40 protein-coding genes and 1 pseudogene (1 of these 41 running past the window's edge) are annotated in these 57,671 nt (G+C 73.7%); 24 read left to right on the top strand and 17 right to left on the bottom strand.

Annotated features, from left to right (window positions below; translation table 11 throughout):
* The 3 genes from CK505_RS13585 to CK505_RS13575 form a co-directional block, all read right to left on the bottom strand.
* Positions 1 to 465 carry the beginning of an adenylate/guanylate cyclase domain-containing protein gene (locus tag CK505_RS13585; RefSeq protein ID WP_229588571.1) on the bottom strand. Its footprint begins 633 nt before the window's first position, so 465 of the gene's 1,098 nt are visible here — the first part of the coding sequence; it begins with the start codon at positions 463 to 465; the stop codon falls past the left edge of the window.
* Positions 466 to 528: 63 nt separating this feature from the next.
* Positions 529 to 1,209 (bottom strand): hypothetical protein, encoded by a 681-nt coding sequence (locus CK505_RS13580; protein ID WP_095651402.1) that lies wholly within the window; start codon positions 1,207 to 1,209, stop codon positions 529 to 531.
* 2 nt (positions 1,210 to 1,211) lie between these two features.
* Positions 1,212 to 2,096 carry a biotin--[acetyl-CoA-carboxylase] ligase gene (locus tag CK505_RS13575; RefSeq protein ID WP_176475351.1) on the bottom strand — a complete coding sequence of 295 codons (885 nt, stop codon included), beginning with the start codon at positions 2,094 to 2,096 and terminating at the stop codon, positions 1,212 to 1,214.
* 199 nt (positions 2,097 to 2,295) lie between these two features.
* Here CK505_RS13575 and CK505_RS13570 point away from each other — a divergent pair, with 199 nt between their 5' ends.
* The 3 genes from CK505_RS13570 (at position 2,296) to CK505_RS13560 (ending at position 4,567) form a co-directional block, all read left to right on the top strand.
* Entirely contained in the window at positions 2,296 to 2,598 is a 303-nt protein-coding gene (locus CK505_RS13570; RefSeq protein WP_035926444.1) for a YciI family protein, read from the top strand.
* Positions 2,599 to 2,756: 158 nt separating this feature from the next.
* Positions 2,757 to 4,340, top strand: coding sequence for an acyl-CoA carboxylase subunit beta (locus CK505_RS13565; RefSeq protein WP_017833849.1), 1,584 nt, complete (start codon positions 2,757 to 2,759; stop codon positions 4,338 to 4,340).
* Positions 4,337 to 4,567, top strand: coding sequence for an acyl-CoA carboxylase subunit epsilon (locus tag CK505_RS13560; RefSeq protein ID WP_095651400.1), 231 nt, complete (start codon positions 4,337 to 4,339; stop codon positions 4,565 to 4,567). Before CK505_RS13565 ends, CK505_RS13560 begins: the two co-directional genes overlap by 4 nt.
* Before the next feature lie 47 nt (positions 4,568 to 4,614).
* Here the strand turns inward: CK505_RS13560 and CK505_RS13555 are convergent, their stop codons facing one another.
* On the bottom strand, positions 4,615 to 5,868 hold the full coding sequence (locus CK505_RS13555) for a CynX/NimT family MFS transporter (RefSeq protein ID WP_095651399.1): 1,254 nt from the start codon (positions 5,866 to 5,868) through the stop codon (positions 4,615 to 4,617).
* A gap of 41 nt (positions 5,869 to 5,909) precedes the next feature.
* Here CK505_RS13555 and CK505_RS13550 point away from each other — a divergent pair, with 41 nt between their 5' ends.
* The 15 genes from CK505_RS13550 (at position 5,910) to CK505_RS13480 (ending at position 28,524) form a co-directional block, all read left to right on the top strand.
* Positions 5,910 to 7,646: a DUF885 domain-containing protein gene (locus CK505_RS13550; RefSeq protein WP_176475350.1), complete on the top strand. Its 1,737-nt coding sequence runs from the start codon at positions 5,910 to 5,912 to the stop codon at positions 7,644 to 7,646.
* A 73-nt stretch (positions 7,647 to 7,719) separates the two neighbouring features.
* The gene (locus CK505_RS13545; protein WP_095651398.1) at positions 7,720 to 9,132 is read left to right on the top strand and encodes a dicarboxylate/amino acid:cation symporter; all 1,413 of its coding nucleotides are present in this window, start codon (positions 7,720 to 7,722) and stop codon (positions 9,130 to 9,132) included.
* A 157-nt stretch (positions 9,133 to 9,289) separates the two neighbouring features.
* Positions 9,290 to 10,495 carry a GAF domain-containing protein gene (locus CK505_RS13540; RefSeq protein ID WP_095651397.1) on the top strand — a complete coding sequence of 402 codons (1,206 nt, stop codon included), beginning with the start codon at positions 9,290 to 9,292 and terminating at the stop codon, positions 10,493 to 10,495.
* A gap of 142 nt (positions 10,496 to 10,637) precedes the next feature.
* Entirely contained in the window at positions 10,638 to 12,185 is a 1,548-nt protein-coding gene (locus tag CK505_RS13535; protein WP_095651396.1) for an aldehyde dehydrogenase family protein, read from the top strand.
* 53 nt (positions 12,186 to 12,238) lie between these two features.
* Positions 12,239 to 13,312, top strand: a complete 1,074-nt coding sequence (gene adhP, locus CK505_RS13530) for an alcohol dehydrogenase AdhP (protein ID WP_017834229.1) — start codon at positions 12,239 to 12,241, stop codon at positions 13,310 to 13,312.
* 157 nt (positions 13,313 to 13,469) lie between these two features.
* Entirely contained in the window at positions 13,470 to 14,105 is a 636-nt protein-coding gene (locus CK505_RS13525; RefSeq protein ID WP_017834228.1) for a nucleoside triphosphate pyrophosphatase, read from the top strand.
* A gap of 143 nt (positions 14,106 to 14,248) precedes the next feature.
* The gene (locus tag CK505_RS13520) at positions 14,249 to 16,042 is read left to right on the top strand and encodes a biotin carboxylase N-terminal domain-containing protein (protein WP_095651395.1); all 1,794 of its coding nucleotides are present in this window, start codon (positions 14,249 to 14,251) and stop codon (positions 16,040 to 16,042) included.
* Positions 16,043 to 16,061: 19 nt separating this feature from the next.
* On the top strand, positions 16,062 to 16,892 hold the full coding sequence (locus CK505_RS13515; protein ID WP_095651394.1) for a thioesterase II family protein: 831 nt from the start codon (positions 16,062 to 16,064) through the stop codon (positions 16,890 to 16,892).
* Between the two features lie 10 nt (positions 16,893 to 16,902).
* The gene (locus CK505_RS13510; RefSeq protein ID WP_176475349.1) at positions 16,903 to 17,610 is read left to right on the top strand and encodes a 4'-phosphopantetheinyl transferase superfamily protein; all 708 of its coding nucleotides are present in this window, start codon (positions 16,903 to 16,905) and stop codon (positions 17,608 to 17,610) included.
* A gap of 768 nt (positions 17,611 to 18,378) precedes the next feature.
* Entirely contained in the window at positions 18,379 to 19,452 is a 1,074-nt protein-coding gene (gene sbnA / locus CK505_RS13505) for a 2,3-diaminopropionate biosynthesis protein SbnA (protein WP_035926464.1), read from the top strand.
* On the top strand, positions 19,449 to 22,307 hold the full coding sequence (locus CK505_RS13500) for a Pls/PosA family non-ribosomal peptide synthetase (protein WP_229587915.1): 2,859 nt from the start codon (positions 19,449 to 19,451) through the stop codon (positions 22,305 to 22,307). Before sbnA ends, CK505_RS13500 begins: the two co-directional genes overlap by 4 nt.
* Positions 22,304 to 24,829 (top strand): amino acid adenylation domain-containing protein, encoded by a 2,526-nt coding sequence (locus tag CK505_RS13495; protein WP_095651391.1) that lies wholly within the window; start codon positions 22,304 to 22,306, stop codon positions 24,827 to 24,829. Before CK505_RS13500 ends, CK505_RS13495 begins: the two co-directional genes overlap by 4 nt.
* A gap of 20 nt (positions 24,830 to 24,849) precedes the next feature.
* Complete coding sequence (locus CK505_RS13490; RefSeq protein WP_095651390.1) at positions 24,850 to 25,848, top strand: TauD/TfdA family dioxygenase; 999 nt, start codon at positions 24,850 to 24,852, stop codon at positions 25,846 to 25,848.
* A complete protein-coding gene (gene sbnB, locus CK505_RS13485) occupies positions 25,845 to 26,924 on the top strand; it encodes a 2,3-diaminopropionate biosynthesis protein SbnB (RefSeq protein WP_052132900.1) in 1,080 nt (359 codons plus the stop codon). The genes CK505_RS13490 and sbnB overlap by 4 nt, the downstream gene beginning before the upstream one ends.
* Before the next feature lie 187 nt (positions 26,925 to 27,111).
* Complete coding sequence (locus CK505_RS13480; RefSeq protein WP_035926473.1) at positions 27,112 to 28,524, top strand: MFS transporter; 1,413 nt, start codon at positions 27,112 to 27,114, stop codon at positions 28,522 to 28,524.
* A gap of 80 nt (positions 28,525 to 28,604) precedes the next feature.
* Here CK505_RS13480 and CK505_RS13475 read toward each other — a convergent pair whose 3' ends face one another.
* A complete protein-coding gene (locus CK505_RS13475; protein WP_095651389.1) occupies positions 28,605 to 30,029 on the bottom strand; it encodes an NAD(P)H-quinone dehydrogenase in 1,425 nt (474 codons plus the stop codon).
* A gap of 86 nt (positions 30,030 to 30,115) precedes the next feature.
* Between CK505_RS13475 and CK505_RS13470 the strand changes: the two genes are divergently transcribed.
* Together CK505_RS13470 and CK505_RS13465 are read left to right on the top strand one after the other, a co-directional pair.
* Positions 30,116 to 30,937, top strand: a complete 822-nt coding sequence (locus tag CK505_RS13470; RefSeq protein WP_095651388.1) for a purine-nucleoside phosphorylase — start codon at positions 30,116 to 30,118, stop codon at positions 30,935 to 30,937.
* Positions 30,938 to 31,007: 70 nt separating this feature from the next.
* Entirely contained in the window at positions 31,008 to 32,768 is a 1,761-nt protein-coding gene (locus CK505_RS13465; protein ID WP_095651387.1) for a phospho-sugar mutase, read from the top strand.
* A 12-nt stretch (positions 32,769 to 32,780) separates the two neighbouring features.
* Here the strand turns inward: CK505_RS13465 and CK505_RS13460 are convergent, their stop codons facing one another.
* From CK505_RS13460 to nirD, 3 genes are all read right to left on the bottom strand, one after another.
* Positions 32,781 to 34,046 carry a heparan-alpha-glucosaminide N-acetyltransferase domain-containing protein gene (locus CK505_RS13460; protein WP_095651386.1) on the bottom strand — a complete coding sequence of 422 codons (1,266 nt, stop codon included), beginning with the start codon at positions 34,044 to 34,046 and terminating at the stop codon, positions 32,781 to 32,783.
* Positions 34,047 to 34,249: 203 nt separating this feature from the next.
* On the bottom strand, positions 34,250 to 35,287 hold the full coding sequence (locus CK505_RS13455; protein WP_017834219.1) for a hypothetical protein: 1,038 nt from the start codon (positions 35,285 to 35,287) through the stop codon (positions 34,250 to 34,252).
* A 48-nt stretch (positions 35,288 to 35,335) separates the two neighbouring features.
* Positions 35,336 to 35,737, bottom strand: coding sequence for a nitrite reductase small subunit NirD (nirD, locus tag CK505_RS13450; RefSeq protein ID WP_095651385.1), 402 nt, complete (start codon positions 35,735 to 35,737; stop codon positions 35,336 to 35,338).
* 227 nt (positions 35,738 to 35,964) lie between these two features.
* Between nirD and nirB the strand changes: the two genes are divergently transcribed.
* Complete coding sequence (gene nirB / locus CK505_RS13445; RefSeq protein ID WP_095651384.1) at positions 35,965 to 38,583, top strand: nitrite reductase large subunit NirB; 2,619 nt, start codon at positions 35,965 to 35,967, stop codon at positions 38,581 to 38,583.
* Positions 38,584 to 38,665: 82 nt separating this feature from the next.
* Here nirB and CK505_RS13440 read toward each other — a convergent pair whose 3' ends face one another.
* The gene (locus tag CK505_RS13440; protein WP_095651383.1) at positions 38,666 to 39,856 is read right to left on the bottom strand and encodes a heparan-alpha-glucosaminide N-acetyltransferase domain-containing protein; all 1,191 of its coding nucleotides are present in this window, start codon (positions 39,854 to 39,856) and stop codon (positions 38,666 to 38,668) included.
* Positions 39,857 to 40,135: 279 nt separating this feature from the next.
* Here CK505_RS13440 and CK505_RS13435 point away from each other — a divergent pair, with 279 nt between their 5' ends.
* Positions 40,136 to 41,287: a uroporphyrinogen-III synthase gene (locus CK505_RS13435; protein WP_095651382.1), complete on the top strand. Its 1,152-nt coding sequence runs from the start codon at positions 40,136 to 40,138 to the stop codon at positions 41,285 to 41,287.
* Here the strand turns inward: CK505_RS13435 and CK505_RS19015 are convergent.
* From CK505_RS19015 to CK505_RS13400, 7 genes are all read right to left on the bottom strand, one after another.
* On the bottom strand, positions 41,269 to 42,492 hold the full coding sequence (locus CK505_RS19015; RefSeq protein ID WP_095651381.1) for a heparan-alpha-glucosaminide N-acetyltransferase domain-containing protein: 1,224 nt from the start codon (positions 42,490 to 42,492) through the stop codon (positions 41,269 to 41,271). The genes CK505_RS13435 and CK505_RS19015 overlap by 19 nt on opposite strands.
* Before the next feature lie 165 nt (positions 42,493 to 42,657).
* A complete protein-coding gene (locus tag CK505_RS13425) occupies positions 42,658 to 44,259 on the bottom strand; it encodes an FAD-dependent oxidoreductase (RefSeq protein ID WP_255250959.1) in 1,602 nt (533 codons plus the stop codon).
* Positions 44,256 to 46,409, bottom strand: coding sequence for a molybdopterin oxidoreductase family protein (locus CK505_RS13420; RefSeq protein WP_095651380.1), 2,154 nt, complete (start codon positions 46,407 to 46,409; stop codon positions 44,256 to 44,258). Before CK505_RS13420 ends, CK505_RS13425 begins: the two co-directional genes overlap by 4 nt.
* Positions 46,410 to 46,456: 47 nt before the next feature.
* Positions 46,457 to 47,854 carry an MFS transporter gene (locus tag CK505_RS13415; RefSeq protein WP_255250961.1) on the bottom strand — a complete coding sequence of 466 codons (1,398 nt, stop codon included), beginning with the start codon at positions 47,852 to 47,854 and terminating at the stop codon, positions 46,457 to 46,459.
* A gap of 340 nt (positions 47,855 to 48,194) precedes the next feature.
* Positions 48,195 to 49,415 (bottom strand): heparan-alpha-glucosaminide N-acetyltransferase domain-containing protein, encoded by a 1,221-nt coding sequence (locus CK505_RS13410; protein WP_095651378.1) that lies wholly within the window; start codon positions 49,413 to 49,415, stop codon positions 48,195 to 48,197.
* Positions 49,405 to 53,469: a Pls/PosA family non-ribosomal peptide synthetase gene (locus CK505_RS13405; protein WP_369680090.1), complete on the bottom strand. Its 4,065-nt coding sequence runs from the start codon at positions 53,467 to 53,469 to the stop codon at positions 49,405 to 49,407. Before CK505_RS13405 ends, CK505_RS13410 begins: the two co-directional genes overlap by 11 nt.
* A gap of 341 nt (positions 53,470 to 53,810) precedes the next feature.
* Complete coding sequence (locus CK505_RS13400; protein ID WP_255250958.1) at positions 53,811 to 54,851, bottom strand: hypothetical protein; 1,041 nt, start codon at positions 54,849 to 54,851, stop codon at positions 53,811 to 53,813.
* Positions 54,852 to 55,051: 200 nt separating this feature from the next.
* On the opposite strand from CK505_RS13400, the gene CK505_RS13395 reads away from it, so the two are divergent.
* Positions 55,052 to 56,506: an amino acid permease gene (locus tag CK505_RS13395; protein ID WP_255250960.1), complete on the top strand. Its 1,455-nt coding sequence runs from the start codon at positions 55,052 to 55,054 to the stop codon at positions 56,504 to 56,506.
* Positions 56,507 to 56,623: 117 nt separating this feature from the next.
* Here the strand turns inward: CK505_RS13395 and CK505_RS13390 are convergent, their stop codons facing one another.
* Positions 56,624 to 57,346, bottom strand: a complete 723-nt coding sequence (locus CK505_RS13390) for a sirohydrochlorin chelatase (RefSeq protein ID WP_095651375.1) — start codon at positions 57,344 to 57,346, stop codon at positions 56,624 to 56,626.
* Between the two features lie 143 nt (positions 57,347 to 57,489).
* Here CK505_RS13390 and CK505_RS13385 point away from each other — a divergent pair.
* Positions 57,490 to 57,671, top strand: a pseudogene (locus CK505_RS13385) (uroporphyrinogen-III C-methyltransferase); the annotation flags it as partial.

Below are 57,671 nucleotides of genomic sequence, written 5' to 3'. Positions count from 1 at the left end.
GTAGACGAGGAGGTTCTCGATCGCGTCGATGAGGTCGGGCAGCAGGTGCAGCAGCTGCCGCCGGGCGGCGGCGTCGGTCATGCCCCGGTGGACGACCATGTCCTCGACGAGCGCCTCGACCTGCCACACGACCATGCGGTCGGTCATCTGCCCGATCGAGCGCACCAGGGACAGCGCCGCCTCCTCTGTGACCTTCTCCTCGAGGACCATGGTGGACAGCACCCGGAGGGCCTCGGAGTCCTGCTCGGTGAACCAGAGGTCGTCGTCGGTGAGGTTCGGGAAGCCCAGGGCCCGCCACACCTTCCGCGCGGACAGCAGGGACAGCCCGCCCCGGCGCGCGGCCTCCCGGCGGCGCAGGTCGCGCTCGGAGCCCAGGAGGGTCTGCTCGAGGGCCTGCACGGCGGCCTTGGACTCGTCCGAGCGGTACAGGTTGGCCTGGACGGGGTTGTGCAGGTTCAGGTTCAGCTGTGCCGTCTGGGGGCCGAGCTCCGGCTCGCCCTGGTTCTCCGGGTCCTCACTCGCCACACGTCACTCCTGTTCCTGGTGGACGGCCCGCCGGCTCCACGGTCGGCGCGGGGCGCCGGACGGGCCCGGGCGTGGTGCCACGACCGCGTCGCGGTCCACTCTAGTGGGACGGAGCCACGGCGCACCCCCACCGGGACCGGGATCCCCCGCCCGGCCGGCGCCGCCGCCCGCCGCCCACTCGTCCTCGGCGGCCCGGCGGATCAGCCCGGCCAGGCGCTGTGCCTCCGGGGCGTGCTCCAGGCGCAGGCCGCCGAAGGGCCCGAAGTCCGCCACGACGCGCCCGTCGTGCCGGCCCAGGGCCGGACCGCGCCGGCGCTCCACCGAGACCCGGCGCAGCTGCTGCAGGGGCAGCGACACGGTCCTGCGGGCCCCGCCGGGGCGCAGCAGCACGAGGTGGCGGGTGGTGAGCACGTAGCGGGTGCGCCACCACCGCACCAGCGGGCGCAGGCAGCTGCGGAGCACCACCCAGCCGGCCGCGACGAGCAGGGTGAGCTCCACCCCGGCGTGCACCGTGGTCCACGGCTCCGCCACGGGGCGCCAGCGCAGCTCGAGGGCCCGCTGGGCGAAGGAGAGCGCGAACACCGTGAGCAGCAGCACCAGGAAGGGCCGGGTCAGCCGGGCGCCGTGGGCCCGTGTGGACACGAGCACGCGCTCCCCGGGCTGCAGGGCGGGACGGGCGGGCACGCTCAGGCCGTCCCGGGGGCGTCCGGGGCCGGGCGCAGGTGCACCACGTCGCCCGCCGTCACCTCGCGCTCGGCGCCGCCGTCCTCGCGCACGAGCAGGCCCCCGTGCTCGCCGAGGCCCGTCGCGGTGCCCGTGACGGGGGCGGCCCCGCCGGGCAGCTCGGCGCGCACCGGGCGTCCGATGGTCTCCATCCGCTCGGTGATCCGGGCGCGCAGCGGCCCGTCCGGGCGCACGGCGGCCTCCGGGTCCGCGCAGAACTGCCGGTAGACGGGGACGAACGCGCCCAGCACGGCCCGCAGGACGGCGGCGCGCTCGACCTCGCGGCCGGTGGCGCGCCGGACGGACGTGGCCGTGTCCACGGGCAGCTCCTCCTGGGCGACGTTGATGCCCGTGCCCAGGACCACCGCCGGCGGGTGCTGCGCGTCCAGCACGAGGCCTGCGAGCAGCCCGGCCGTCTTGCGTCCGTCCACCAGGACGTCGTTGGGCCACTTGATCCGCGCGCCGGCCGCCGCGAGCCCGTCCAGGGCGTCGACGACGGCCGCGGCCATCAGCAGGGTCAGCCACGGGAAGTGCTGGGTGGGCAGCGGGCGGCCGCGCGCGTCCGCCGGGCGCAGCAGGAGGCTGAAGGTCAGCGCGGTGCCGGGCTCGGTGGTCCACACCCGGTCCAGCCGGCCGCGCCCGGCGCTCTGGTGGCCGGTGAGCACGAGGGACAGGTCGGTCCACGGCCGGTCCGGGCGGGGCCCGCGCGCCTGCCGGGTGACGGCGGCCGTCAGGTGCTCGTTCGTGGAGCCGACCTCGTCGAGGACGTCGATCCGCCCCAGGCCGAGGTCCGCCAGGGCCGCGAGCAGGGCGGGCTCGCGCAGGTCGGCGGCGCAGGGGTCGGGCACGGTGCTCCTCGGGTCGGTCGTCAGGGGCCGGTCGTCACGGGCGGGTCCGCACGGGCCGGGGCGGTCGGTGCTGTCCGGCCGGGCGCCGTCCGCGTAGTGTTCGGACCACATCCACAGTAGTAGCCCCGTTCCCCGGGAACCGGCTGGACGGTCCCGTCCGGCCGGGCGGGGCCGCGGCACGACCCCCGGGAGAGCCACCGTGAGCGCAGCCGAGAACCGCACGACCTTCGCCGTCACCTACGTCTACGGCGGGCCCGCCGACGTCCTGGCCGCGCGCCGGCCGGAGCACCGCCAGTACCTCGGCGGGCTCGTGGAGCAGGGGCACCTGCTCGCGTCCGGTCCCTTCGACGACGACGGCGCGCCCGGCGCGCTGCTGGTCTTCGCCGCCGAGGACGCCGGGGCGGTCGAGCGGCTCACCGACGAGGACCCGCTGGTGCGCCACGGGGTGGTCACCGAGCGGACCGTCCGCCCCTGGAAGGTGGTCCTCGGCAGCGTCGGCTGAGCACCGTCCCGTGTCCCCCGGACCCGGGCACGGATTTTGTAGGAGTTCTACAACGGAGGCCCCCGCGGCCGCGGACTAGAGTGAGCAGGTCCCCTGACCACCCCGGACCGGACCGATCGGCCCGCCGGGCCGGCCGCGTACCAGACCACGAGGTGCCTGTGACCCACGACCTGACGACCACCGCCGGCAAGATCGCCGACTTCCACGACCGCAGGGCCCGCTCCGAGGTGCCCGCGGGGCAGGCGGCGGTCGAGAAGCAGCACGCCCGCGGGAAGAACACCGCCCGCGAGCGCGTGGAGATGCTCCTGGACGAGGACTCGTTCGTGGAGTTCGACGCCCTCGCGACCCACCGCTCGACCGCCTTCGGGATGGCGTCGAAGAAGCTGCCCGGCGACGGCGTGGTCAGCGGCTACGGCACGGTGGACGGGCGCCTGGTGGCGGTCTACTCCCAGGACTTCGCGGTCTTCGGCGGGTCGCTGTCCCAGGTCAACGGGGAGAAGATCGTCAAGGTCCAGAAGTTCGCCCTGCGCAACGGCTGCCCGGTCATCGGGATCAACGACGGCGGCGGGGCACGGATCCAGGAGGGCGTGGCCTCCCTGGCCATGTTTGCGGACATCTTCAACATGAACGTCCGCTCCTCCGGGGTGGTCCCGCAGATCTCGCTGATCATGGGCCCGTGCGCGGGCGGGGCGGCCTACTCCCCCGCCCTGACCGACTACATCGTGATGGTCGACAAGACCTCGCACATGTTCATCACCGGACCGGACGTCATCAAGACGGTCACGGGCGAGACGGTGGACATGGAGACGCTGGGCGGGGCGCGCCAGCACAACGCGACGACCGGCACGGCCACGTACCTCGCCGAGGACGAGCAGGACGCGCTGGACTTCGTGCACGAGCTGCTCGAGTTCCTGCCGGCGAACAACCTGCAGGAGGCACCCCTGGTGGACCACGACCAGGAGGACGAGGTCACCGACCAGGACCTCGCCCTGGACGTGCTGGTCCCCGACTCCGCGAACCAGCCCTACGACATGCGCGCGGTGGTCGAGGCGATCGTCGACGACGGGCACTTCCTGGAGATGCAGGCCCTCTACGCCCCCAACGTGATGATCGGCTACGCCCGGGTCGAGGGGCACACCGTGGGCGTCGTGGCGAACCAGCCCATGCAGTTCGCCGGCACCCTGGACATCGCGGCCTCCGAGAAGGCGGCCCGGTTCGTGCGCCACTGCGACGCGTTCAACGTCCCGATCCTCACCCTCGTGGACGTGCCCGGGTTCCTGCCCGGCACCGATCAGGAGTTCAACGGCATCATCCGGCGCGGCGCCAAGCTGCTCTACGCCTACGCCGAGGCGACCGTCCCGCTGGTCACCCTGATCACCCGCAAGGCCTATGGCGGGGCCTACATCGTGATGGGCTCCAAGAAGCTCGGCGCGGACGTCAACCTGGCCTGGCCCACCGCGCAGATCGGTGTGATGGGCGCCCAGGGCGCCGTGGAGATCCTCTACCGCCGGGACCTCAAGGCCGCCGCGGACAACGACGAGGACGTCGAGGCGCTGCGCGCCGAGCTGGTGCGCAAGTACGAGGAGAGCCTGCTCAACCCCTACCAGGCCGCCGAGCTGGGCTACGTGGACGCGGTGATCTCCCCGTCCGAGACCCGGGTGCAGGTGCTCAAGGCCCTGCGGGCCCTGCGCGACAAGCGGGCGTCGATGCCCACCAAGAAGCACGGGAACATCCCGCTGTGACCCCCCGTCAGCCCGCCGAGGGCACCCCGTCCCTGCGCTTCACGGCCGGCAGCCCCACGCCGGAGGAGGTCGCCGCCGTCACGGCCGTCCTGCTCGCGCGCCGGCACGCGGGCGAGGACGACGCGAAGGGCTCCCCGGGGCGCCGGGACCAGTTCCGCCGGATGCGGCTGGGCCTGAAGCTGCGCCCGGGCCGCGGCGCGTGGCGGCGGACCCGGCCGGAGGAGTGACCGGGCCGGAGGAGTGACCCGCACGCCGTGACCCGGGTGGCGCCCGGTCACGGCTCCCGGGGGATCCGCCGGGAGACGACGAGCGCCACCGCGATGCCCGCCAGGGCGAGCACCGCCGTCACCGCCCACGTCAGGTCCCAGGAGCCGGTCGCCTGCGCGACCGAGGCGACCGCGGGCGGGCCGGCGAACTGGCCCAGGGCGTTGAACTGCTGGCCCAGGCCCAGCGTGGTGGCCACCGTGGTGGGGGTGGGCGCGACGCGCATGAGGCTGGCGATCGCCGTGGTCGGCACCACTCCCCCCACCGCGGAGAACACCAGGACCGCGCCGTACCGGGCGCCGAAGCGCACGCCCTCGTCCAGCAGCGGGGCGATCCCGAACGCGACCACGGCGGCCAGGCCCAGCACGGCGAAGCCCGTGCACCACAGCACCACGGGGCGCACCCCGCGATGCAGGGCCCGGCCCGCGCCCAGGTTGCCCACCACGTTGACCCCCGCGGCGAGCGCGCTGAGCCCCGCGGCGGCGCCCGCCGCGATCCCGGCCTCGGCGTACATGGAGGGCAGGAACTGCACCACCCCGTTCCACTGGGCGGTGTAGAGACCGAAGACCGCGGCCACGAGCCACGGCCCCGGTGCGCGCAGGGTCAGCCCGAGGCGCTGCCGCACCCCGTGCACCACCGTGTGGGCCGGGTCCGGCGGGAGCACGGCGAGCACCAGCACGCCCAGGAGCGCGGAGCCGGCCGCGGCGGCCGCCCACCAGGTGCGCCAGCCGAGGGCCTCGCTGAGCAGCCCGCCGAGGAGCAGGGAGAGGGCCGCGGCGACCGGGATGTGGCAGCCCCACAGCCCCACCAGCAGGGACACCCGGGCCGGGGCCACGGTGCGCCGGATCAGGGCCGGGGCGCAGATCGACACGAGCATGAACCCCACGCCCTCCAGCACCCGGGAGCCCAGCAGCGGGCCGTACCCCGTGGAGAGCAGTCCCGTCACGGAGCCGGCGGTGAGCAGGCCCAGCCCGAGCACCAGGCCCCGGCGCAGGCCGATCCGGTCCCCGGACAGACCCACCACCACGCCCAGCAGCATGCCGGCCACCTGCACGGTGGAGAGCAGGAACCCGCCCTGCACCAGGCTCAGGCCGAGCTCGGCGGAGAGCACGGGCAGCGCCGGGGCCAGCTTCCACACGTGCAGGGCGCCCACCACCCCCGCGACCACCACGAGCAGGGCGGGCCCGGTCCCGGCGGTCCCCGAGGGCCCGGCCGGGACGGTCGCGGGGGGCGCGGAGTTCGCGCGCGGCGCAGGAGCGGACATGCTCCGCAGTCTAGGGAGCGCCCGGCGCTACTGTGACGTGCATGACCGATCAACGGCCCGACCCCCTGACCGGCGCCGGCCCCGCGCCCCTCGGCACGGGGCGGCGCGAGCCCACGGACGTGGACGCCGTGGCCGAGCGCTGGTTCGCGCGCGCCATGGAGCTGGACCCGGCCCAGGCCACCGTGCACGGCTTTCCCGGGCACGAGACCGAGTACCGCGACTTCGGGCCCGAGGGCCTGGAGGCCCACGCCGACGCCGCCCGCCGGACGCTGGCGGAGCTCGAGCGCGCGGCCCCGGTCGACGACGTCGACCGGATCACCGGCCACGCCCTGCGCGAGCGCCTGGGCCTGGACCTGCTCCTGCACGAGGAGGGGCTGCGGGGCTGGGAGGTCAACAACATCTCCTCCCCGGTGCAGGAGATCCGGGAGGTCTTCGACGACCTGCCCCGGAGCACCGCCGAGGACTGGGCGCACCTCGCCGGCCGGCTGCGCGCCGTGCCCGCCGCCGTGGACTCCTACCTCCTGGGCCTGCGGCACGCCCGCTCCCTCGGCCGCTCGGCCTCCGCGGCGCAGCTGCGCAACGCCGCCCGGCAGTGCACCGGCTACGCGGCGCGCCACGGCTTCTTCGACCGGCTGGCGCGCAGCCCCCGCGTCCCCGAGGCGCTGCGGCAGCAGGTCGGGGAGGCGGCCGAGGCGGCGCGGCGCGCCTACCGGGGCCTCGCCGCCGTGCTGGGCAGGGAGCTCGCCGCGGACGCGCCCCGCACGGACGCGGTGGGACCGGACGTGTACACGCTGCGCCTGCAGGAGTTCCTGGGCGCCGTCCTGGACCCGGCCACGGTCTACGCGTGGGGCGTGGAGCAGCTGCGCACGATCGTGGCGGAGCAGGAGCAGCTCGCCCGCCGGATCGCCCCCGGCGCCACGGTCGCCGAGGCCATGGCGGCCCTGGACGCGGACCCGGCGCGGCAGCTGCACGGCACCGACGCGCTGCAGGCGTGGATGCAGGACCTCTCCGACGCCGCCGTGGACGCCCTCGCGGACACGCACTTCGAGCTCACCGGCCCCATGCGCCGGCTCGAGTGCCGCATCGCCCCGACCCACGACGGCGGGATCTGGTACTCGATGCCCAGCGCCGACTTCTCCCGCCCCGGGCGCATGTGGTGGTCCGTGCCCGAGGGCACCCGGAGCTTCACCACGTGGGAGGAGACCACGACCGTCTACCACGAGGGCGTCCCCGGCCACCACCTGCAGTTCTCCACCGCGCTCGCCAACTCGGGCGAGCTCAACCGGTGGCGGCGGATGGGCGTGTGGGTCTCGGGCCACGGGGAGGGCTGGGCGCTGTACGCCGAGCGGCTCATGGACGAGCTGGGCCACCTGCAGGACCCCGGGGACCGGATGGGGATGCTGGACGCCCAGCGGCTGCGGGCGGCGCGGGTAGTGTTCGACGTCGGCTTCCACTGCGGCTACCGGATCCCCGCGGAGCTCGGGGACGCCCTCGGCGGGGCCCGCCCCGGCGAGGTCTGGACGCCCGAGGACGGCTGGCAGTTCCTGCGCTCGAACATCGTGATGGCGGACCCGATGCTGCGCTTCGAGTGGATGCGCTACATGGGCTGGCCCGGGCAGGCGCCGTCCTACAAGGTGGGCCAGCAGCTGTGGGAGCAGGCGCGGGAGGCGGCCCGCGCCGCGGCGGGCCCGGAGTTCCTGCTCAAGGACTTCCACACCCGCGCCCTGCGGGTCGGCTCGGTGGGCCTGGACACCCTGCGGTACGCGCTCGCCCTGTGACCTCCGTCATTCCCGCGTCATATTTCGTCACCGTCATTCGGTGTTGTATATTTCCGCGCCCTATCGTGGCCACATGATTTCCGCAGAAAGCACTCGACGGCTGCCCCGGTGGATGACCTCCTTCGGCCCGCAGATCGTGCTCGCCCTCCTCCTGGGCGTGGTCCTGGGCACCGTGGCCGACGCCCTGGGCGGCGACCCCGACACGGACCCCAACTGGCTGATGACCGCCCTGGACACCATCGGCACCAGCTACGTCAGCCTGCTCAAGGCCGCCGTGGTCCCGCTCATCGTGACCGCGGTGATCTCCTCGATCGCCAACCTGCGGGAGGTCTCCAACGCCGCCCGGCTCGCGTGGAAGACGCTGCTGTGGTTCGGGATCACCGCCCTGATCGCCGTGACGGTCGGCCTGGTGCTCGGCCTGGTCGTCCAGCCCGGCGCCGGCAGCGGCGCGGCCGCACCCGCCGAGGCGTACACCGGGACGCAGGGCTCGTGGCTGGGCTTCCTCACCGGCCTGGTCCCCGCCAACTTCCTGGGCCTGCAGGTCTCCTCCTCCGTGGTGGACCCGGAGACCGTCCAGACCTCCCTCGGCTTCAACGTGCTGCAGGTGCTCGTGGTGTCGGCCGCCGTCGGCATCGCGGCGCTCAAGGTGGGCGCCCCCGCCGAGCCCTTCCTGGCCGTGGTCCGGGCCGCGCTCGCCGTGGTGCAGAAGGTGGTCTGGTGGATCATCCGCCTCGCCCCGCTGGGCACCCTCGGGCTCATCGGCCGGGCCGTGTTCGAGTACGGCTGGACCTCGATGGGCGGGCTCCTGGCGTTCGTCGCCACCGTCTACGCCGGCCTGCTGGTCGTGGCGTTCGTGGTCTACCCGGCCCTGGTCAAGGCGCACGGGCTCTCCGTCCGGCAGTACTTCTCCGGCGTGTGGCCGGCCGTGCAGCTGGGCTTCGTCTCCCGCTCCTCGGTCGGCACCATGCCCCTGACGCAGCGCGTCACCGAGCGCAGCCTCGGCGTGCCCCGCGCCTACGCGTCCTTCGCCGTGCCGCTCGGGGCCACCACCAAGATGGACGGCTGCGCCGCGGTCTACCCCGCGATCGCCGCCCTGTTCGTCGCGCAGTTCTACGGGATCGAGCTGGACGTCACGCACTACGTGCTCATCGCGCTCGTGTCCGTGCTGGGCTCCGCGGCGACCGCCGGCACCACGGGCGCCACCGTGATGCTCACCCTGACGCTGTCCACGCTGGGCCTGCCGCTCGACGGCGTGGGCCTCCTGCTGGCCGTGGACCCGATCATCGACATGGGCCGCACCGCGCTCAACGTGGCGGGCCAGGCCCTGGTGCCCACGATCGTCGCCCACCGCGAGGGGCTGCTGGACCGGGAGCTCTACGACGCCCCGCGCTCCGGCGACCCCTTCGTTCCCGAGGACGCCGCCCCCGAGGGCGCCACCCCCGAGGACGCCGCTCCCGAGGAGGCCGCGGCGACCGGGGTCCGCTGAGCCCCGGCGCCGCCGTCCCCACCGCGAGGGGCGGGGAACTGCGAGAATGCTCGACGCATTCCGGCAGTTCCCCGCCCCTCGCTGTTCCTAGACGCGTCACGGGCTACCCTGGGACGGGCATGAGAGCTGGGTCACAGCACGGGACAGGAGGCGGCGCGTGGGCGCACCGGCGGACGGACCGACGACGACGGACCCGCTGCTGCGACTGTCCTGGGCCCGGTCGCTGGACCACCTCTCGGCGCCCGAGCGCTGCACCCCGCGGGTCGTGCTGGACGGCCCCGACGTCCGGGAGGCCCGCTCCCCGCTGCGCCTGCTGATGCCCGTGCTCGACGAGCTGCTCACCCCGCTGGCCGAGGACACCGGCCTGGTCGTGGCCGTCACGGACCCCGGCGGCGTGATCCTGCAGGTGCGGGGCAGCGCCGCGACCCGGCGGCGGGCCGAGTCCATGGGCTTCGTCGAGGGCGCCGACTGGTCCGAGCCGGCCGTGGGCACCAACGCCCCGGGCACCGCCCTGGTCCTGCGCCGGCCCGTGACCGTGCACCGCGAGCAGCACTTCTACCCCGAGGCTCGGCCCTGGACCTGCACGGCCGCCCCGCTGCTGCACCCCGTCACGGGGGCGCTGCTGGGGGCGGTGGACCTGACGGGCGGGGACGCCGCCGCGGCCCCCGCCACCCGGGCGCTGGTCGGCGCGGCGGTGCGCGCCGCCCGGGCCGAGCTCGCCCTCGCCCTGCGCTCCGCCCGCCGCTCCGAGACCGCCGCGGCGCCGGCCGCCGCCCCCGCCCACGGCGCGTTCCTGCGCGTGCTCGGCGACGCCCCGCCGGCGCTGGTGCTGGACGGTCAGGCGCTGGAGCTCACCGAGCGCCACGCCGAGATCCTCCTGGCCCTCTCCCGCGCCGGCAGCGGCCTGTGCACCGCGGAGCTGTCGGAGCAGCTGTGGGCCGGCCGGGCGCAGGAGACCACGGTGCGCGCCGAGGTCCTGCGGCTGCGCCGGCTGCTCGAGTCCCGGGGCGGGCCGGCGATCGCCTCCCGCCCCTACCGGCTCGAGACCCCGCTGCCCTCGGACGCGGGCCGGGTGCTCGAGCTGCTCGCCCGGGGCTCGCACCGGCGGGCGCTGCGCGAGTACACGGGGGCGCTGCTGCCCCACTCCGAGGCGCCGTCCCTCGTGGCCCTGCGCCACCGCCTCACCGGGCTCCTGCGCGAGGCCGTCCTGACCGACGGCTCGGCCGAGGCGGTGCGCGAGTACCTCACCCTGCCGGAGGCCGCCGACGACGCCGAGGCGTGGGCGCTGCTGCTGCGCCTCCTGCCGGCCCGCTCCCCCGCCCGCGCCGAGGCCGTGCTCGAGCTGGAGCGGCTCCGCCGCTGACCTGCCCCGTCGCCCGCCGCACCGTGCGTGCAACGTGCGTGCAACGTGACCCCTCGTAGCGTGATCCGCATCACACGATGGTGCGGACGAGGCGGTCCGCACCCGTGCCACTCGCACCGTCACGCACCAGGAGCAGGTCACCATGAGCGTTGAAACCCAGTCCCTCACCACCGTCTACGCGCAGCCGGGCACCGAGGGCTCGAAGGTCACCTTCAAGCCCCGCTACGAGCACTGGATCGGCGGACAGTGGGTGGCCCCGGTCAAGGGCCAGTACTTCGAGAACATCTCCCCGGTCAACGGCAAGCCCTTCACGGAGGTGGCCCGCGGCACCGCCGAGGACATCGACGCCGCGCTCGACGCCGCGTGGGCCGCCGCCCCGGCCTGGGGCAAGACCCCGGTCGCCGAGCGGGCCCTCGTGCTGCACCGGGTGGCCGACCGGATGGAGCAGAACCTCGAGATGCTCGCCGTCGCCGAGACCTGGGACAACGGCAAGCCCGTGCGCGAGACCATCAACGCGGACATCGCCCTGGCCATCGACCACTTCCGCTACTTCGCCGGGGCCATCCGCGCCCAGGAGGGCACCCTCTCCCAGCTCGACGACAACACCACGTCCTACCACTTCCACGAGCCCCTCGGGGTGGTCGGCCAGATCATCCCCTGGAACTTCCCGATCCTCATGGGCGTGTGGAAGCTCGCCCCGGCCCTGGCCGCGGGCAACGCCGTGGTGCTCAAGCCGGCCGAGCAGACCCCGGCCTCGATCATGGTGCTCATGGAGCTGCTCGCGGACATCCTGCCCCCGGGCGTGGTCAACGTGGTCAACGGCTTCGGCGTGGAGGCCGGCAAGCCGCTGGCCTCCAGCCCCCGGATCCGCAAGATCGCCTTCACCGGCGAGACCACCACCGGCCGGCTGATCATGCAGTACGCGTCCCAGAACATCATTCCGGTGACCCTCGAGCTCGGCGGGAAGTCCCCGAACATCTTCTTCGAGGACGTCGCCGCGGCCCAGGACTCCTTCTACGACAAGGCGCTGGAGGGCTTCGCGTTCTTCGCCCTCAACCAGGGCGAGGTCTGCACCTGCCCCTCGCGGGCCCTGATCCAGGGCTCGATCTACGACCGGCTGCTCGCCGACGGCGTCGAGCGGGTCAAGGGCATGGTCCAGGGCAACCCCCTGGACCTCGACACCCAGGTCGGGGCGCAGGCCTCCAACGACCAGCTGCAGAAGATCCTCTCCTACATCGACATCGGCAAGCAGGAGGGCGCGAAGGTCCTCGTGGGCGGCGAGCGCAACGTCCTGGACGGGGACCTCGCCGAGGGCTTCTACGTCTCCCCCACGGTGTTCGAGGGCGAGAACTCGATGCGCATCTTCCAGGAGGAGATCTTCGGACCCGTCCTGTCGGTCACCCGCTTCACCGACTACGCCGACGCCATGGCCACCGCCAACGACACCCTCTACGGCCTCGGCGCCGGGGTCTGGGCCCGCAACGGCAACCTGGCCTACCGCGCCGGCCGCGACATCCAGGCCGGGCGCGTGTGGGTGAACCAGTACCACAACTACCCAGCCCACTCCGCGTTCGGCGGCTACAAGTCCTCCGGCATCGGCCGCGAGAACCACCTCATGATGCTGGACCACTACCAGCAGACCAAGAACCTGCTGGTCTCCTACTCCGAGGACGCCCAGGGCTTCTTCTAAACCGCCCTCACCCGGCCCGTCCCGACCGTCCGTCCCGTTCCAGGAGGAGCACCATGAACGCCCAGCAAGCCCCGACCGTCCAGGAGTCCGCGGCCACCGCGGTCCCCGGCACCATGACCGCCGCCGTCGTCACCGCCTTCGGGCAGCCCCTGGAGGTCAAGGACCTCCCGGTCCCCGAGCCCGGCCCCGGCCAGGTCCTCGTCAAGCTGATCTCGACCGGTGTGTGCCACACCGACCTGCACGCCGCCCACGGCGACTGGCCGGTCCAGCCCACCCCGCCCTTCGTCCCGGGCCACGAGGGCGTGGGCACGGTGGTGGCCCTCGGCCCGGGGGTCACGGAGGTGCAGGAGGGCGACCTCGTGGGCAACGCCTGGCTGGCCTCGGCGTGCGGGCACTGCCGCAACTGCCGCACCGGCTGGGAGACGCTGTGCGAGGAGCAGGTCAACGGCGGCTACAGCATCGACGGGTCCTTCGGCCAGTACATGCTGGTGGACGCCCGCTTCGCCGCGCAGATCCCCGCGGGCGCCGACCCGTACGAGGTGGCGCCGGTGCTGTGCGCCGGGGTCACCGTCTACAAGGGCCTGAAGATGACCGAGGCGCGGCCCGGGGAGTGGGTGGTGATCTCCGGCATCGGCGGCCTGGGGCACCTGGCCGTGCAGTACGCGGTGGCCATGGGCCTGCGGGTCGCGGCGGTCGATGTCGCCGACGACAAGCTGGCCCTCGCCCGCAAGCACGGCGCGGAGATCACCGTCAACGCGTTCGCGGAGGACCCGGCCGAGGCCGTGCTCGCGCAGATCCCGGGCGGTGCGGACGCCGTGCTGGTGACCGCCGTGCACCCGGCCGCGTTCGGCCAGGCGATCGGCATGGTCCGCCGCGGCGGGACGATCGTGTTCAACGGTCTGCCGCCCGGGGACTTCCCGGCGCCGATCTTCGACATCGTGCTCAAGGGCCTGACCATCCGGGGGTCCATCGTGGGCACGCGCCAGGACATGGTCGAGGCCCTCGACTTCTACGCTCGCGGTCTGATCCACCCGACCTACAGCACCCGTCCGCTCGAGGACGTCAACGCGATCCTCGACGAGATGGAGAAGGGCAAGATCGAGGGCCGCGTGGTCGTCGAGTACTGATCCGGGCGGACGCGAGGTGTCGCGTCCCGTCCCGGGCGATCGTGAGGGGTCGCGTCCTGTCGGTGGGAGAACGTCTCATCAGCAGGACGCGGCCCCTCGCGCGTGGGCGAGGGCGCAGCGCGGCCCCTCGCGCGCACGGCCTGCGTATCCTGGGACGGTGACTCCCCGCCTCGTCCTCGCCTCCCGCTCCCCCGCCCGCACCAAGCTGCTGGCCGACGCCGGGATCGGCCACGACCGGCTCGTCTCCGATGTGGACGAGGACGCCGTGGTCCGGGAGCGCGGCGTGACCGGCGCCGAGGAGACCGCGATGGTCCTGGCCCGGGCCAAGGCGGAGGCCGTGGCGGCGCTGCCCGAGGCCGCCGGCGCCCTCGTGGTGGGCTGCGACTCGGTCTTCGAGCTCGACGGCGAGGTGCACGGCAAGCCGCTGGACGCCGCGACGGCGACCGCCCGGATCCGGGCCATGCGCGGGCGCTCGGGGGTGCTCCACACGGGCCACTGGCTCGTGGACACGCGGAGCCCGGCGGACGGCGGGACCGGCTGGAGCGGCGGTGCGCCCGCCAGCGCCGAGGTGTTCTTCGCGCAGATGTCCGACGACGAGGTCGCGGCCTACGTGGCCACCGGCGAGCCCCTGGAGGTGGCCGGGTCCTTCACCATCGACTCGCTCGGCGCGGCATTCGTGGAGCGGGTGGAGGGCGACGTGCACGCCGTCGTCGGCCTGAGCCTCAGCACCCTGCGCACGCTGCTCGGCCGGGCGGGCGTCGGCGTGCCCGAGCTGTGGACCGCCGGCCGCTGAGAACCGCTCCCCGCCGGAACCGGTCTGCGCTTTGTAGGACTCCTACAGAAACGGCGTCGCATTTCCGGTCCGCCGCCGGGTGGTTGGGCGATTGCTCACGACGGGGAATACAGTGCATCGGAGGATTCGACAAGGAGTGAGACGTGACCGGTAAGAACCCCGCGGACGGCGCCATCCGCCCCATCACCAAGGTGCTCGTCGCCAACCGCGGCGAGATCGCGGTGCGCGTGATCCGCGCCGCCCGCGACGAGGGCATCGCCTCCGTGGCCGTGTACGCCGACCCGGACCGGGACGCCCTGCACGCCCGCACGGCGGACGAGGCGTACGGGCTGGGCGGGTCCACCGCCGCGGACTCGTACCTGGTGATCGACAAGATCCTCGACGTCGCCGCCCGCTCGGGAGCCGACGCCGTGCACCCCGGCTACGGCTTCCTGTCCGAGAACGCCGAGTTCGCCCTCGCCGTGCTCGAGGCCGGACTGACCTGGATCGGGCCCCCGCCCGCGGCCATCGCCAAGCTCGGCGACAAGGTGGCCGCCCGCCACATCGCGGAGAAGGTCGGCGCCCCGCAGGTCCCCGGCACCACCGACCCGGTCGGCTCCGCCGAGGAGGTCCTCGCGTTCGCCGACGAGCACGGGCTGCCCCTGGCCATCAAGGCCGCGTTCGGCGGCGGCGGCCGCGGCATCAAGGTGGTCCGCAACCGCGACGACATCCCGGAGCTCTACGAGTCCGCCGTGCGCGAGGCCACCGCGGCGTTCGGCCGCGGCGACTGCTTCGTGGAGCGCTTCCTGGACGCCCCGCGGCACGTCGAGACCCAGTGCCTGGCCGACGCCCACGGCAACGTGGTGGTCGTCTCCACCCGCGACTGCTCCCTGCAGCGGCGCAACCAGAAGCTCGTGGAGGAGGCGCCGGCGCCGTTCCTGTCCGAGGAGCAGAACCGCCTGCTCTACGCCTCCTCGAAGGCGATCCTGCGCGAGGCCGGCTATCAGGGCGCGGGCACGTGCGAGTTCCTGGTGGGCCAGGACGGCACGATCACGTTCCTGGAGGTCAACACCCGCCTGCAGGTGGAGCACCCGGTGTCCGAGGAGGTCACGGGCATCGACCTGGTGCGGGAGCAGTTCCGGCTGGCCCGCGGCGAGGCCCTCGGCTACGACGACCCGGAGGTCCGCGGCCACTCGATCGAGTTCCGCATCAACGGCGAGGACCCGGGACGGCACTTCATGCCCTCCCCCGGCACCATCGCCGCCCTCGACCTGCCCGGCGGTCCCGGCGTGCGCGTGGACTCCGGTGTGCAGGCCGGCGAGACCGTGGGCGGGAACTTCGACTCCATGCTCGCCAAGCTGATCGTCACCGGGGCCACCCGGCAGCAGGCGCTCGAGCGCTCCCGCCGGGCGCTGGCCGAGCTGCGCATCGAGGGCATGCCCACCGTGGTCCCCTTCCACCGCGCCGTCGTCGCCGATCCCGCGTTCGCCCCCGCGGACGGCGCCCCCTTCTCCGTGCACACGCGGTGGATCGAGACGGAGTTCGACAACACCATCCCGCCCTTCGAGGGCGTCCCGCAGGCCGGGCCCGAGGCCGAGGAGCGCCAGGCGATCGTCGTCGAGGTCTCCGGCAAGCGCCTCGAGGTGGTCCTGCCCGCCCTGCCCGGCACGGCCAAGCCCAACGGGACCGCCGCCAAGCCCCGCAAGTCCCGCTCCGCGCGCGGCGGCGGCACCGCCGCGGCGAGCGGCGACAGCCTGAGCTCCCCGATGCAGGGGACCATCGTGAAGATCGCGGTGGACAACGGGGACGAGGTGGCCGAGGGCGATCTCGTGCTGGTGCTCGAGGCCATGAAGATGGAGCAGCCGCTGACCGCCCACAAGTCGGGCACGGTCTCTGGGCTGTCCGTGAGCCCCGGGGACACCGTCTCCGCCGGCGCCGTTCTGGCGACCATCTCCTGAGGCGGGCGGCCCGGCCCCGATGAGCACCCGACCGACCGGCGCCCCCGGGCGCTGCCTCGTGGACCTCTCCGCGCAGGACCGGCTGCGCAGCGGCGCCCCCGCCCGGACGCCGCGGCTGCGGGTGCTCTGCTGCCCGCCCTCGGGCGCGGCCGCCGGGTACTGGCGGTTCCTCGTCCGCGAGGACGTGCACGTCCTCGGCGTCCAGTACCCCGGCCGGGAGAGCCGCTTCCGGGAGCCGCCGGCGCCCTCGGTCGCCGCCCTCGCCGCGGAGGCGGCCGAGGCCGTCGCCGGCGCGCCGTGGGCGGCCTCGGACGTCCCGCTCGTGGTCCTGGGCCACAGCATGGGCGCCTCCGTCGCGGCCGAGCTCGCCTCGCTCCTCGAGCACCGGGAGGGGATCCGGGTGTCGCTGCTCGCGCTTTCCGCGAAGACCGCCCCGGGCGCCGTGGACGCGGCGGACGACGGGGTCGACGATTTGCGGGCCGGGCTCGACCCGCAGGACCCGGGCGCGGACGAGGCGCTCGCCCGGTGGCTGCGGCGGCTCGGCGGCACCCCCGAGGCGGTGCTGGCGAACCCCGAGCTGCTGGCCCTGCAACTGCCAGCCCTGCGCGCGGACCTGCTGGTCTCGATGGCCCACGACCGGCTCCCCGCCCCGGTCGGGGCGCCCCTGCTGCTGCTGCGCGGCAGCGAGGACCACACGGTGGACGCCGCCGGCATGGACGCCTGGCGTCCCGTCAGCACGGGGGCCGTGCAGCGGCGCGAGTACCCTGGCGGCCACCACCCGCTCGCGGAGAACCGGCACCGCCTGCTCGAGGACCTCGAGGCGTGCGCCGATCCCGGCCGCTCCCGGTGAGCCCGTCGTCGTGACGACGCTCCCGCCGAGCGTGCCCGGCACGGTCGAGCTGCCGGTGCCGGGCGCCCCTGCGGACGTGCGGGTCGTGCTCGCCCGCGTGGCCCCGCTGATCGGCTGGGCGGAGTCTGTCCGGGACTGCCTGGACGAGGACGAGCGGAAACGGGCCGCGGCGTTCCGCCACGAGAGCGACCGGCGGCGGTTCGTGGTCGCCCACTGCGTGCTGCGCCACGAGCTCGCCGCCCGCACCGGCGCGGACCCGGCCTCGCTGCGCCTGGGACCGCCCGTTCCCGCCGTGGGGTCCCGGCCCAAGCCGCGGCTCGAGGACCACGCCCTGCACTTCTCCCTCTCGCACAGCGGCGACCAGGTGCTCGTGGCCACCGCCGAGCGCGAGGTGGGGGTGGACGTCGAACGCCTCCAGGACCCGGTCGCCGCCGAGCAGGTGGTCCCCCTGCTCCACCCCGCCGAGATCATCGCCCTGCGGACCCTGCCCGCCGCGGACCGGCCGGCCGCCGTGACCACGGTGTGGGCGCGCAAGGAGTCCCTGCTCAAGGCCATGGGATCGGGCCTGTTCCGCGAGCCCTCCGTCGACGAGGTCGGGGCGGGCCCCGTCCCGGGGCGGCCCGTGGCCGGGTGGCGGATCCTGGACCTGGCTCTTCCGCCGGCCACCGGTCCGGACCGTGCGGAGTCGCGGGCGGCGCTGACCGTCCGCGTCCCGTGATCGTCACCGCGTACAACCACGGGTGGACAGGATTTCTCCATCCGGAAGCCGACTACAGCGTCCGACCCGTCGGTCATCCTTGAAGCATGTCGGGCCCCCTTCGGGGAACAGGGTCCGGCGGGAGCGGCGAACAACTCACTCGCCCTGTGCCGTGCTTGCTCGAGATCCCGGAGCGGAGCACCTTCCGGACCCAGCACTCCATCACGTCAGGATCATCCGTCACGTGCCGTTGTCGGCACCCGGATACCCGCGCTGACGAGGAGAGCCGGTTCCGCGATCATCCGGACCCCGAGCGGGGCCGTGTCCGAATCGTGTCCGTCATCTTCGCAAATGTTGGTCGAGGCCCCCTGACCTGGGATTACTTTGGTGACGTCGAACCATACACAGGGCCCAACGGGCGTTCGGGGGAACGCGCCACCGGCCGGCACCAGTCGCGAAGCGGATCTCGCTTCTCCACCGGATGGGACAGACCCATGAGAAGAACCACCTGAGCAGTCACGACCGCCGCCTTCGCGGCTGGCACCACTGTCCTGCGGCTCCTGCCGCGAGTGGGGGACTCACAGCCGTCGATCGCTCCGGGCTCACAGCGCAGCGTTGCACCGATTCGTCGGGACCGCGCCCCGCAGGACGGAGCCCTCGTCGACCGGCATGCCGAGAAGAGGGTCCTTGCGGTGCCCGTCAGCCGAGCTACGAGCCGACCCGAATGCAGAACGCCGTCCCCGCGCCCTCCTCACGGATCGAGCGCACGGCGAGAGAACGAGGAACACTATGTCCATCATCAAGGCTCCGCACCTGTTCAACGAGGAGAGTCTGTTCATCGATCTGGAGGGCGTGCTGAGCCGCCACCTCTACCTGAAGATCGAGGGGTTCAACTTCGCCGGCTCGATCAAGCTCAAGCCCGCCAGGGAGATGGTCGAGCGGGCCGAGCGGGAAGGACGGGTCGGCCCCGGCTCCGTGCTCGTGGAATCCTCCTCCGGGAACCTCGGCGTCGCACTCAGCATGATCGCCGCCAGCAAGGGATACAGCTTCGTGTGCGTGATCGACCCGCGCTGCAATCCCGCGACCCGGCAGCTCATGGAGTCGCTCGGGGCGCACGTCGACCTGGTCACCGAGCCGGACCCCGTCGACGGCTTCCTCGGCGCCCGGCTCAACCACGTCCGGGAGTTGTGCAGGTCCGACGAGCGGTACGTCTGGCTCAACCAGTACACCAGCCCCGGCAACTGGGGAGCGCACTACCGCTGGACCGCCCCCGAGATCGAGGCCCAGTTCCCCGAGCTCGAGGTGCTGTTCGTGGGGGCCGGGACCACGGGCACGCTCATGGGCTGCGCGCGGTACTTCAAGGAGCACCGGCCCGACGTCCGGATCGTCGCGGTGGACGCCGTCGGCTCGGTCTCCTTCGGTCGCCCGCCGGCCACCCGTCTGATCCCCGGGCTCGGCATGAGCGTGCGGCCGCCCCAGCTCGACGAGTCCCTGATCGACGATGTGGTGATGGTCGAGGAGCTGGACACGGTGCGCACCTGCCACCGCCTGGCCGGGCGCGGGTTCCTGCTCGGCGGCTCCACCGGGACCGTCGTCCACGGCGCCATGACGTGGCTCGCGGACCACCACGCCGAGGACGTCACCGCGGTGGCCATCTCCCCGGACATGGGCCGCCCCTACCTGGACACCATCTATCAGCGGGACTGGGTCCTCGACCACTTCGGTGCCGAGGCGCTCGCCGGCTCCGACTCGACAGCCGCTCTGAGCCGACCGCACCACCAGGTGTCATGGCGTCGGCAGGCGGCAACCACACCGGTGACCGGTTCCGCGGCCACCTCCTCCCCGAGGAGTCTCTCGCAGTGAAGAAGCTCGCCGACGCCCCCCCGGCGTCTCCCCTCCCCCCGATCTCGGTCCCCACCAGGCGCGAGCCACCGTCCGCACCGGCCGTCGAGAGGACCGGCGCGGACCTGCCGCTCGAGCGCCGGCTGGCGGATCTTCTCGCCTCGGTGGTGCAGCAGGACGACATCCCCGTGGACGCCGACTTCTTCGCCGACCTGGGCGCGGACTCCCTGGTGATGGCGCGCTTCTGCGCCCGGGTGCGCAAGCAGTCCGACCTGCCGGCGGTGTCCATGAAGGACATCTACCAGCACCCGACGATCACCTCGCTGGTCGGTGCTCTCGCCCCGGCGGCACCGCTGACAGTGTCGGTGCAGGACCGGCTGGCCGAGGTGCTGACCGGGGTGCTGGGCGTGGACCGGGTGCCGGTGGACGCCGACTTCTTCGACGACCTGGGCGCGGACTCCCTGGTGATGGCGCGGTTCTGCGCCCGGGTGCGCAAGCAGCCGGACCTGCCGTCGGTGTCCATGAAGGACGTCTACAGCAGTCCGAGCGTCTCGGCCCTCGCCGCGGCGCTGAGCGGCGCCGCGCAGCAGGACCAGCCGCAGGAGCCGGATCCGCTCGTGGCCTCCGTGCCGGGGACACCGGCGCCCATGGACGCCCGGACGTGGGAATACGTCACCTGTGGAGTCCTGCAGGTGCTCGTCTACCTCGGCTACTGCCTGCTCGCCGGCGCAGTCGCCGTCGTGGGATACCTGTGGGTGTTCCCGGCCGCGGGGCCGGGCAACCACCACTGGGTGGGCCACGGGATGGGCTTCGGGGAGCTCTACCTGCGGTCGGTCGCCCTCGGCGCCGCGACGTTCCTGCTGCTGTGCATCCTGCCGGTCGCGGCGAAGTGGATCCTTCTCGGGCGCTTCCGGTCCGGGGAGATCCGGATCTGGAGCCTGGCCTACTTCCGGTTCTGGACGGTCAAGACCGTCATGCGCACCTGCCCCCTCGCCCTGATGACCGGTTCCCCGCTGACCCCTCTCTACCTGCGGGCCATGGGCGCCAAGGTCGGGCGCAACGTGACGATCCTGACCACTCACCTGCCGGTGTGCACCGACCTGATCACGATCGGGGACGGGACGGTGATCCGCAAGGACGTGTACGCCAACGGCTATCGGGCCCACGGCGGAGTCATCCAGACCGGCGCCGTGACACTGGGCCGGGACGTGATCGTCGGCGAGGGCAGCGTCCTGGACATCGGCACGACGATGGGGGACGGTTCCCAGCTGGCCCACCGGTCCACGCTGTACACCGGTCAGACTGTGCCCGGGGGCGAGCGCTGGCACGGTTCGCCGGGCCGACGCACGGAGACCGCCTTCGACACGGTCGACGCCATGCCCTACCGCCCGTGGCGGCGGGCCGTGTACGCCGTGGCACAGCTCGTTGCCACGCTCGCGCTGGGCCGCATCATGCTGGGACTGACGATGATCCTGGTCGTCCTGGCCTTCCCGCGCGTGGCCGCGCTCCTGGAGTCGCAACCGCACGCGTTCACCAACTGGGTCTTCTACGCCGACGCGGTGGCCTTCGCCGGCGTTGGCGTCCTCGGAGGGACGATCGTGGTGCTGGCCGTCATGACGACCGTCCCGCGGGCGCTCCAGCTCCTGTTGAAGCCCGACACGGTGTATCCCCTGTTCGGACTGCGGCACGCGGCGGAACGAGCGGTGGAGCGAATGACCAACAGCCCCGTGCTCGGGACCCTCTTCGGTGACAGCTCCTACGTCGTGAACTACGCCCGTGCCATCGGGTACCAGCAGCCCCTGCTGCAGCAGACCGGCTCGAACCTGGGCACTCTGTTCAAGCACGACAACCCGTACCTGTCGACGATCGGCACCGGCACGATGATCGCCGACGGGGTGTCGTTCATGAACACCGACTACTCGGCGACGTCGTTCAAGATCAGTCCGGTCACGATCGGCGCGCACAACTTTCTCGGGAACTTCGTGCTCTACCCGGCCGGGGCCAGGACCGGGGACAACTGTCTGCTCGCGACCAAAGTGATGGTTCCCGTCGACGGCCCGGTGCGCCGCGACGTGGGACTGCTCGGGTCACCGGCGTTCGAGATCCCCCGCTCGGTCCTGCGGGACGCCCCGCTCGAGGAGCATGCGGACCCCGCCCGCTTCCACCGGGCCCTCTCCGCAAAGAACAAGCACAACCTGCGCACGATGGCCCTCTTCCTGCTGGTGCGGTGGCTCAACGCGTCGCTGGCCGTGCTGGCCGCGTTCGCCGCCCTCGAGCTGTCCGACAGGTTCGGTGTCCTGGCCTTCTCCGCGTCGTTCGTCGTGCTGCTCGTGGTCGGGCTGATGGTCCCCATCGGGATCGAGAACGTCATGACGCGGTTCCGGGGACTCCGACCTCAGCTCTGCTCCATCTACAAGCCGTACTTCTGGTGGCACGAGCGGTACTGGAAGCTGCAGATCGTCAACCTCCGCCTGAACATGCTCAACGGGACGGTGTTCAAGCCGCTCGTCTGGCGGCGGCTGGGCGTGCGAATGGGGAGCCGGGTCTTCGACGACGGCTGCTCGATCCCCGAGCGGAGCCTCGTGTCGATCGGCTCCCGCTGCACGCTGAACGCCGGGACCAACATCCAGTGCCACTCCCAGGAGGACGGCATGTTCAAGTCCGACCAGGACGTCATCGGTGACGACGTCACGCTCGGCGTCGCCGCACTCGTCCACTACGGCGTGACCGTCGAGGACGGCGTCGTCGTCGCCACCGACTCCTTCGTGATGAAGGGAACCACCCTCTCTCGGGGATCCCTGTGGGGCGGCAACCCGGCCGACGAGGCCCGTGCCGCCACCACGTCCCCCGTCGCCTTGGAAAGGCCCCTGTCATGACCACCACTCGTGCGCTCACCTGCAGGGCCGTCGCGGAGCACTCGACGGAACGGACCCCCGGCCGTCCCGCCCTCCCCAGGACCGCACCGACGCAGATCCCGCGGTGGACACAGGACCGCCGGCCCGGTCAGGCACAGGTCGAGGTGGCGGTGCCCGAGGACCTGAGCACCTCGGTGCGGTCCCTGGCCCGGGACTGGGAGGTGGCACCGGACTCGGTCTGGCTGGCGGCCCACGCGCGGGTGCTCCAGGCCCTGTCCGGCGAGCAGGAGATCACCACCGGCTGCAAGGACGCGGCGGGCACCTGGCCGTGCACCCTCGATCTGGGCCGGCCGTCCTGGCGGGCCCTGATCCGCGAGGCGCACGTCAGGCAGACCCAGGCCCGCGCCGAGCAGTCCGGGCAGTCCGGGCAGGGACAGGCTCCGCACCAGGCGGCTCCTGCGGGATACGAGGTGGTCCTCGACACCGGCCAGGACGCCGGTGCCGAGCTGCCGGAGGGCGTCGTGCTCGGCGTCTCCCCCCGGCAGGTGACCGGGGGCGAGGTGCTCCGCCTGCGCTACCGACAGGACGTCCTCGACGCCGGTGCCGCCCTGCGGATCGCCGGCTACCACCTGACCGCACTCCGCCACCTGACCGCCGACCCCGAGGCGGAGCCCGCGGACGCCGACCTGGTCGCCCCGGACGAGCGGCGCCTCCAGCTCGAGCAGCTGGCCGGGCCCGTGCGGCCCCGGCCCCGGCGACGCTTCCACGAGCTCTTCGAGGATCGCGTCCGGCAGCATCCCGAGCGCCTCGCGGCCGTCCAGGACACGCGACAGTGGACGTACGCCGAGCTCAACGCCCGCGCCAACCGGATCGCCCGCGCCCTGCTCGCGCGCGGCCTGCAGGCGGAGGACGTCGTGGCGGTCGTCGCCGAGCGGAACCTCGAGTGGATGGCCGCCGTCATCGGCATCCTCAAGGCCGGCGGCGCGTACCTGCCGCTCGAACCGCACTTCCCCTCCGACCGGATCGCGAAGACGCTCACCCGGGCCGGGTGCCGGACGGTGCTGACCGAGGAGGGCAGCACCACCTCGCTGGACGGGGCGCTCGCCGGGATGCCGGCCGTGACGACGCTCCACGTCGAGGATGTGGAGGCCGAAGGACACGCGACCCACGACCTCGGCCTGGCGGTGCGTCCGGACCAGCTCGCGTACATCTACTTCACCTCGGGCTCCACGGGTGAGCCGAAAGGCGCGATGTGCGAGCACGACGGGATGCTGAACCACCTGTACGCCAAGATCGAGGACCTGGGGATCGGCCCCGGCGACGTCGTGGCCCAGAGCGCCCCCCAGTGCTTCGACATCTCCCTGTGGCAGCTGGTGTCGGCCCTGCTCGTCGGCGGCCGCACCCTCATCGTCGGCCAGGACCGGATCCTCGACGTCGAGCGGTTCGTCGACACGGTGGAACAGGGCCAGGTCGCGGTCTTCCAGGTCGTCCCCTCGTACCTGGACGCGGTGGTGGCCTACCTGGAGGGCAGGCCACGCGACCTGCCCCGTCTTCGCAGCGTCTCGGCGACCGGGGAGGCCCTGAAGCAGGAGCTGGTCCGCCGCTGGTTCGACGTGCTGCCCGACGTCAAGCTCGTCAACGCCTACGGACTGACGGAGACCTCGGACGACACGAACCACGAGGTGATGAGCGCCGCGCCGGCGGGCGATCACGTGCCGCTGGGCCGGCCGGTCCCGAACGTGCGGATCCATCTCCTCGACGAGCGGCAGCGGCTCGTGCCGCTCGGAGCACCGGGCGAGATCGCCTTCTCCGGAGTGTGCGTGGGCCGCGGGTACGTCAACGACCCGGAGCGGACGGCACAGGTGTACTCCGCCGATCCCCATGTGGACGGCGCGCGGCTCTACCGGGCGGGTGACTACGGTCGCTGGTCGCCGGACGGCAGGCTGGAGTACCTGGGCCGGCGGGACAACCAGGTCAAGATCTCCGGGTTCCGGATCGAGATCGGCGACATCGAGAACGCCCTCCTGCGGGTTCCCGGAGTCCGCGACGGGGCGGTCGTCGTGGCGGAGCGACCGGACCGGGGCAAGCACCTGGTCGCCTTCTACCACGCCCCCGAGCCGCTGGACTCCGGCACGCTGCGCGAGCGACTGGCGCAGTCGCTGCCCGGGTACATGGTCCCGCAGGTGTTCCAGTGGCAGCCGGCCCTCCCGCTGACGGCCAACGGCAAGATCGACCGCAAGCGCCTCACCGCGCTGGCGGCGGACGCCGAGCCCGAGGGCCGCTCCCTCGAGCCTCCGCGCACCCCCACCGAGCAGTGGCTGGCGGCGGCGTGGTCGCGCGTGCTCGCCGTGCCGGAGGACGGGATCGACCGCCGTGACCACTTCTTCGAGCGCGGCGGCACGTCGCTCACCGCCGTCCGGCTCGCCATCGCCCTGGACCGGAAGGTCTCGCTCAAGGACCTCCTCAGCCACCCGGTCCTCACCGATCTCGCCACGGAGCTGGACTCCAGGTCCGCCGCGGCCGGCTCACCCGCCCAACCGTGATACCACCGGAAGGAACCACCATGTCCGCCACCTCCGCACCTCCGGAGCTCGACGTCGACGCGCGCCCGGGTGCGCCGGCCACCGCCCTGGTCTCTCCGCCGGGCGACCCGGTGTCCTGGGCCCAGCAGCACCGTGACGCGCTGCGGGCGACCGTCGCCCGGCACGGGGCCGTCCTCGTGCGCGGCCTCGGGCTGTCCCACCCCGACCAGGTCGCCGCCGTGTTCCGGGCCGTCAGCCCGGAGCTGATGACCGAGCGGGAGGCCTTCGCCGCCCGCAGTTCCTATGCGCCCGGCGTGTACTCCTCGGCCACCTGGCCGGCGAACCAACCCATGTGCATGCACCACGAGCTGAGCTACACGCTCCACGCCCCCGGACTGCTGCTCCTCGCCTGCCTCACCGCCCCGGCCGCCGGCGGGGTGACCGGTGTCGCGGACTCCCAGGCGGTGCTGCGCGCCCTTCCCGCGGACCTGGTCGCGCGGTTCGAGCGCGACGGCTGGATGCTGATCCGCAACTACAACGACGAGATCGGCGCCTCCGTCGCGGACGCCTTCGGCACGGACGACCGCGCCGCGGTCGAACGCTACTGCGCGGAGAACCGGATCGAGCTCGAGTGGCAGCCCGACGGCGGCCTGCGCACGCGTCAGCGCCGCGCCGCGATCGTCCGTCACCCCGTCACCGGGGAGCGCTGCTGGTTCAACCAGGTCGCCTTCCTCAGCGAGTGGACGATCGACCCGGAGGTCCGCGAGTACCTCGTGGACATGTACGAGGAGGACGGCCTCCCGTTCACGACGGCGTTCGGCAACGGCGACCCCATCGGCGAGGACGTCGTGGCCATGCTGAACGAGATCTACGAGTCGCACACGCTGCGCGAACCGTGGCGCGCCGGCGACCTGATGCTCGTGGACAACGTCCGGACGGCGCACAGCCGCGAACCGTACGAGGGCGAGCGGGAGATCCTCGTCGCCATGAGCGACCCGGTGTCGCTGCAGGGCACGGCCTCGGAGGAGGAGGGACGATGACACTGACAAGCGGACCCGGCACGGACCACCGGCAGGACGCCCCCGGACGGCAACCGACCATCCCGTCCTTCGCGGTCGTCTCCGGCGCGGAGGTCGACCAGGTGCTGCAGGGGCACCGGGCCGAGATCGTCGCGCTGGTGGAGGACACCTACCGGCTGCACGGCGCCGGACAGACGGTGAACCCGCCGTCGTACTTCCTGCGGTTCCCGGACCGCCCGACCGGACGGATCATCGCGCTGCCCGCCTCCCTGGGGGGACCCCGTGCCGTGGACGGCCTGAAGTGGATCTCCAGCTTCCCCACCAACGTGGAGTTCGGCATCCCGAGGGCCTCCGCCGTGCTGATCCTCAACGATCCGGACACCGGCTACCCTTTCGCCTGCCTGGAGAGCTCCATCATCAGCGCCTCCCGGACCGCCGCCTCCGCGGCCCTGGCCGCGGACTGGCTCAGCCGGGAGCGGGGGCGCCCCACGCGGGTGGGCTTCTTCGGCGTCGGGCTCATCGCCCGCTTCGTCCACGCGTTCCTGGCGGACACCGGTTGGGGCTTCGACGAGGTGGGGGTGTTCGACCTGCTGCCGGGCAGCTGCGAGGGCTTCCGCGGCTACCTCGAGCGCTCCGCGCCCGAGAGCACGGTCACCGTCCACGAGGACGCCGAGTCGCTGATCCGCTCGAGCGACCTGGTCGTGTTCGCGACCACGGCGGGAGAGCCGCACGTCACCGACCCGTCGTGGTTCGAGCACCACCCGCTCGTGCTCCACATCTCGCTGCGTGACCTCGGGCCCGAGGTCATCCTCGCCGCCACGAACATCGTCGACGACGTGGAGCACTGCCTCAAGGCCCAGACGTCCGTGCACCTGACCGAGCAGCTCACCGGCTCGCGGGACTTCCTCGCCGGCACGCTGTACGACGTCATGACCGGCACCGTGGAGGTGCCGGCGGACCGGACCGTGGTCTTCTCGCCGTTCGGCCTGGGCGTTCTCGACCTCGCGGTGGGCAAGCACGTCTACGACACGGTCGCCGGCACCGGCGGCCTGCACACCATCGACTCCTTCTTCCACGAGGTGCGTCGGTACGGGTGACGGCCGCCTCCCGGGTGTCGACCGGCCGGTCCGCCGGACCGGTCGACACCCGGGAGGGGCGTCGTCGTCGAGCGCGTCCCCGACCTCGTCGTCGTTCCAGGATGTGAGACGGGCCACCCGCTATACGGACAGCCGGGCGTACTATCGGGATCTTGTCCCCACCCACTGCTACGACCGAGGTTTCCCCATGTCCTCTCCGGTGACCGGGCAGGACGCCGCCGGCGCGTCCTCCCCCTCGCTCCCCCTGTCCGACCGCGTGCCCCGCAGCCGGGTGATCCTGGCCTCCCTCGTGGGCACCACGATCGAGTTCTACGACTTCTACGTCTACGCCACCGCGGCCGTGGCCGTGTTCCCCGCCCTGTTCTTCACGGGCGAGGACGAGACGGCCAAGCTGCTCGCCTCCATGGCGACCTTCGCCGCGGCCTTCGTGGCCCGCCCGATCGGCTCCGTGATCTTCGGGCACTTCGGCGACCGGATCGGCCGCAAGGCCACCCTGATCGGCGCCCTGCTGACCATGGGCGTCGCCACGTTCCTCATCGGCTTGCTGCCCACCTACTACTCGATCGGCATCTGGGCCCCGCTCATCCTGACGATCCTGCGCTTCTGCCAGGGCCTGGGCCTGGGCGGCGAGTGGTCCGGCGCGGCCCTGCTGGCCACCGAGTACGCCGAGGAGGGCAAGCGGGCGCGCGCCGCCATGTGGCCGCAGCTCGGCGCCCCGTTCGGCTTCATCCTGGCCAACGGCTTCTTCCTGGTGCTGACCATCGTGATGGGCTTCGTCTCGGTCGCCGAGCAGGGCACCGACCACCCGTTCCTCACCTGGGGCTGGCGCGTGCCGTTCCTGGCGTCCGTGGTGATGGTGGTCGTCGGCCTGTACGTGCGGTTCAAGCTCGAGGAGACCCCGGTCTTCCAGAAGGCCCTGGACCAGGGGCAGAAGGTCCAGACCCCGCTCGTCGAGGCGTTCCGGGGCTCGTGGCTGCAGATGGTCCAGGGCACGTTCATCATGCTCGCCACCTACATGCTCTTCTACCTGATGACCGCGTGGATCCTCTCCTACGGCATCGGCAGCCCCGCCAACGGCGGCCTCGGCATCCCCTACCGGGACTTCCTGGTGCTGCAGCTGCTCGCCGTGCTGCTGTTCGCCGCCATGGTGCCCGTCTCCGGGTGGGTCGCGGACCGCTTCGGCCGGCGCAGCTCGCAGCTGGTCATCACCTCGGTGATCCTGCTCTTCGGGCTGAGCTTCGGCCTGCTCATGGACCCGGCCGCGGTCGGCACCGGTGCGGACGTCAGCACGGGCCGCGTGCTGTTCTTCCTCGTGGTCGGCATGACCCTGATGGGCCTGACCTTCGGCTCGATGTCGGCGATCCTGCCCGAGCTGTTCCCCACGAACGTGCGCTACACCGGCTCCGGCGTCGCGTACAACACGGCGTCGATCCTCGGTGCCGCCATCACCCCGTACGTGGCCGTCACCCTCAACGCGAGCTACGGCGTGGGCTCCGTCGGCCTCTACCTGGCGTTCGGCGCCGTGCTGACCCTCGTGGCCCTCTGGTTCTCCCCGGAGACCAAGGACGTCGACATGGAGAACGTCGTCACCCGCCGCTGACCCGCTCCCGCCGGCGCCGCACGCGCAACGGCCGCATCCCCTGCAGCGGGGGATGCGGCCGTTGTGCGTGCCGGCGGGGATCAGACGTGCACGTGCAGGCGCCGCGCCGCCTCCGAGATCGACCCGGTGAGGGACGGGTAGATCGTGAAGGTGTCGGCGAGGTCGTCGACGTGCAGCTTGTGGGTGACGGCCAGAGAGATCGGGAAGATCAGCTCGGACGCGCGGGGACCCACCACCACTCCCCCGATCACCGTGCCGGAGCCCTTGCGGGAGAAGATCTTCACGAACCCGTCCTCGACCGCCATCATCTTGGCGCGCGGGTTGGTGGAGAGCTTCAGCATGATGGTGTCCGCCTGGTAGGTGCCGTCCTCGATGGACTTCTCGCTCACGCCCACGGACGCGATCTCCGGGGAGGTGAAGATGTTGGAGGCCACCAGGTGGGTGCGCAGCGGCTTGACGGCGTCGCCCATGAGGTGCGCCACGGCGATCCGGCCCTGCATGGCCGCCACCGAGGCGAGCGGGAGCACGCCCGTGCAGTCGCCCACGGCGTAGACGCCCGGCACGGTGGTGCGGGAGACGCCGTCCACCTTGATGTGCCCGGACTCGGCGCGGGCCACTCCGACCTCCTCGAGCCCGAGGTCGTCGGTGGCCGGGATCGCGCCGACCGCGACCAGGCAGTGCGAGCCGGCGATCTTGCGCCCGTCGGAGAGCGTGACGACCACCCCGTTCTCGCTGCGCTCCACCGAGTCGGCGCGGGAGCGGCTGAGCACGTTCATGCCGCGGCGCTCGAAGACGCTCTCGAGCACGGCCGCGGCGTCCTCGTCCTCGCCGGGCAGCACCTGGTCCCGGGAGGAGACGAGCGTGACCTCGGCCCCGAGGCCCCGGTAGGCCGAGGCGAACTCCGCGCCGGTCACGCCGGAGCCCACCACGATCATGTGCTCGGGGACCTCGGTGAGGTGGTAGACCTGCTTCCAGTTGAAGATCCGCTCCCCGTCCGGCTTCGCGGACGGCAGCTCCCGGGGGTAAGCCCCGACGGCGAGCAGCACGGCCTGCGCGTCGAGGGTGTACTCCAGCCCGTCGTCGGTGGTGACCTGCACGCAGGTGGGGCTGAGCAGCCGGCCGGTGCCCGCGATCACGCGCACCCCCACCCGCTCGAGCCCGCGCTTGATGTCCCGGGACTGGGACGCCGCGAGGCGCAGGAGACGGGTGTTGACCTTCTCCAGGTCCACGGCGAGGTCGTTGATCTCGTCCCCGTCCTTGCTGCCCCCGCGCACGTGCACCCCCAGGTCCGCGGCCTCGGCGAAGCGGGTCATCGCGTCGGCGGAGGCGATGAGCGTCTTGGAGGGAACCACGTCCGTCAGCACCGCGGAGCCGCCCAGGCCCTGGCGCTCGACGATGGTCACATCCGCCCCGAGGCTGGCGGCGACCAGGGCGGCCTCGTAGCCGCCCGGACCGCCCCCGATGATGACGAGCTTCTGGATGGAGAATTCGCTGTGTGCAGTCACCCGGCCATTCTTGCAGGTGCCGCTCCGGCGGCGGAACCGGCCCGGCCGCACCGGACGGCTCGGGACCATGCGGTAGCTTGGGGCGGGTGGACACAGAGCACAGCGCTGACCGGGCCGACCCCTTCGAGCTCGCCCAGGAGGCCGCGGACGCCCTCCGCCGGGCCACCGGGGTCGACACGCACGAGATCGCCCTGACCCTCGGCTCCGGCTGGGGCCAGGCCGCCGATCTGCTCGGCGAGACCGTCGCCGAGATCCCGGCCGCGGAGATCCCCGGCTTCACTCCGCCCGCCCTCGAGGGCCACGTGGGCACGCTGCGCTCCGTGCGCACCGCCGCGGGCCGGCACGCGCTGGTGATCGGCGCCCGCACCCACTACTACGAGGGCCGAGGCGTGCGCCCCGTGGTCCACGGCGTGCGCACCGCGGCCGCCGCCGGGGCGCGCACCATGATCCTCACCAACGGCTGCGGCGGGCTGAACCCCTCCTGGGGCCCCGGCACCCCGGTGCTCATCAGCGACCACCTCAACCTCACGGGCCGCTCCCCGCTCGAGGGCGCCACGTTCGTGGACCTCACCGACCTGTACTCCCCCCGGCTGCGGGAACTGGCCCGCGGGGTGGACCACACCCTCGACGAGGGGGTCTACGCGCAGTTCCCCGGCCCGCACTACGAGACGCCGGCGGAGGTGCGGATGGCCGGGGTGCTCGGGGCCGACCTCGTCGGGATGTCGACCGCCCTGGAGGCCATCGCTGCCCGGCACGCCGGAATGGAGGTCTTCGGGATCTCCCTCGTGACCAACCAGGCGGCCGGGATCTCCGCGACCCCGCTCTCCCACGAGGAGGTCCTCGAGGCCGGGCGCGCCGCGGGCGCCCGGATCTCCGGACTGCTCGCCCGCATCGTCGCCCAGCTCTGACCGGCCCCGGGCCGGGACGGGTTCCCGGCCCGGCACCCCGGCGCACCGGACGCCCCCAGGAGGCCGCGCCATGACCACCGCCCACCGCACCGACCCGCAGCTGCTCGACGCCGCGCGCGCGTGGGGCGCCGCCGACCCGGACCCCGCCACCCGCGCCGAGCTGGCAGCCCTCGTCGAGGCGGCCGCAGCCGGTGACGCCGCAGCACGGGCGGAGCTGGCCGACCGCTTCTCGGGCACCCTCCAGTTCGGCACCGCCGGGCTGCGGGCGGCCCTGGGCGCCGGGCCGATGCGGATGAACCGGGTGGTGGTGCTGCGCGCCGCGGCGGGGCTGGCCGCCCACGTACTGGCCGTGCAGACCCCGGCGGACCGTGCGGCGGGCTCCGCCCGGCCCCGCGCGGTGGTCGGCTACGATGCCCGGCACGGCTCCGAGGTCTTCGCCCGGGACACCGCCGCGGTGTTCACGGCCGCCGGCATCGAGACGCTGCTGCTGCCCGCGCCGCTGCCCACGCCCGTCCTGGCGTGGGCGGTGCGGGCCCTCGAGGCGGAGGTGGGCGTCATGGTCACCGCCAGCCACAACCCGCCGGCGGACAACGGCTACAAGGTCTACCTCGGCGGCCGGGCCGTGGAGCCGGAGGCCCGCGGCTGCCAGATCGTGGCCCCGCACGACCGGATGATCGCCGAGCGGATCGCGGCCGTCGGGCCCGTCGAGGACATCCCCCGGGCGCAGGACGGGTGGACCGTCCTGCCCGCGAGCGTCGAGCAGGACTACCTCGACGCCGTGCTCCCCGCCGTGGTCACCGCCGTCGCGGGCGCCGGACGTCCCCTGCGGGTCGTCCTCACCCCGCTGCACGGGGTGGGCGGGCGCACGACGACGGAGGCCCTGCGGCGGGCCGGTCTCGCCGACGTGCACGTGGTCCCGGAGCAGGCGGAGCCGGACCCGGACTTCCCCACGGTCGCGTTCCCCAATCCCGAGGAGCCCGGCGCCCTGGACCTGGCCCTGGCCACCGCCCGCGCCGTGGGCGCGGACCTCGTCCTGGCCAACGACCCCGACGCGGACCGGGTGGCCGTGGCGGTCCCGGTGCCCGGGGCCGACGTCGAGGATTCGGCGCAGGGCTGGCGGGTGCTGCGCGGCGACGAGGTCGGCGCGCTGCTCGGCCACGCCGCGGCGGCCCGGTGCGCGGGCCGCGAAGGCGCCGTGTTCGCGAACTCCATCGTCTCCTCCCGCCTGCTGGGGCGGATCGCCGCCGCGGCGGGGATCGCGCACCAGGAGACCTTGACCGGCTTCAAGTGGATCGCCCGCGTCCCGGGGCTCGCGTTCGGCTACGAAGAGGCGCTGGGCTACTGCGTGGCGCCGGAGGTGGTCAGGGACAAGGACGGGATCAGCGCGGCCGTGGCGGTGGCGGTGCTCGCCGACGAGCTGCGCGCGCAGGGCCGGACCCTGCTGGACGTGCTGGACGACCTCGCCCTGGCCCACGGGCTGTACGCGACCGACCAGCTGAGCATCCGGGTGGCGGACCTGAGCCGCATCCCGGTCATGGCGGCCGCCCTGCGGGACGCCCCGCCCGCGGCACTGGGCGGCTCCGAGGTGGTCGAGGTCGCCGACCTCGCCGCCCCGGGGACGGGGCTGCCGCCCACCGAGGGACTGCGCCTGCTCACCGCGGACGGCACCCGGGTGATCGTGCGCCCCTCCGGGACGGAGCCGAAGCTCAAGTGCTACCTCGAGGTGGTCGCCCCGGTGGCCGGCCGGGCCGCGCTGCCCGCCGCCCGGGCCGAGGCGCAGGAGCGGCTCGGGCGGATCCGCGCCGAGCTCGAGGCCGCACTGGGCCTCTGACGGCGCACGGGCTCAGGTGGCCGGCGGCCGGACCCCGTCCCCGCCCCGGGCGAGGACCCGGCGCGAGACGGCCTTGGTCGACCGGGTGACCACCTTCTCCAGCGGGCCCTGGCCCAGGGCCCGCCGCCACAGCAGGGCGAACACCGTGAACACCACGATCTGGCCGGCGGTCCACGCGGCGGGCGCGAGGTCGTAGTACTCGGGCCAGAGGATGAGCAGGTGGGCCGTGTAGAGCGTGAACGTCATCGCGCCCGCCGCGGCGAGCGGCGCGAGGACCCTGCCGGCCACGCGCTCCAGGAGCAGGCAGATGCCGAGGACGGACAGTGCAAAGCCCACGTTGAGCACCAGGAAGAACGGCGTGTTCGTGTGCGGGGTCGAGATCAGCAGCCACCACAGGGTGTCGGTGGGCAGCGTGGGGTCCCCGCCGAAGACGAGCACCTCGTCGATCTCCGACTCGTCCATCCAGGGCGTGCCCTCGGCGATGGCCTCGTAGCCGCCGAGCACCCGCAGCGCGAGGGCGGAGGACGACCACGCGAGCAGCGCGACCGCCGCCCCGACCGTCACGAGCAGGGTCTGCACCTTGCGGCTGGTGAGGTCCGTGCGTCCCACGGCGAGTCCGGCCAGCAGGAACGCCATCCAGGGCAGCGCGGGGTAGACGCCGGTCAGGAGCAGCTGGGAGAGCACGGTGCCCGGGTCGACGACCAGGTCCACGAGGCTCGGGTTCTCGTACTCGAGGCCGGGCAGCACGTCGACGGACCACTGCATGAGGAAGGGCGCGACGAGCGCGAAGAGCGCGGCGCACACCAGGAGGGACCGGGTCCGCAGGCGCAGGAAGGGCACGGCGAGCAGGAAGAGCATCCCGTAGTAGATGAGGATGTTGCTCACCGGCAGCTCGAGGAAGCCGAGGAGGAAGCCGACCAGGGCAATCAGCCCAGCCCGTGCGGCCAGGGCCCACCGGGAGGCCGTCATCCGCAGTCCCGTGCGAGGGGTGCGCCCACCGGAGGCGAAGGCCAGGCTCACCCCCGCCAGGGTGGCGAAGAGCGCGGCCGAGTGGCCGGCGAACAGGGTCCAGGACAGGTTCGCCTCGCCCGTCTGCTCGTCCCACGAGGGCAGCGTGTGCACGGCGACCATGCCGAACAGGGCCAAGCCGCGGGCGGCGTCGACGCCGGTGAGCCGGCGGGTCGTCCGGGGGGCCCCGGCGGCGTCGCGCCCGGGTCCTTCCGTCGGGACACCGGTGGCGGTGGCCGTCCCGGCCGGCGGCGTGCGTTCTGCGGACATGCGGTTCCCCCACGGATCGATCGGTTCGGGCACCCGTGCCGGTCCCGGCCCCGTCCGCGCCCCCCGGCACGGCGCCCGGCGCCCGCCCGCCCGTCGTGGACGACGGGCTCGCGGCGCACTGGTGCACGCCTGAGCTTACTAGAGCAAACGCGGAGCGGATCCCCGGCCGGGGAAAAACCCAGGACCCCCCGGCGAGGGGCACGTCAGGACTGCTCCTGGGAGCCCTCCTCGGCGGCGTTCAGCGCACGCTGGAGGATGCGGGCGTACGGCAGCCCGAAGTGGTCCACGCCGTCCCGGTACCGGATGCGGGCGCGCTCGAAGCCCTGCTCCTCGTACCAGTGGTGCCCGTCCCACGCCGCGGACACGGCGTCGAACTCTGCCTGCGGGTCGGTCCCGTCGTCCTCCGTGCCCACGTCCCAGCGCAGGCGCAGCTCCTGCAGCTGCTCGGAGGTGGGCTCCGCGGAGGGCCGGTCCGGGGCCTGTCCGCCGCCCATCATGATCGCGCCGCCGCCCGGGACGAGGTCCACGTGGTCCGCCAGCAGCTCCTGGCTGATGAACTGGGCCCCGCCGGAGTACCCGGTCAGCCAGGTGCGGGAGCGGTCGATGTCGTACTCGGGCTCGAGCCGCTCCTCGACGAGCGAGAGGAACCACTGCGCGTTGAGGTCCCGCTCCTCCCACCAGGTGATCTCCCCCGCACGATCGGGGGTCCGCGGGACCACCAGCAGCATGTTGTGCTCCCGCGCGACCTCCGCCAGGCAGGAAGCGGTGTACTGGGGGCTCTCGTACTCGAAGGCGCCGTCCCCGTGGAAGTGGTACACGACGCCCACCGGCCGGTCCCAGTCCAGGTCCTCGGCGAAGACGTGGTAGGAGCTGGTGATCCCGTCGTGCTCGTGCTCGAGCTGGAAGCGGTCCTCCCGCTCCTCCCCCGGGCCGAACACGCGCGCGTCCAGCACGGCCCCGTCCGTGGGCCCGCCGGGGCCGCGGGCCGTGACCCGGACGCCGTCGAGTCCGTAGCGGGCGCACGAGACCGTCTCGGGGGCCTCGGCCTCCGGGGTCTCCTCGTCCCGGCCGACCAGGAGCGCCACGGTCGTGACGAGCAGGAGCACCAGCGCCAGGGCGCCGGCCCCGAGCAGGCGCAGCCGCCGCCGGGCACCCCGGGACGTCGCACCGCGGTGGCGGTGCCGGTGCGGCAGCCAGGACCAGGGCCACCGGGGACCGCTCCGAGGGTGTTGTCGTGTCACCCGGTCATCTTACGAAGGAGTACCTGGGAGAACCCCGACGACGTGCCGTCAGCGGGGCAGCCCGACGAGCACCCGCCCGTCGCGCACTTCGGCCGGGTGCACCGGCAGGGCGGGGCCGTCCCCGGTGAGGCACAGCCCGGTCGCGAGGTCGTAGACCTCCTTGTGCAGCGGCGAGGCAACCGTGACGGCCGAGCCGCGGGAGCCGAGGATGCCTCGCGCCATGACGCAGGCCCCGGTGCGGGGATCGCGGTGGTCGGCCGCGAGCACCGTGGTGGCGTCCACCCGGTACAGCGCCACCTGGCGGCCCGCCACCCGGGCGGCCTCGCCCCACAGCGGCTCGAGGTCCGTCAGGGCGCACACGTCGTGCCACTCGGTGCCGGCGGCACGGCTCGCCGCGTCCACCGCGGTCACGGTCGTAGTCGCGGTCGTGGTCGGGGTGAGGGTCGTCATGAGGGGCCTCCTGCGGCTCGGCGGAACGTCGTGCTCGACGTTAGGCGGGGCGGATGACGGGTGCGCTCCAGGGCCGTTTCGCCCCGGTCAAAGCCCGCTCACACGGAGCCGGGGCCCCGGTGAGGGAAGCGAAAAGCGACCGGAACGGCGGGGCAACGGCGGGGCAATCCCGTCTCCCTAGAGTCGGGGGCAACGCCCCAGCCGCCCGCCAGCTCCCGGAGGTCCCCGTGCCGCGCTCCCCCTTCTCCCCGCAGTCCCCCCAGCACGTCGTCGTGGTCGGCGGCGGCCCCGCCGCCCACCGCTTCGCGGAGGCGGTGCTGTCCGCGGAGGACCACCACGTGCGCCTCACCGTGTTCGCCGACGAGCCGTGGGTCCCCTACGACCGCGTCCAGCTGTCCAAGGCGCTGACGGGCCCCGCGGGCGCGGTCGACCTCACCCTGGGCGGGGGCACGGTGTGGCAGGACCCGCGGGTGGACCTGCGCCAGGGCGTGAAGGCCCGGGAGATCGACCCCGCGGCCCGCACGGTCGCCGCGGCGGACGGGACCGTGACCGGCTACGACGAGCTCGTCCTCGCCACCGGCTCCGACGCCGCGCGCCTGGACGTCCCCGGCGCCCACCACGCCTTCGTCTACCGCACCCTCGACGACGTCGCGGCCATCCGCGCCGAGGTCGAGCGGCTGCGCGCCCGCTACGGGCGCACCCCGCGCGGCGTGGTCATCGGCGGTGGTCTGCTGGGCCTCGAGGCCGCGGGCGGGCTCCAGGAGCTCGGCGCGGAGGCCACGGTGGTGCACTCCCGCAAGTGGCTGATGAACGCGCAGCTCGACGAGGGCGCCGGCCGCTCCCTCAACGCCCTCATCACCGCGCGCGGCGTGCGCCTGCACCTGGGCGAGCGCCCCTCCGGCGTGGGGCTGCGCAAGTCCGACGGCGAGGTGTGCGCCGTCGAGTTCCGGGACTCCGCCGACCTCGAGGCGGACCTGGTCATCGTGGCCACCGGCATCCGGGCGCGGGACCGGCTGGCCTTCAACGCGGGCGTCGCGACGGCCCCGCGCGGCGGCGTGGTCATCGACGAGGCCTGCCGCACCTCCGCGGAGCACGTGTGGGCGATCGGCGAGGTCGCCTCCTGGAACGGGGAGTGCCTGGGGCTCGTGGCCCCCGCGAACACCATGGCGGAGATCGTCGCCGACCGGCTGGCCGGCGGGCGCTCCACGTTCGACGGCTTCGACACCGCGACCAAGCTCAAGCTCTCCGGCGTGGACGTGGCGTCCTTCGGCGACGCCTACGGCGAGACCGAGGACTGCCTCGAGGTCGTCTACGCGGACCCCGCCCGCGGGATGTACCAGAAGGTCGTGGTCACCCAGGACGCGCGGACCCTGCTGGGCGGGGTGTTCGTGGGGGACGCCGAGCCGTACAACGCCCTGCGCCCGCTGCTGGGCCGGGAGCTGCCCGGTGAGCCCGGCGCCTACCTCTCCGCCTCCGGCGTGGACGCCCCGGCCGGGGACCTGCCCGACGACGCCGTGATCTGCTCCTGCAACAACGTCACCACCGGGGCCGTGCGGGAGCAGATCTCCTGCGGCGTGCACGAGATCGGCGAGCTCAAGAAGTGCTCCCGGGCCGGCACGCAGTGCGGGTCCTGCGTCCCGATGCTCAAGAAGACCCTGGACCTGGAGCTGGCGAAGGCCGGCGTGGAGGTCTCCAGGGCGCTGTGCGAGCACTTCGAGCTCTCCCGCGCCGAGCTCTTCGAGGCCGTGCGCGCCCTGGACCTGTCCTCCTGGGACGAGGTCGTGGCCCGCTTCGGCACCGGCCTGGGCTGCGACATCTGCAAGCCCGTGGTCGCCTCCGTGCTCGCCTCTCAGCGGGACGAGTACGTGCTCGACTCCGGCCGGGGCGCCCTGCAGGACACCAACGACCGGGCGCTGGCCAACATGCAGAAGGACGGCACGTACTCCGTGGTCCCGCGCGTGCCCGCCGGGGAGATCACCCCGGAGAAGCTCATCGTGCTCGGCGAGGTGGCCCGGAAGTACGGGCTCTACACCAAGATCACCGGGGCCCTGCGCGTGGACATGTTCGGGGCCCGGCTCGAGCAGCTGCCGGAGATCTGGCGGGAGCTCGTGGACGCCGGCTTCGAGTCCGGGCAGGCCTACGGCAAGGCGCTGCGCAACGTGAAGTCCTGCGTGGGCTCCACGTGGTGCCGCTACGGGGTGCAGGACTCCGTGGGCATGGCCGTGCGGCTGGAGCTGCGCTACCGGGGGCTGCGCTCCCCCCACAAGTTCAAGATGGGCGTCTCGGGCTGCGCCCGCGAGTGCGCCGAGGCCCGCGGCAAGGACGTGGGCATCATCTCCACGACCGACGGCTGGAACCTCTACACCGGCGGCAACGGCGGCGCGAACCCCGCCCATGCCCAGCTGCTGGCCCAGGGCCTGGACGACGAGACCCTGGTCCGGTACATCGACCGGTACCTCATGTACTACATCCGCACCGCGGACCGGATGCAGCGCACGGCCCGGTGGCAGGAGGAGCTCGAGGGCGGGATCGACCACGCGCGCGCCGTCGTCGTCGAGGACTCCCTGGGCATCGGCGAGGAGCTCGAGGCCGCGATGGCCCGGCACGTGGACCGCTACGAGGACGAGTGGGCCGCGACGCTGAAGGACCCCGAGCGGCTGCGCCGCTTCCGCTCCTTCGTCAACGACGCCGCCCCGGACGACTCCCAGGACTACGTGCTCGAGCGCGGTCAGCGCCGCCCCGCGACCGACGCCGAGCGCGCCGCCGCCGAGGCCGGCGACGGCCCCGTGCTGCTGACCGGTCCGCGGATCCCGGTGCGCGAGGGCGCTGCGATCCCCGGAATCTGACGCGGCCCGGGACCGCCGACGGGATGCGCCCGGCTCGAGCTCCCGGCCGGGACCGGACCGGAGGGGCCCGCGGCGCCTGAGGTCACGTCAGGTGGAGCCGGCGGTGCCGGTGGAGCACGGTACGGCGGCCGGCGTCCCCGACGGCGTCGAGGACCCGCTCCAACGGCCCCCGGCCCAGCGCCCGGCGCCAGCCGACGGCCAGCAGGACCGCCGCCCCCAGGTGGGCGACGGACCAGAGGACGGGGAGGTCGTACCGGACCTCGACGGACAGCGCCACCAGGTGGGCGGTGTACACGCTCAGGGCCGTCGCGCCCACGGCCGACAGCCGCAGCAGCCACGCCCCGGACCTGCGGGAGACCAGCAGGCAGCCCGCCAGCACCAGCAGTGCCACGCCCAGGCCGGCGGCGATCGCCCACACCCCGTCGACGGGCCACGGGTCCGGGCCCCGCACCAGCACCTCGGCCAGCTCGTCCGCGCCCGTCCCGCCGGTCGTCGGCGCCCGGTCGTGACCGCCGACGACGTACGGTCCGAAGGGGTCGGCGGTCCGGGCGAGGACGACCAGGCCCGCCCCCGCCGCCAGCAGACGGATCTGGATCCCCGTGTCGCGCAGGTTGATCCGCCCCACCCCCAGCCCGACCAGCAGACAGCTCAGGTACGGCAGGGCCGGGTAGGTGCCGGTCACCAGCAGCCGGGAGACCGTCCCGCCCGGCTCCGCCGGCACGTCGGCGAACGCGGGGTGGGCGGAGGCGGGTGCCGGGAGGACGTCTGTCACGCCCTGCACCAGCAGCGGGCCCACCATCCAGAGCACCGCCGCGCAGACGAACAGCGCCGTCGCGGACAGGCGCAGGAACGGGACGGCCAGCACGAAGAGCACCCCGCAGCAGACCAGGAGGTCGTCCGCCGGGGCGTCCCCGGGCATCAGCGCCCCGATTCCCAGTCCCACCACGGCGATCAGCACCGCCCGCACGGCCAGCCCCACCCGATCGGCGGCCAGCCATCTGCCCTGGTGCGGGAACCGTCCCCCGGACCCGAGCGCCAGTCCCACCCCGGCCAGCAGGATGAACAGTGCCGCCGAGCTCTGCGAGAGGAGGGTGTGCGGCCAGGCCGGCGCCTGGGTCGGGGCGTGGTGGCCGGGCAGGACCTGCACCGCCATCAGCCCGATCAGCGCCAGCCCGCGGGCCGCGTCGAGGCCCGTCCACCATGCCGGGGACCTGCGGGCCCCGCCCGTGGCCGCGGCCGGGGCGAAACGCTCCGTTCCGGACGTCCACCTCATGACTCCCCCGTCCTCGCGGGCCCGCCCCGGCACTGCCAGGGCTCGGGCCGCATCCGAGGTCCCAGTGCTCCGGGACCTTTCCGGACCCAGGATCTCTGCCGCACGTGGCGCTCCCGTTGCGCACACCTCACGATTCCGTGAAGTCTGCAGGCCCCGCCGTGCCCGTCAGCGGGACGTCCGGCACGCCGCGGTTCCCCGCACCGCGTCCGTGGGGCAGGCGGTGCGGAATCGGAAACCTGGGGTAACACCGTGGTCACAGGACCGACCTACGCTCGGGGCATGACCGCCGCACCCACCGCCCCAGCACCCGGTGACCACGGCGCGCCCGGCGCGCTCGGCGCGCTCGGGGAACTGACCGGGTTCCGCGTCGGCGTGACGGCCCATCGCCGCGCCACGGACTTCATCGCCGCCCTGGAGCGCCGCGGCGCGCAGGTGGTGCACGCGCCCGCCCTGATGATCTCCCCCGTGGCCGAGGACACCCGGGTGGTCGAGGACACGCGCACGCTGCTCGCCCACCGGCCCGGGATCATCGTGGTGACCACCGCCTACGGGCTGCGCCGGTGGTTCGAGGCCGCGGACGCCGCGGGTCTCGGGGAGGACCTGCGGGACGCCTTCCGGGCCGCCCGGGTGCTCACCCGCGGGGCGAAGGCCCGGGGCCAGGTGCTCTCCCTGGAGCTCGAGGACGCGGAGGTCTCCGAGGACGAGCGGACCTCGTCGGTGGTCGACCGGCTCCTGGCCGACGGTGTGGCCGGCGCCCGCGTGGCCGTCCAGCTGCACGGGCTGACGGACCAGGTCCAGCTGGAGCGGCTCGTGGCCGCCGGGGCGCAGGTGGACACGGTCTCCCCCTACCGGTGGCTCTCCGCCGACGACGGCGAGCGCCTGCCCGGCCTGATCCGCGACGTGTGCGAGCGCCGCCTGGACGTGCTGACCTTCACCGCTGCCCCGGCCGTGGACTCCTTGTTCAGCACCGCCCAGGAGATGGGCCGCTACGAGGACCTCGTGGACGCCCTGCGCACGGACGTCACGGCCGCCGCGGTGGGACCCGTGTGCGCCGGGCCCCTGCTGGAGGTCGGGGTGGAGCCGCTCGTGCCGGAGCGCTACCGGCTGGGGGCCCTGGTCCGGGCGGTGTGCACCCACGCGGTCGAGGAGCGCACCCTGGTGGTGCCCACTCGGCACGGGACGCTGCGGCTGATGAGCACCGGCGCCGCTCTGGAGGGCGTGTTCGTCCCGCTCTCCGACGCCCAGGTCGCGGTGCTGCGGGCGCTCGCGGCGCACCCCGGGGCGGTGGTCTCCCGGGGGCAGCTGCTGTCCGCGGTGCCGGGCCTGGAGACCGAGCACGCCCTGGAGATGGTGATCTCCCGGCTGCGCCGGATCCTGCCCGCTCCCCTGGTCGCCACCGTGATCAAGCGCGGCTACCGGCTGGACCCCTGAGCCACGGCCCGGCGGACCGGCCGGACCACCGCGTTCATGGCCCGCTCCAGCGGGCCCCGCCCGAAGGCCCGCTGCCAGGCGAGGGCGAACAGCACGGAGAGCACCAGGCTCGCGATCAGCCAGAGCAGGGGCGCGGTGTGGAAGAGCTCGAAGGACAGGAACACGAGGTGCGCCGTGTACAGGGTGAGGCTCATGGCGCCCACGGCCGTCACGGGCAGCAGCCAGGCGCTGTGCCGGCGGGCCAGGAGCAGGCAGGTGCCGACGACGGCCAGGCTCACCCCGAGGCTCCACGCCACGGAGAACGGGGTGTTGACGTCCGGGGTGGTGAGCACGAGCCACCACGGCGTGGTCGTCGGCAGCGTGTCCTCGGGGCCGTAGGTCAGCAGGCTCTCGAGCTGCGCCACGGTGAGGTCCGGGTCGCTGAACAGCAGCTTCGTGTAGACGTCCCCGGCGTAGAGCAGCTGCCGCGAGACCAGCTTTGCGGTCACCGCCAGGACCGTGCCCACCACGACCAGCCGGACCTGGACCTCCCGGCGGCGGAGGTTGAGCCGGCCGATGGCCAGGCCCGCCAGCAGGTAGGCCAGGTACGGCAGGGCGGGATAGGTCCCCGTCAGGAGCAGCTGGCCGAGCACCGCGAGCGGCTCGGTGACCAGGGTGACGAAGGTCGGGTTGTAGGAGGAGAAGCCCGGCAGCGCGTCCCCGGCGAAGTGGAGCAGCAGCGGGCCGGCCACCAGGGCGGCGCCCGCGCCGAGGAACAGGGCCCGCGGCCCGAGCCCCAGGAAGGGCAGGGCGAGCAGGAAGTACGCGGCGAAGTAGATCAGGATGTTGTAGGCCGGGGGCTCCGGCGGCATGAGGTGGCCGATGACCAGCCCCAGGATCAGCAGCAGCAGCGCGCGCACCGCGATGCCGGCCCGGGCGGCCGTCATCGCGCGGCCGCGGAGCGGGCGGCGCCCGCCGGAGGTGAGCGCCAGCCCCGTGCCGGCCAGCAGGGCGAACAGAGCCGGGGAGTCGCCGGGGAACAGGATCCACGTCACCGTGGGCCGGCCCGTGGCGGCGTAGGACACGGGCAGGATGTGCACGCACATGATGGCCACGAGCGCCAGCCCGCGGGCCGCGTCGAGGCCCACCAGGCGCCTCGAGGGCCGCCGTGCGGTGCCGCGGGACGCGGCCGCCGCGGGCCGGTGCTCGGTGGGGCGCTCCCTCATGGGTGGTCGTCCTGTTCGTCGGTGCAGGCCCGCGCGGGCGGGCGGCGGGCGCGACCATCTTCGCACCCCGGGGCACCCCGACCAATCGTGACGGGCCGGTGACCCTGTCCACCCTTGTGCGAGAGCACACGCCGGTGCGGTGGCCTCCGGCGGCACGGGGACCCCTCACGCCGCGGCGACGTGCTCCTCGACGAGCCGGCGCACCGTGTCCGCGCAGCCCCCGCAGCCGGTCGAGGCGCGGGTGGCGCAGCTGACCTCCTCGAGGGTGGCGGCGCCCTGCCCCACGGCGTCGGTGATCCGGCCCATCGTGACGCCGGCGCAGTGGCAGACCGTGGACTCGGGCGTCAGCCGGGTCTCCTGCTGCGCCCCGGCGTCCGGGCCGTCGAGGCGCAGCAGGACGCCGGGGTCCTCGGGCACGGGCTCGCCGCGGTCGTGGAGGAGCCCGATCTCGGCGGCGGCGCGGGGCAGGCCGAGCACGATGTAGCCCTCGAGCGTGCGGTCGGGGCGCAGCACGAGCTGGGCGTAGGTCCCGGCCGAACCGTCCGCCCACTGCACCACGGTCCCGCCGTCCGGGCGGGGCTCCCAGGGCAGGCCCCCGACCGTCCCGGCGCAGGCGAGCTCCACCTGGTGGGCCTTGAGCCGCACCGCGCCGGCGGGACCGGTGGTGAGGGGGGCGAGCACGGCCGTCCCGCCCTCGGCCACGGCGTCCAGTTCGGCCCGGATCCGGGCGGCCAGCCACTCGGCCTGCCGCCAGCCGGGACCGATCAGGCCGGACGGGCCCATGCCGTCCCGGCCGGGGCAGACCCGGCAGGACGGGTCCTTGCACAGCACCTCGGCGCAGTCCCCCACCGCGAAGACCCGCTGCTCCACGTCGGCCTCGAGCTCGTGGTTGACCACGATCCCGCGGGCCGTGCGCAGCCCGGCGCCCTCGGCGAGCTCCGTGCGCGCCGTGACGCCGATCGACAGCAGCAGCAGCTCGCCCGGCAGGGTCCGGCCGTCCTCGAGCACGAGCCCCCGGAAGGCCCGGTCCTCGTCGAGGGAGACCTCGCGCGCCTGCGCGCCGGAGACCACCTCCACGCCGGCGTCGGCGAGCGCGCGGCCCAGCAGCGCGCCGCCGGGGGCGTCGAGGGAGCGGGTCAGCACCCACGCCGCGTGGTGGACCACGGTGACCGGGCACCCGGCCTCGCTCGCCGCGAGCGCGGCCTCGAGCCCGAGCACGCCGCCGCCCAGGACCACCACGCGGCCCCGCCGTTCGACGACGGCGCGCACGGCCCGGGCGTCGCGCAGGTCGCGCAGCGCCGTGACCCGGGCGGGCAGGTGCTCGTAGGCGCCGGGGTCCGGGTTGATCCCGCGCAGCACGGGCAGGTTCGGGCGGGCCCCGGTGGCCAGGACCAGGCGGTCGTAGCGGAGCTCCCGGGTCTCCCCCGTCGGCCCGTCGGTGAGCCGCAGGACCCGGCGGGAGCGGTCGATCCGGGTGACCTGCGTGCCGAGCAGCACGTCGATCCCGGAGCGGGCCAGGAGTTCGGGGTCGGCCAGGGCCATCGTGGCGCGCTCGGTGCGGCCCATGGCGTGCTCGCCGATGAGCACCCGGTTGTAGGCGGGGTCGGTCTCCCCGCCGATCACGGTGAGGCGGATCGTGCCCGCGGCGGCGAGGTCGGCGACGTCGTCGACGAAGCGGGCGGCCACGGGGCCGAAGCCGATGACGACGACGTGCTCGCCGGGCCGCATCGGGGTGCCGTGGGCACGGGTGGGGCGGTGCACGGTCATCGGGTCGTCTCCTCGGCGTCGATCGCCCGGACGGTCACGGAGCCGGCCTTGAACTCGGGCATGGCCGAGACCGGGTCCACGGCCGTCGAGGAGACGAGCCGGTTGGCGGTCTGGGTCCCGGCGTAGTGGAAGGGCAGGAACACCGTGTCCGGGCGGATGTCGGTGCTCAGTTCGGCGCGGGCCACGGCCCGGCCGCGGGCGCTGGTCAGCTCCACCGCGGCGCCGTCGCAGATCCCGTGGGCGGCGGCGGTCGCGGGGTGGATCTGCAGCCGCGCCGCGGGGCGGGCCGCGTGCAGCGAGGGCACGCGGCGGGTCTGGTTGCCGGACTGGTAGTGCTCCAGGTAGCGGCCGGTGGTCAGGGTGAGGGTCCCCGCGGTGTGCAGGGGCTCCCGCCGGTGCCCGTGCGGGCTCGGGTCCACGGCCCGGCCGGCGGCGCGCGGGCGGACCGGGACGAGCACGGCCCGTCCGTCCGGGTGGCCGAAGCGGTCGAGGAAGACCCGCGGCGTGCCCGCGGACGCCCCGGCGGGGTGCGGCCACCAGCAGGCCTCGCCCGCGTCCAGGGCGGCCCAGCCGATCCCCGAGTAGTCGGCCTTCCCGCCGGCCGAGGCCCGGCGCAGCTCCTCGAACACCTCCTCCGGGTCGGGGCTGAACGTGCCGGGGGCCTCGAGCCGCCGGGCGAGCTCGGCCATGATCCACAGCTCGTCCCGCGCCCCGGGCGGCGGGTCGAGCGCGCGGCGGCGGCGCAGCACCCGGCCCTCGAGGTTGGTCATGGTGCCCTCCTCCTCGGCCCACTGCAGCACCGGCAGGACGAGGTCGGCGAACTCGGCGGTCTCGGAGAAGAAGAAGTCGCAGACCACCAGGAAGTCCAGGGCCTGCAGCCCGCGGACCACGGCGTCGGTGTCCGGGGCGCCGATCACCACGTTGGAGCCGTTGACCCACAGGCAGCGGACGCCGCCGGTGGTGCCGAGGGTGGTCAGCATCTCCGCGGCCGGGATCCCGGGGCCGGGCAGCCCGGCGGGGTCCACGCCCCACACCCCGGCCACGTGCGCGCGGGCGGCGGGGTCCGTGATGCTGCGGTAGCCGGGCAGCTGGTCGGCCTTCTGGCCGTGCTCCCGGCCGCCCTGCCCGTTGCCCTGCCCGGTGAGGGTGCCCCAGCCGGAGCCCTCGCGCCCGGGCAGGCCGAGGAGCAGGGCCAGGTTGATCGCGGCGGTCGCGGTGTCGGTGCCGTCGACGTGCTGCTCCACCCCGCGCCCGGTCAGCACGTAGGTCCCCTTCCGTGCCCGGGCCAGCAGGCGGGCGGCCCGGCGGATCCGCTCCGCCGGGACGCCGGTGACCTGCTCGACCCGCTCGGGCCACCACGCGCTGACGCTCGTCGTGAAGGCCTCCGAGCCGGTGGTGCGCCGCTCGAGGTACTCCCGGTCGGCGAGGCCCTCGTGCAGGACCACGTGGGCCAGCCCCAGCAGCAGCACGAGGTCGGAGCCGGGGGTGGGCTGCAGGTGCAGTCCGCCGTCGTCGTCGGTCATCCGGGCCGTGGCGGAACGGCGGGGGTCGACGACGACGAGGCCCCCGTGCTGGCGGGCGTGCTGCAGGTGCTGGACGAACGGGGGCATGGTCTCGGCGGGGTTCGTGCCCAGCAGCAGGACGGTGTGGGCGTCGTCGAGGTCGGTCACGGGGAACGGCAGGCCCCGGTCCATCCCCAGCGACCGGTTGGCGGCGGCCGCGGCGGAGGACATGCAGAACCGGCCGTTGTAGTCGATCCGCGAGGTCCGCAGGGCCACCCGCGCGAACTTCCCCAGCTGGTAGGCCTTCTCGTTGGTCAGCGACCCGCCGCCGAAGATCCCCACCCCGTCCCGGCCGTGCCGCTCCTGGGCGGCCCGGAGCTCCGCGGCCATCCGGTCCAGGGCCGCGGCCCAGGACACCTCCTGGAAGACGCCGTCCGCCCCGCGCAGCAGCGGTGCGGTGAGCCGTGCGGGGTCGGCGAGCAGCTCCGCCGACGTCCAGCCCTTCCGGCACATCCCGCCCCGGTTGGTGGGGAACTGCCGGGCGGCGACCTCCGGGTAGCCCTGCGCCGCGGCGGCCGCCGAACCGGTGTCCAGGGTCATGGCGCACTGGAGGGCGCAGTACGGGCAGTGGGTGGCCGTGGTGCTCATGCGGGCGGTTCCTCCTGGGGTCGGCGGGACGGGGCGGGGCTGCGGGCTCAGATGTGGCTGTCGCCCATCTCCGTGCCCCGGCGGAGGTAGCAGCACCAGGTGACCGCGAGCGCCACCACGTAGAAGGCCACGAAGCCGTAGAACGCCGCGCTGTAGGCCCCGGTGGTGCTGTTCGAGAGGTTCAGCGCCTGCGGGATCAGGAAGCCGCCGTACGCGCCGACCGCACCGATCAGCCCGAGGGCGGCCGAGGCCTTGCGCTCGGTGGAGACCGCCGCGTCCTGCTGCTGCCGCAGTCCCAGCACCCGGTAGATCGAGGGGATCATCCGGTAGGTGGAGCCGTTGCCCATGCCCGCCGCGGTGAACAGCAGCAGGAACAGGCCGAGGAACAGCCAGAAGTTGGCCAGCGGCAGGGTGAGCACCACGGCGAGCGCGAGCAGCGCCATCACGGCGAACACGGCGACCGTCATGGGGGCGCCGCCGAAGCGGTCCGCGAGCCGGCCGCCGTAGGGGCGGGAGACCGAGCCGACCAGGGGGCCGAGGAACGCCAGGGACAGCGCCGCGGCGCCCACGCCGAAGGACGAGAACTCCGGGAAGGTGTCGGCGATCAGCTTGGGGAACACGCTGGAGAAGCCGATGAAGGAGCCGAAGGTGCCCACGTAGAGGAAGGACATGATCCAGAAGTGCGGCTCCCGGACCGTGGCCAGGGACCCCGCGACGTCCCCCTTGGCGTGGGAGAGGTTGTGCATGTGCTTCCGGGCGCCCCACGCCGCGAGCAGGATGAACGGCACCCAGATCCACCCGGCCAGCGGGAGGTCCAGGGCCCCGGCCGCGAGAACGGTGACCGCGATCGGGACGAGCAGCTGGGCCACGGCCGTGCCGAGGTTGCCGCCGGCGGCGTTGAGCCCCAGCGCCCACCCCTTCTCCCGCACGGGGTAGAAGAAGGTGATGTTGGCCATCGAGGAGGCGAAGTTGCCGCCGCCGAAGCCGGCCGTGGCCGCCAGGAGCAGCATGACCGCGAACGGCGTCTCCGGGTTGCCGACAGCCAGGGCCAGGCCCACCGTGGGGACCAGCAGCAGCAGGGCCGAGACGATGGTCCAGTTCCGGCCGCCGAACCGGCCCACCATGAACGTGTACGGGATGCGCAGCGTGGCGCCCACCAGGGACGGGATGGAGATCAGCCAGAAGATCTGGGAGTCGCTGAAGGCGAAGCCCGCCGCCGGCAGGTAGATCACCGTGATGGCCCACAGCTGCCAGACGGCGAAGCCGAGGAACTCCGCGAAGACGGACCACTTGAGGTTGGTGCGCGCGATCGGGCGGCCGGTGGACTCCCAGAAGTCGGGGTCCTCGGGGCGGTAGCCGTCCAGCCAGCGGCCGGGCCGCTCCCGCAGGGCGAGCGGCGGGGGCGCCGGGGTGCCGGTTGCCGTGGTGGCCGGGTCGGGATGCAGTTCTGAGCTCACGGGTGACCTCCTGGGCGAGCGGGGCGGAGCACGGCGACGGCGGCGTGCGGTGCTCCCACGCTACGAACCCCGTGTTTCGGTCCCCGACGGCGGGAGTAACACCTCGATGCACTTCCACTCACAGCACCGGGACGCCCGTGTGAGGTCCCCGGGCGCCCTCATGCGCCCCGTGCCACGCCGAGTCCCCAGCCCCCGGCCCTCTCACGCACCGAGTCCCCCATGTGTGCGCGTTTCCCCAGGATCGAACTGGGGATCTGCGCACGCATGGGGGACTCGACGGTCACGGCTGGGCCGCGGGGCCGGCGCCGCGAGGGGCCGGGGTCACAGGTCAGCGGGCGGCGACGCTCCCGGCGATGCGCTTCGAGGTGCGGGCCACCAGCTTCTCGAGCGGGCCCTGGCCCACGGCGCGCTGCCACGCGACGGCCAGGAGGCCGAACACGGCAACCTGCATCCAGAACCAGAACCCGGGGTGCAGCTCGTAGACCCCGGTGCCGAGGAACAGCAGGTGCAGGGTGTAGAGCGTGAACGTCATGGACCCGGCGGCCGCCAGCGGCGTGAGCGCCTTGCCGATGAGCCGGGCCAGGAGCAGGAACGCTCCGAGGGCGAACGCGGCCATGCCGAGGCTCAGGAGCAGCGCCACGGGCGTGTTGCTGTGCGGGGCGGGCACCATGAGCCACCACAGGGTGGTGGTCGGCAGGGACGGGTCCGGGCCGAAGACGAGGATCTCGTCGATCTGCTCCTCGGTCAGCCACGGGGTGGCCTCCCAGATCCGGTCGTAGACGCCGAGGGCCAGCAGCGCCCCCATGGACACCGTCCAGGAGAGCAGGGCCAGCGCCGCGCCGGCGCCCACGAGCCACAGCTGCACCCGCCGGCTCGTGAGGTTCATCCGGCCCAGGGCGATCCCCGCGCACAGGTAGGCCATGTACGGCAGCGCCGGGTAGGTGCCCGTCAGCAGCAGCTGGGAGAGCACGGTGACCGGGTCGGTGACCAGGTTCCACAGGGTGGGGTTGCCGTACACGTGGGCGGGCAGGACGTCCACGGCCCACTGCATGAGGAACGGGGCCAGCGCGGTGAACGCCGCCGCGCTGATCAGCAGGTGCCGGATGCGCAGGCCCAGGAACGGGATGGCGAGCAGGAAGAACATCCCGTAGTAGATGAGGATGTTGTCCACCGGCAGGGCCACGAAGCCCACGAGGAACCCGACGAGGGCGATCACCGCGGCGCGGCCCACCAGTCCCGCCCGGTCTCCGGCCAGCCGCCGGCCCGTGTGCGGGGTGCGCCCGCCGGAGAGGAAGGCGAGGCTCACCCCGGCGAGGGTCGCGAAGAGGGCGGCCGAGTGCCCGGCGAACAGGGACCAGCTCAGGGAGGCGCGCTCGTTCTCCGCGTCCCAGAACGGCAGGGTGTGCACGGCGACCATCCCGAGCAGGGCGAAGCCGCGGGCGGCGTCCACGCCGACCAGCCGCCGCCGGGTGCGCCGCCCGGAGGCGCCGGGGACGTTGAGCACCGCGGTGCCCCCGCCGCGCGTGGCGGCCGCGTGCTCAGCGCTCACGGGTGGCACCTCCGGCGGGAAGGGCCTCGGCGTGCAGCGGGCGGATCGGGTTGCCGCCCCAGGTGCTGCCGGCGGGCACGGTCTCCTGGGCCATGACCAGGGAGCCGGGGCCCACCGTGGCGCCGGCCTCCACGGTGCTGCCGGGCAGGACGAAGCTGTTGGGCCCCAGGGTGGAGCCCGCCTCCATCGACACCGGCTGCAGCCGCATGATGCGGTCGTGGAACAGGTGGGTCTGGAGCACGGTCCCGCGGTTGACGGACACGCCGCGGCCCAGGTGCACCAGGTCGAACTCGGGCAGCCACCAGGTCTCGCACCACACGCCGCGCTCGATCTTCGCGCCCATGAGCCGGGCCCAGGCGTTGAACACCGGGGAGCCGACGGCCAGCCGGATCAGGCCGGGCACGGCCAGGGACTCCGCGAAGGTGTCGGCGAGCTCGTTGCGCCACACGAAGGAGCTGAACAGCGGGCGCTCGCCCTCGCGGAAGCGGCCCATGAGGGCCCACTTGACCAGCACGGGGATGAGGGCGGCCACCACGCCGGCGGCGAGCACCACGGGCGTGGCCCACAGCAGCGCCGAGACGATGCCGTCGAGGCCTCCCCCGGCCCGCATGTACACGGTGGTGAGCACGAAGACGATCGCCAGGTCGATCCACGCGGTGACCATGAAGGGCACGGCGCGCAGGGACTCGACGAGCGTGCGGGCCACGACCAGGCGCCGGCGGGGCCGGTAGGTGACGGCCTCGTCCGCGGTGTCGGTGACGCGGCTGATCGGCTCCGGCAGCCGGCCCAGCCAGGAGGTGCCGCGCTCGGCGTCGGCCGGGGCGGAGGAGAGCACGGCGACCAGGGAGTCGTCGGGGACGTCCCGGTCCGGGCCCACGATCGCGGAGTTGCCCACGAAGGAGCGTTCCCCCACGGTCGAGGGGCCCACGTGGATCCAGCCGAAGCCGGTCCGGGCGGAGCTGACCATCGAGTGGTCGGCCATGAAGGAGCCGGACTCGAAGGTGGTGAGGTGCGGCAGGGTCTCCACGGTGGAGATCTCCACTTGGCTGCCCACCCGGGCGCCCAGCAGCCGCAGGAAGAACGGCGTGGCGATCGAGGCGTAGACCGGGTAGGTGGAGACGAGGCTCTTCTGCAGCAGCACGCTTGTGAGCCACACGGCCCAGCCCACGGTCCCGTCGGCGGGGTGGTGTCCGGGACGGATCAGCAGGGCGAGCGCGCGCACGACCAGCACGAGCAGGGCGAGGTAGACGAGGACCGTGAGCACGGCGAAGACGGGCACCCACAGGGCCATGACGGGGAAGACCAGCTCGTAGAGCTCGAGCCCGCGCACCTGGGTGAAGACGATCAGCGCGCCGGGGACCACGGCCAGCACGGGCAGGATGCCGACCGTGCCGAGGCCCAGGGCGTACAGCAGCCCGGTGAGGAACCGGTTGCTGCGGCCGGGGGCCCACTCGAGCCAGGACTCCCCGGCGGGGCCGAGGTCCACGAGCGGGGAGCCGCCCTGCAGGCGGCCGGCGGGGACGGTGCCGGTGACGTGGGAGCCGGGGTCGACCTCCGCGCCGGCCTCGACCACCGCGCCCGGGCTCAGGAGCGTGCGGGTGCCGACCCGGGCGTTCTCGCCCACGGTCACGCCGCCGAGGTGGAAGACATCGCCCTCGAGCCAGTAGCCGGAGAGGTCGACCTCGTGCTCGATCGCGGCGCCGTCGCCGATGCGGGCCATGCCGCTGACGGGGGGCATCGTGTCGAGGTGGGCGTGGCGGCCCACCCGGTTGCCGAGCAGGCGGAAGAACAGCACCATCACGGGGGCGCCCATGAGGGGCTCGAACTTGTTGAAGATCAGCACCCGCTCGGCCATCCAGACCCGCAGGTGGGTCCAGGAGCCGCGGGCGTGGGCGCCGGGGCGCAGCCGGAAGGTCAGCAGCCGGATGAACAGCGCGGTGAGCACCAGCCGGCCGGGCAGCGCGAAGAGCACGAGCCAGCCGAGAACCAGGGGCAGCAGCGGCGGGTTCGGGACCCAGCCCGCACCGAGCACGTTGAAGAGCAGCCACACGACGATCGAGGCGCCCAGGACGTAGCGCAGCCCCGAGACGGCGTAGAGGGCCGTGAGGAAGGGGACCTGCACGAGGCCGTTCCAGCGGGGGACGTCCGCCACCCGGCGCTCGCGCGCGGCGTCCTGGGCGACGACGTCGACGGGCGCCAGCGTGGTCAGGTACTCGTGCATGCCGGCGAGCGTGGGGTGCCGGTAGATCTCGGCGATCGCGGCGTCCGGGTACGTGCGGCGGATCTCGGAGACGAGCTTGGCCACCGCCACGGACGTGCCGCCGAGGACGAAGAAGTCGCTGTCCTCGTCGATGGGCAGGGGGCCGAGCTGGTCCGCCCACAGGGCGGCGAGCCACTCGAGCTCGGCGTCGATCTGCGAGGCCGCCGCGGCGGTGCCGGCGGAGGGCAGCGGCCAGGGCAGGGCCTTGCGGTCCACCTTGCCGGAGGTCTTCAGGGGCAGCTCGTCCATCAGGGTCAGCGCGGGCACCATCTGGCCCGGCAGCCGGTCGGCGAGCAGACGGCGGGCGTCGGCGAGGTCCACCGAGCCCGGGGCCTCGGCCACGAGGTAGCCCACGAGGACCTGGTTGCCGGCCGGGGTGGTGTGCACGGCGGCGGCGCCGGCCTGCACGCCGGGCAGCCGCGACATCTGCTCGTCGATCTCGCCCATCTCCACGCGCCGGCCGGAGATCTTGACCTGGTCGTCGGCGCGGCCCACGAAGACGATGCCCTCGGGGTCGGCGCGCACGAGGTCCCCGGAGCGGTAGGCCCGCTCCCAGCCCAGGGTGTCCATGGGCGCGAACTTCTCGGCGTCCTTGGCGGGGTCCAGGTAGCGGCCCAGCCCCACGCCGCCGATGATCAGCTCGCCCTCCTCGCCCCACCGGACGGGGTTGCCGGAGGTGTCGACGATCGCCAGCTCCCACCCGGGCAGCGGCAGGCCGATGCGCACCGGCGGCTCGCCGGTGAGCACGGCGCCGGTCGCGATGACCGTGGCCTCGGTGGGGCCGTAGGTGTTCCAGACCTCGCGGCCGGGGTGCACCAGGCGGGCGGCGAGCTCGTTCGGGCACGCCTCCCCGCCGAAGATGAGCAGGCGGATGCGGCTCAGCGCCTCGGCCGGCCACATCGAAGCGAGCGTCGGCACCGTGGAGACGGCGGTGATGTCCCGCTCGACGAGCCACGGGCCGAGGTCGGTGCCCGAGCGCACCACGGCGCGGGGGGCGGGGACCAGGGCGGCGCCGGAGCGCCAGGCCAGCCACATCTCCTCGCACGAGGCGTCGAAGGCCACGGAGAGCCCCGCCATCACGCGGTCGCCCGGGCCCAGGGGGCGCCTGGGCAGGTAGAGCTCGGCCTCGGCGTCCACGAGGGCGGCGGCCGAGAGATGGCTGATCGCCACGCCCTTGGGCTTGCCGGTGGACCCGGAGGTGAAGATGATCCAGGCGTCGTCGCCCGTGCCGGGCTGCTGGCAGTCGGCGCCCGCGCGGACGCCGGTGCGGGGCCGGAGGGACAGGTCCGCGCCGTAGACGGCGCACACCGAGGCCTCCTCCCAGACCGTGTTCGCCCGCTCGTCCGGGTCGTCGAAGTCGACGGGGACGTAGGCGGCGCCGGCGAAGATCGTGCCGAGGACGGCCACGTAGAGGTCCACGGTCCCGGAGGGGACGCGGATGCCCACGCGGTCCCCGCGGCCGATGTCGAGGTCCCACAGGCGCTGGGCCTGGGCCTCGACGCGCTCGAGGAACTCGGCGTAGCTGAGCACGGTGGTCCCGTCGTCGAGGGCCACCGCGTCCGGGTGGCGCGAGACGGTGTCCATGACGATGTCCACGAGCGTGCGCGGGGCCGGCGCGGGCGAGACGGGGAAGACGGCCCGGCCCGGGACCTGCGGCATGGGCTGCGTGTGCAGGGCGCGGTCGAGGACCTCGCCGTCCTCCATCGGGTCCTGCTCCGGGTAGCGGTCCTCGAGCAGGTGCCGACCGCCTCCCTGGCGTGTCGAGCCGCTGCGCGTGGTTGGGCGCACTGTCATTGAATCCCCCATCGACTTCACTGCCGCTGCGGATCTGCACAGCGGCCGGTGCCGACAGGAAGGACGGGCCCAGGGACCGGACGGACCGGACGGAAGGCACCCGGGAGCACGCGCGCCGGATCAGCGCGGTGCCGTGAGTGAGTGTTCGGCCGTGATGCCCCCGCATCGGCCTTCCCCCTGAGCCGGCTCCCCTGCCAGCTTTGCTTACTGCACCGTACGGTCGGTGCTATTGCATATGCAAGCCGAACGGGGTGTCGCGGCGCCGTCCCGGAGCCCCCGCCTCGGCCACTGCGCCGCGCCATTCCGCCGATCTCCCACTGACCTGGGATGACGACGAGAGATCAGTCACGTCCGTCTGCCGCGGGCCCCCTCGGTGGCTCTGCCGAGGGGGCGGGCGAGAGCTCCGCCGAGCGCTCTTCCGGGGACTCCCCCGCGGTCATCGCGGCGTCGAGGACCCGGGCCTCGGGCAGCTCGAAGTGGTCCACGCCCTCGCGGTAGCGCACGCTGGTCCGCGCCCAGCCGGCGTCCTCGTACCAGGCGTGCCCGGCGGCCGCCGCGGAGAGCGCGTCGAACGGGGCGTAGGGGTCCGTGCCGTCGTCCTCGAGGCCTACGTCCCAGTGCAGGACGACCTGCTCGAGCTGCTCCTGAGTCGGCTCCGAGGTCCCGGTGGACGGCGCCCCGCCGCCGCCGGAGAGCACCGCGCCGCCGCCGCGCAGGAAGTCCGCGCGGTCGGCCAGCAGCTCGTAGCTGATGAACTCGGCGCCCCCGGAGTAGCCGTGCAGCCACATGCGGGAGCGGTCGAGGTCGTACTCGGCGAAGATCCGCTGCTCGGCCAGGGCCAGGAACCACTCGGCGTTGCCGTCGAGGTCCTCCCACCAGGTGGGCTCGCCCTGCCGGTCCGGGGTGCGGGGGGCCACGAGCACCGCGTTGTGCGAGCGCGCCACCTCCGCGAGGCAGGAGACCTTGTGCCCCGGGTGCTCGTACTCGTAGGCCCCGTCCCCGTGCAGGCGGAAGACCACACCCACGGGCTCGCTCCAGTCGATGCCGTCGGCGAAGACGTGGTAGCTGCTCGTCGTGCCGTCGTGCTCGAAGGCGACGTCGAGCCGGTCCGCGGTCCCCTCCGCCCAGCGCAGTCCGCCGGAGAGCACCGGGCCGGTGCTGAGCGGGCGGGCTCCGCCGCGCGGGGCGGTGCTCACGTCCTCGAGGCCGTAGGGGGCGCAGGAGACCTGCTCGTCCGGCCCCGGGGCCGTCGTCCACGCCCACCGGGCGGCGAGCGTCGCGGCGACCAGGGCCAGGAGGGCGCCGGTGAGAATGGCCACATCCACGATCCGGCGGGATCCGCGGCGCGGCGCGGCCTGGCCCGGATCCGGATGCGTTTTCACCCGTCCATCCTAGGGGCATGCACCGGCGGCGGCCTCCCGCCGAATTTCGGTTTCGCAATCGTTCCCCCATAATCGGCCAGGACCGTTCGGGGGGACGGCGCCCCCCACTTCCTCCTTCCGTGGTCCGTCCACCGCAGCAGAGGAGAAGATTCCGCGTGACCATCACCGCACGCTCGCAGGCCGAGCAGAGCGCTCCTGAGATCCAGGAGCAGCCGCCGGCCCAGGACAGGCTGCGCCGCAGCCTCAAGCCCCGTCACCTGACCATGATCGCGATGGGCGGGGCCATCGGCACCGGCCTGTTCGTGGCCTCGGGCAACACCATCGCCACCGCCGGGCCGGGAGGGGCGCTCCTGGCCTACGTGGTCATCGGCTTCATGGTCTTCCTGCTCATGCAGAGCCTCGGCGAGATGGCCACCTACCTGCCGGTCTCGGGCGCCTTCGAGGAGTACTCGACCCGCTTCGTGAGCCCGTCCTTCGGCTTCGCCATCGGTTGGAACTACTGGTACAACTGGGCGATCACCGTGGCCGCCGAGCTCGTGGCCGCCGCGCTGATCATGCGCTACTGGTTCCCCGACTCGCCCTCCTGGATCTGGTCCGGGGCCTTCCTGGCGATCCTGTTCGCCCTCAACGCCCTGAGCGCCCGGGCCTACGGCGAGAGCGAGTTCTGGTTCTCCCTCGTCAAGGTCGTCACGATCGTGCTCTTCCTAGGGCTCGGCATCCTGATGATCGTCGGCATCCTGGGCGGCGAGTCGCCCGGCTTCGAGAATTGGACCACCGGGGAGGCGCCCTTCGTGGGCGGCGGCCTCGGCATCCTGGCGATCTTCATGGTGGCCGGCTTCTCCTTCCAGGGCACCGAGCTCGTGGGCGTGGCCGCCGGTGAGGCGGAGAACCCCGAGAAGAACGTCCCGCGCGCCATCCGCACCGTGTTCGTGCGCATCCTGCTCTTCTACGTGGGCGCGATCACCGTGATCGGCTTCCTCATCCCCTACACCAGCCCGAACCTGCTCACGAACGGCGTCGAGGACATCTCGATCTCCCCGTTCACCCTGGTCTTCCAGAACGCGGGCGTGCTGGCGGCGGCCTCGGTGATGAACGCGGTGATCCTCACCGCCATCCTCTCGGCCGGCAACTCCGGGCTCTACGCCTCCACCCGCATGCTCTGGGCACTGGCCGACAGCGGCAAGGCCCCGCGCTTCCTGGCCAAGGTGAACCGCCGCGGCGTGCCCATGAACGCGCTCATCGCCACCACCCTGGTGGGCGGGGCGTCCTTCCTCACCACCTTCATCGGGGACGGGGACGCCTACGTGTGGCTGGTCAGCGCCTCGGGGCTGGCCGGGTTCATCGTGTGGATGGGCATCGCGTGGAGCCACTACCGCTTCCGCAAGGCGTACACCGTCCAGGGCCACGACCTGGCCGACCTCCCCTACCGGGCACGGTTCTTCCCGCTCGGGCCCCTGGTGGCGCTCGTGCTGTGCGCCGTGGTGATCCTCGGGCAGAACTACCAGGCCTTCATCGGCGACATGGACCTCATGGCCGCCCTGACCGCCTACATCGGCCTGCCGCTGTTCCTGGCCCTGTGGTTCGGGCACAAGCTGGTCACCGGCTCCAAGATGGTCCGCTACGAGGACGCCGACCTCACCCGCCCCCGCGACTGACCCTCGCCCCGCCCCACTTCCGCCGAGTCCCCCATGGCGTCGCAGTTCCCCCCGCTCGATCGAGGGGAACTGCGACATCATGGGGGACTCGACATTTCAGGAGGGCGAGCCAAGGGCTCAGGGCACTGAGCGGTAGCGAGCAACGACCACGTCCACCAGTTCGGCGGGGACCTCTCCCTCCGGCACGGCCAGGGGGTCGGAGTCCACGTCCGCGCCGGCCTTCCGGGAGAGGTCCAGGAAGTAGCCGGGCGCCAGGAGGTAGTTGGCGACGACGACGCGCCCCCCGTCCGCCAGGCCGGCCCGGGCGTCAGCCACCGCCTCGGCCACGCGCGGGCGCGCGGCGGCCAGGTAGGACACGGTCACGGGCCGGCCCAGCTCCTCGGCCAGCAGGTCCGCCACCGCGGCGCAGTCCACCACCGCGCGGCGGTCCGAAGACCCGGCGGTGGCGAGCACCACGGCGTCGTGCTCCGCCAGCGGGGCCCCGGCGGACGTGCAGGCCTCGTGCACCCGCCGGGCGAGCAGCCGGGCGAGCGCCCGGTCCGGGCCCAGGGCGGCCGAGACCCGGTGGAGGTCGTCGGCGGCGACCGCCTCGGCCACGTCCACGTAGACGTGGTAGCCGGCCGAGAGCAGCAGCGGCACCACCACCGCGGGGCGCCCGGCGTACTGCTCGGTGCGCTCGGCCAGGTCGGGGGTCTGCACGTCCACCCACGTGGGCACCACCTCGACGCCCGGCAGCTCGGCGGCCACGGCGTCCACGAGGCGCTGCACGGCGGTGCGCCCGGACGGAGAGCTGGTGCCGTGGGCGCAGGCGAGCAGGACGGGGGCGTCGGAGGTCGTCATGGATCCCAGCCTACGAAACACGGCCCGCAGCGGTCGCCGGCGTCACGCGACGTCACGGGGGCAACCGTGCTGTAACACGCGTGCCGCATCCTGGTAGTGGCGGCCGGCCCGCCACGACCCCCGCTCTCCCCCTGGAGGACCGCATGCTGTTGACCGCCGACCTCACCGGAGTCCCGGTGCTCGTCCTCGGCGCCCCGGACGACGCCCGCCGCGCCCGGCGCCGCTACGAGGCGGCCGGCGCCGCCGTCCGTGCCGTGGCCGAGCCCGCGCTGCTCGGCCCGGCGGACCTCGCGGGCGTCGCGCTCGCCGTGGTCGTGGGCCCGGC

Origin of the sequence: Kocuria sp. WN036, from assembly GCF_002287015.1 — a bacterium.
GTDB lineage: Bacteria > Actinomycetota > Actinomycetes > Actinomycetales > Micrococcaceae > Kocuria > Kocuria rosea.
The sequence above is the reverse complement of the archived record's forward strand: the minus strand, read 5'-3'. Positions and strand labels throughout refer to the sequence as shown.

Bases quoted from the DNA above. Each gene is read 5' to 3' on its own strand.
- CK505_RS13555 (WP_095651399.1), bottom strand. From the start codon at position 5,868: ATGTCCGCTCCTGCGCCGCGCGCGAACTCCGCGCCCCCCGCGACCGTC.
- CK505_RS13550 (WP_176475350.1), top strand. From the start codon at position 5,910: ATGACCGATCAACGGCCCGACCCCCTGACCGGCGCCGGCCCCGCGCCC.
- CK505_RS13545 (WP_095651398.1), top strand. From the start codon at position 7,720: ATGATTTCCGCAGAAAGCACTCGACGGCTGCCCCGGTGGATGACCTCC.
- CK505_RS13535 (WP_095651396.1), top strand. From the start codon at position 10,638: ATGAGCGTTGAAACCCAGTCCCTCACCACCGTCTACGCGCAGCCGGGC.
- adhP (WP_017834229.1), top strand. From the start codon at position 12,239: ATGAACGCCCAGCAAGCCCCGACCGTCCAGGAGTCCGCGGCCACCGCG.
- CK505_RS13515 (WP_095651394.1), top strand. From the start codon at position 16,062: ATGAGCACCCGACCGACCGGCGCCCCCGGGCGCTGCCTCGTGGACCTC.
- sbnA (WP_035926464.1), top strand. From the start codon at position 18,379: ATGTCCATCATCAAGGCTCCGCACCTGTTCAACGAGGAGAGTCTGTTC.
- CK505_RS13495 (WP_095651391.1), top strand. From the start codon at position 22,304: ATGACCACCACTCGTGCGCTCACCTGCAGGGCCGTCGCGGAGCACTCG.
- CK505_RS13490 (WP_095651390.1), top strand. From the start codon at position 24,850: ATGTCCGCCACCTCCGCACCTCCGGAGCTCGACGTCGACGCGCGCCCG.
- sbnB (WP_052132900.1), top strand. From the start codon at position 25,845: ATGACACTGACAAGCGGACCCGGCACGGACCACCGGCAGGACGCCCCC.
- CK505_RS13480 (WP_035926473.1), top strand. From the start codon at position 27,112: ATGTCCTCTCCGGTGACCGGGCAGGACGCCGCCGGCGCGTCCTCCCCC.
- CK505_RS13465 (WP_095651387.1), top strand. From the start codon at position 31,008: ATGACCACCGCCCACCGCACCGACCCGCAGCTGCTCGACGCCGCGCGC.
- CK505_RS13460 (WP_095651386.1), bottom strand. From the start codon at position 34,046: ATGTCCGCAGAACGCACGCCGCCGGCCGGGACGGCCACCGCCACCGGT.
- nirD (WP_095651385.1), bottom strand. From the start codon at position 35,737: ATGACGACCCTCACCCCGACCACGACCGCGACTACGACCGTGACCGCG.
- CK505_RS13440 (WP_095651383.1), bottom strand. From the start codon at position 39,856: ATGAGGTGGACGTCCGGAACGGAGCGTTTCGCCCCGGCCGCGGCCACG.
- CK505_RS13435 (WP_095651382.1), top strand. From the start codon at position 40,136: ATGACCGCCGCACCCACCGCCCCAGCACCCGGTGACCACGGCGCGCCC.
- CK505_RS19015 (WP_095651381.1), bottom strand. From the start codon at position 42,492: ATGAGGGAGCGCCCCACCGAGCACCGGCCCGCGGCGGCCGCGTCCCGC.
- CK505_RS13425 (WP_255250959.1), bottom strand. From the start codon at position 44,259: ATGACCGTGCACCGCCCCACCCGTGCCCACGGCACCCCGATGCGGCCC.
- CK505_RS13420 (WP_095651380.1), bottom strand. From the start codon at position 46,409: ATGAGCACCACGGCCACCCACTGCCCGTACTGCGCCCTCCAGTGCGCC.
- CK505_RS13405 (WP_369680090.1), bottom strand. From the start codon at position 53,469: ATGACAGTGCGCCCAACCACGCGCAGCGGCTCGACACGCCAGGGAGGC.
- CK505_RS13390 (WP_095651375.1), bottom strand. From the start codon at position 57,346: ATGACGACCTCCGACGCCCCCGTCCTGCTCGCCTGCGCCCACGGCACC.